Raw genomic sequence first — 56,010 nt, forward strand, 5'->3', positions numbered from 1 at the left:
CTCTCAGGGAACAGGACACCACCCATGCGCGACCCCAGCCGGGCGTTCCTCCTCGGTCCGCTGCTCAAAGGCGTCTCGCGGTCGTTCTATCTGACGCTGCGCGTGCTGCCTGTCCATATGCGCGATCCGGTCGGCCTGGCCTATCTGCTGGCGCGCGCCGCGGACACGATTGCCGATACCTCGCTGATCCCGCCACAACGCCGGCTGGCGCTGCTGTTGTCGTTGCGCGACCAGGTCAACGGTGCAACAGCGGACACAGCGCTGGCCGACAGCATCGCAGCGGAGGTGGCAGGCCGGCAGGAACAGTCGGATGAGCGCATCCTGCTCGAGTCACTTGGTCCTGCGCTGGCGGTGCTGGCGCAGCTGGAGCCGGACGACCAGCAAGCGGTACGGCAGATCGTATCGACCCTGAGCGAAGGCTTGGAATTCGACCTGCGGACGTTCCCCGATGAACACGCCGGCCGCATCGTCGCGCTTGGCGAACCGGAAGAGCTTGACCGTTACACGTACCTGGTCGCCGGATGCGTCGGCGAGTTCTGGACCAGCATGACTGCCGCCCATGTGCCCGGCGCGATCGGCGTGCCCGACACCATGCTGCGCCGCGGGGTCCGCTTCGGCAAGGCCTTGCAGATGACCAATGTCCTGCGCGACTGCGGCAAGGACTTGCGCATCGGGCGCTGCTATCTTCCGGCCACGATGCTGCACCAGCATGGCTTGAGCCCGCAGGACCTGCTGCTGCCGGACGCCTCGCTGCGCGCGCGGGCCTTGATGCGCGAGCTCGTGCGCAAGACGCTTGACCACTTTCACGAGGCGATGGCCTACACGCTTGCCATTCCCCCGCACTTTATCCGGCTGCGGCTGGCTTGCCTGTGGCCCGTCCTTATCGGCATGGAAACCCTGCTGCTCCTGGTGGGCAACGACGACTGGCTGGACCCGGCAAAGACATCCCGCCTGCAGCGCGGCAAGGTATATCGGATCATTGCATGTTCGCTGCCGATGGTCCTGTCGAACAGCCTGTTGCGCATCTGGTTTGCGCGCCAGATGCGCAACATCGATGCTGTCATTCGCTGATTCAATGGCCGGTGAATACCGTCAGCACCCCCGTATAGCCATAGAGGTGATCCCTTGCGATCTCGCCGCCGGCAAAGAATCCGGCCAGCGGCAGGTCGCCAAGCGCGCGGCGTACGGTTTGCAGCTCGGCATGCGGCGCGCCGAAATGCGGCCCGCCCCGGCCTGAGCAACTGATGTAGAGCGCGCCACGTGCGCGGCTGCCGCCGTGTTCGATCTCTGTGCGAATCTCGGTGGCGACGCGCACCAGGTCGGCGCGCGCCGCGTCAGCATTGCGCATGCAGAAAGCCAGCCGCATGCCGGGCTCGACCATGTCGGCCAGCGCCAGCATGCGATGCTGCACGTCCAGGCCGATCAGGTGGCGCACCAGCGTGTCCGAGCCAAACCTGCCGGGCAGGACCGGGGCATCGTCGGCGGCTGAATTCAAGCCGGCCAGCGTTCCGGATAGCGCCTCCGCCATGGTCTCCACCTGGGCGTCGCGCTCGACGCCCAGGTCATGCAGGATGCAATCCAGGGCCGGCTTGCCGTCCAGCTCGAACAGGAGGTTGTGATCGCTGCGCGTCACGGCGCGCACCGGCCCGATCGGCTGGCAGCCCTGCGTGACGCGGGAGACCAGTTCGATTTCGGGGCCGAACAGCACGCCCGACAACCCACCGGAAAAGACGCCATCGGCAATATGCAAGGTACGGTTGCGGGCCGACGACAAGCCGCCGAACAGGTAACCGGTGGCCGTGCGCGCGCTCAGCTCGTGCAACAGGTCCTGCACATCGGGCGTGCTGCCCTCGGCATGCACCAGCGCGGTATGGGGAACGAAGCCGGAAGACGCCGGCGGCAAGGGCTGGCGCCCCGAAAACAGCTGGAAGGCATCGCGCGGAAACGGCGCCGCCATCAGCACCATGGCCGGCTCGTCGAAATACTCCTTGCCGCTGGCGGATACGCCCAGCCCGACCGTGCCGACCCAGGACACGCCGGGCCAGTTCTGCTGCAGCGCGGCAAGGATGGCCTCGGCGGCCAGCGCGTAGTAGTCGCTCAGGTAGCACCAGCCGAGCGTGAGCGGCGGCGCGTTGTCTGCCTTCGCCTGGCGCAGGAAATCCTGCGTGTCCAGCTGGCGCTGGCAGTCTGCCAGCGCGACCTGCCACTCGACATGGGCCGCGTCAGCGTGAACGAAGGAAAGGTCATGCATGGTGGGTTCCTCCGTATTCAGGCTGGCGACATCCATTGGACCCTGGCCGGCAGGGGGTGTTCAGCCCCCGTTCTGGCGGCCGGTAGCCTGCCGCAGCCGCTCCTGCACAATCTCCTTCTGTAACGCCAGCGCCGCTCCTGTGAGCGAGGCCGCTATTCCGCCTTCGCCCCCGATTCCCGCGCCACCTTGCCCCACTTGTCGGTCTCGGCGCGGATAAACGCTGCAAGCTGCGTTGGCGTCATGTCGCCAGCGGTCACGCCCTGCTCGTCAAACCGCTTTTGCACCTCCGGCGCCTTCAGCAGCTTGCCCAGCTCCGCCGATACGCGCTGCTCGATCGCCGCGGGCGTGCCGCGCGGCGCCATCAGCGCGAACCACGTGGTGACTTCGTAGCCCCTGACGCCGCTCTCCGCCAGCGTCGGCACACCGGGATAGGCGGCGGAACGCTTCGCTGTGGTGACCGCCAGCGCCCGGACCTTGCCACTGCGCACGTGTTGCGACGCCGACGGGCTGGTCTCGATCGCCATCTGGATCTGGCCTGCGATCAGGTCAGTCATCATTGGCGCGCCGCCCTTATATGGCACATGCGCAATGTCGGTGCCCGTCAGCGCGCGGAACAGCTCGCCGGACAGGTGCTCGGTGCTGCCGATGCCGGCCGAGCCGTAGTTGACCTTGCCGGGATGCGCCTTGATATAGGCGATCAGGTCGGACACGGACTTCACCGGGATAGCAGGATTGACCACCAGAACATTGGGCGTCAGCGCCACCAGGCCCACCGGATCGAGGTCGCGCGTGAATTCGTAGGGCAGGCTCTTGTAGATGGCCGGCGCCATGGTGTGGGCGACGGTGGCCAGCAGGAAGGTGTAGCCGTCGGCCGGCGCGCGCGCCACGTTGGCCGCGCCAAGGGTGCCCCCGGCGCCGGGGCGATTGTCCACCACCACCGGCTGCTGCAGCGCCTCGCCCAGCTTCTGGCCGATGGTGCGGGCAAGGATGTCAGTGGTGCCGCCGCTGGCGAAGGGCACTACCAGGGTGATCGGCTTGGCCGGCCAGTTGTCCGCGGCGAACGCGGCGGGCGCGCCCAGCACAGCGGCACCGGCGAGGCCGGCCACCACGGCGCGGCGCATGCGCGAAACGGTTGTCATGCAGTCTCCTTTGCGGGAAGTCATGTTGTTATGGAATGGCGGCTGCGTAGCGTCGCTTCCGCCCGTTTCTGACCGGTGCGAATCTACGCAGCCGCTGGCAAGCGCGCCATCGGGTGGGCGTTAAGGGGTCTTCAGGATTCGTGAACTGCGGCAGGTTTTCCGCTACCATGCGGGCAAATTGCGGCAGCGGGGACGCGACATGGAACTGAGGCAACTGCGCTACTTCGTCAGCGTGATCGAGCATGGCAGCATGGGCAAGGCGGCGCTGGAGCTGGGCGTGGTCACGTCGGCGCTGAGCCAGCAGATCAGCCGGCTGGAGAGCGAGCTGTCGACGCGGCTGCTGCAGCGCACTTCCACCGGCGTGGTCGCCACCGACGCCGGGCTGGCCTTCTGGCGCCAGGCCCAGCTGGCGCTGCGCCATATCGACGATGCCGCGCTGGCCGCGCGGCAGGCGCGCCTGTCGGGCCATGTCAGCGTGGGCCTGCCGCCCAGCACCGCCGCGGTGCTGGCGCTGCCCTTCATGCAGGCCATGCGCGAGCGCTACCCCGACGTGCGGCTGCGCATGGTAGAGAGCCTGTCCGGCTACCTCGGCACGATGCTGAGCGCGCGCCAGATCGACCTGGCGGTGCTGTTCAGCGAGGAGCCGGCACAGCGCTGGAGCGTGCTGCCGCTGCTCGATGAGCGCCTGTTCGTGATCGGCGCCGAGGGGCTGGCCGGCATGCCGCGCGGCGAGCAGACCTCGGTGGCGGCACTGGGCAAGCTGCCGCTGATCCTGCCCAGCGGCTCGCATGGGCTGCGCGCGCTGGTCGCCGCCTGCTTTCGCCAGGCGAAGCGTGAGCCCCAGGTGGTGGCGGAGATCGACGGGCTGGCGATCCTGATGGACGCCGTGCGCGGTGGCCTGGGCGCCACCATCCAGCCGGGCGCGGCGCTGGCGCGCAGCCATGGCACGCCCTACCGCAGCATACTGGTCACCGACGCTGGCGCCACGCGGCCCAACCTGCTGGTCAGCCTGTCCGACGATGAACTGTCGCCGGCGGGCCTGGCCGCGCGCGTGGTGCTGGCCGACGTCGCCACCACGCTGGTGCGCGAGGGGCGCTGGCCCGGCGCCACATTGCGCCCGCGCTGAGCCGGCTGTGCCCCGGCCGGGCTTCACGAAAGCTGAAGCCCCCTTGCCGCGCCCCTGCTGGCGCCCGCCCGCCTTGCCCGCCAAGATGGCGCCAGCAAGGAGACAATCCCCATGGTCGACGTATTGGTAATTGGCGGCGGCAACGCGGCCCTGTGCGCGGCGCTGATGGCGCGCGAAGCCGGGGCCTCGGTGCTGCTGCTCGAATCCGCGCCGCGCGCCTGGCGCGGCGGCAACTCCCAGCACACGCGCAACCTGCGCTGCATGCACGACGCGCCGCAAGACGTGCTGGTCGATGCCTATCCCGAGGAAGAGTACTGGCAGGACCTGCTCAAGGTCACCGGCGGCATCACCGACGAACACCTGGCGCGGCTGGTGATCCGCGCGTCATCGACCTGCCGGCCGTGGATGCGCAGGCATGGCGTGCGCTTTCAGCCGCCCCTGTCGGGTGCGATGCACGTGGCGCGCACCAACGCCTTCTTCATGGGCGGCGGCAAGGCGCTGGTCAACGCGTACTACCGCAGCGCCGAAGCGATGGGCGTGCAGGTCCGCTATGAAACCCCGGTGGATGCGATCGAGCTGGACGGCGACCGCTTCGTCGCCGCGCGCAGCGGCAGCCAGCGCTTCACCGCGCGCACCTGCGTGCTGGCCGCGGGCGGCTTCGAATCCAACCGCGAATGGCTGCGCGCAGCCTGGGGCCAGAACGAACGTGGCGAATGGCCCGCCGACAACTTCCTGATCCGCGGCACGCGCTTCAACCAGGGCGTGCTGCTGCGGCACATGATCGATGCCGGCGCCGATGCCATCGGCGACCCGTCGCAATCGCACTGTGTCGCCATCGACGCGCGCGCGCCGCTGTACGACGGCGGCATCTGCACGCGCATCGATTGCGTGTCGCTGGGCGTCGTGGTCAATCGCGACGCCGTGCGCTTCTATGACGAGGGTGAGGACTTCTGGCCCAAGCGCTACGCCATCTGGGGCCGGCTGGTGGCGCAGCAGCCCGGGCAGACCGGCTATTCGATCATCGACAGCAAGGCCATCGGCCGCTTCATGCCGCCGGTGTTTCCCGGCGAGAAGGCCGACACGCTGCCTGAGCTCGCGCGCAAGCTGGGGCTGCCGGAAGCGGCGTTCGTGCAGACCGTGCAGGACTACAACGCCGCCTGCCGCGTCGGCACCTTCGACCACACCGCGCTGGACGACTGCCACACCGAAGGCCTGGCACCGGCCAAGACGCATTGGGCCAGGCCGCTCGACCAGGCGCCGTTCTACGGCTACGCGCTGCGCCCGGGCATCACCTTCACTTACCTGGGGCTCAAGGTCAACGACCGCGCCCAGGTGCACTTTGGCGGCAAGCCAAGCGGGAATCTGTTCGTGGCAGGAGAAATGATGGCCGGCAACGTGCTGGGCAAGGGATACACCGCCGGTGTCGGCATGTCGATCGGCACGGCCTTCGGGCGCATCGCGGGCACGCAGGCTGCATTGGCGGCAGGCATCAACACGGGAGCTGTCCATGCAGAAGCTTGAGGCCCTGGCGCGCGAGGCCGCGCAGCTGGCCGGGCAGGACGCTGCCGCCCCGGCGTCGCAATCCCGCGTCATCCGCGTGCTGCCGCTGACCAACAACGAGGCCGAAGTCGCCCGGCAGATGCAGATCTGCAATGCCTGCCGCTACTGCGAAGGCTTCTGCGCGGTATTCCCGGCCATGACCCGCCGGCTGGAGTTCGGCAAGGCCGACGTCAACTACCTGGCCAACCTGTGCCACAACTGCGGCGCCTGCTACCACGCCTGCCAGTACGCGCCGCCGCACGACTTCGGCGTCAATGTGCCGCAGGCCATGGCAAAGGTGCGGCTGGAAACCTATAGCGAATATGCGTGGCCCGCGCCGCTGGGCAAGCTGTACCAGCGCAACGGGCTCACGGTATCGGTGGCGCTGGCCTTCGGGCTGGCGTTGTTCCTGGTGCTGGCCGCCACGCTGGGCGGTGCGCTGTGGCAGACGCATGCGGGCGGCAATTTCTATGCGGTATTCCCGCACAACACGCTGGCGGCATTGTTCGGCGGGGTGTTCGGCTTTGCCGTGCTCGCGCTTGGACTGGGCGTGCGCCGCTTCTGGCGCGAGGTTTCGGCCGGCACAGCGTCGGCACCCGCCGTGGCCGAGGCCGCCCGGAACGTGCTGGCACTCACCTACCTCGATGGCGGCCACGGCGACGGCTGCAACGAGGCCAGCGACCGCTTCACGCTGGCACGGCGGCGCTTCCATCATTTCACGTTCTACGGCTTCATGCTGTGCTTTGCGTCGACAGTGGTGGCGACCGGCTACCACTATCTGCTGGGCTGGCATGCGCCCTACCCGGTCACGAGCCTGCCGGTGCTGCTGGGCACCGCCGGCGGCGCGGGCCTGCTGGTGGGCCCGGCCGGCTTGCTGTGGCTGAACCTGCGCCGACACCCGATGCATGGGGATGCCCGGCAGCGGCCGATGGACCGCGGCTTTATCGCGCTGCTGCTGCTGACCAGCGCCACCGGGCTGGGGTTGCTGGCCGGGCGCGGCACGGCGGCGATGCCGCTGCTGCTGGCGGTCCACCTTGGCGTGGTGATGGCGTTGTTTGCGACGCTGCCGTATGGCAAGTTCGCACACGGCATCTATCGCAGTGCGGCGCTGCTCAAGGCCGCGATCGAGAAGCGGCAGAAGAACAAGCTGCAGCTTGGCAGCGACTGAGTGGCAGACATGCCCGCACGAGCCGTCCCCGCCCACGCATAAACAAAAAGCCGGCCCCCGACAGGGACCGGCTTTTCTTTGGCGCAGCCGGGATGTGAATCAATCCACCGTAGCGCCCGAAGCCTTCACCACCTTCGCCCACTTGGCCGTTTCCGACTTCATGAACGCGGCCAGCTGGGCCGGCTTTTCCGGATTGGGTTCGGCGCCCTGGTCGGCCATCTGCTTCTTCACTTCCGGCATGGCGAGGATCTTCACCACTTCGGCGTTCAGGCGGTCGACGATGGGCTGCGGCGTGCCGCCGGTGGCGTACAGCGCGAACCACGAGGTGGCTTCATAGCCCGGCACGCCCGACTCGGCCACGGTCGGCACATTGGGCAGCGCCGGCGAGCGCTTGGCCGAAGTCACGGCGATGGCGCGCAGCTTGCCGGCCTTCACGTGCGGATACGACGACGGCATGTTGTCGAACATCAGGCCGATCTGGTTGCCCAGCAGGTCGTTCACGGCCGGGGCGCTGCCCTTGTACGGGATGTGCTGGATATGCAGGCCGGTCATCGAATTGAACAGCTCGCCCGACAGGTGCATCGACGAGCCGCTGCCCGACGAACCGTACGACAGCTTGTCCGGGTTGGCCTTGACGTAGGTGATCAGTTCCTTGACGTTGTTGACCGGCACCTTGGGATTCACCACCACCAGGTTCGGCACCATTGCCACGCGCGTGATCGGCGCGAAGTCCTTGACCGGGTCATACGGCAGCTTGGAGTACAGCGACTGGTTGATCGCGTGCGTGCCGATGGTGCCCATGAACAGCGTGTAGCCGTCACCCGGAGCCTTGGCCGCCAGCGAGGCGCCGATGTTGCCGCCCGCGCCCGGACGGTTGTCGATCACCACCGGCTGGCCGAGCGCCTTGCCCAGCTGCAGGCCGACGATGCGCGCCAGGATGTCGGTGGTGCCGCCGGCCGAGAACGGCACGATCAGGGTGATCGGCTTGGTCGGGTAGCCGCCCTGCGCATGGGCCGCACCGGCAAAGCCGGCGATGGTGGTGGCCAGCGCCACGCCAGCGGCAAGCAGGCGGCGGCGCGTAGTGGAGGTCTGGGAATCTTGTCTCATCGGTAATGCTCCGGTGCTATATCGTTCCGGCGGTGATTGGGTACCGCGGGAGGTTGTGCTGAATGGCTTGATTGCCGTTCCCGAACGGATGGCGCACACATGCGCGCATCCGGTGGGCGGCCCGGCCACGGGCCGCCATGCGTGACGCTTGGCTAACGTCTCTTCTTGTTGAATGTTTGAATGCGGGTGCCTGGGACGCGCGGTCTTTACACCGGCGCCACGCCCAGCGTGGTGCCGCCGCACACATACAGCACCTGGCCGGTGACGAAGCCATTGTCGGGCGACAGGAAGAACAGCGCGGCACGCGCAACATCTTCCGGCGTGCCCATGCGCTTGACGGTGATGCTGGCCAGGATGCGCCTGGTCTGTTCGGCACCTTCGGGGTTGCTCTTGCGGAACAGTTCGGTGGCGATCGGACCCGGGGCCACGGCGTTGACGGTGACGCCGTCGCCGCCCAGTTCCATCGCCAGCGTGCGGGTCATGCCGATCAGGCCGGCCTTGGTGGCGGAGTACACCACGCGCTCGGCCTTGCCCAGCGCGGCGCGCGAGGCCATGTTGACGATGCGGCCAAAACCGGCGGCACGCATCGCGGGCAGGCACGCCTGCGTCAGCAGCAGCGTGGCCTGCAGGTGCAGGCCGGTCACGTAGTCCAGGTCGGCAACGGTGGCGGTGTCGGCGGTGCCGGGGCGCGTGGCGCCGGCGTTGTTCACCAGGCGCGTGACGGCGAAGCGCGAGGTCACCTGCGCGGCCACGGCGCGGGTCGCCTCGGCATCGGTCAGGTCGGCCTGGAAGAAGGTCATGTTCGGGTGCGACCAGGCCGGTTCGGCATAGTCGACATTGACCACCTGGGTCACGCCATCGGCCAGCAGCATTTCACAGATGGCGCGGCCGATACCGGAACTGCCGCCGGTCACGAGCGTGGCTACGGGAAGGGACATCTCTTGCTCACTCCAGGAACTACCGCTAACTCGCTCCCTCTCCCGCTTGCGGGAGAGGGAGTACACCCTCAGCTTTCCAACAGGCTTGACTTAGACCCGCTCGATCACCATCGCAATACCCTGGCCCACGCCAATGCACATCGTGCACAGCGCGAAGCGGCCGCCGGTGCGGTGCAACTGGTACATCGCGGTGGTGACCAGGCGCGCGCCGCTCATGCCCAGCGGGTGGCCCAGCGCGATCGCGCCGCCGTTCGGGTTGACGCGCTTGTCGTCGTCGGCCACGCCCAGTTCACGCAGCACGGCCAGGCCTTGCGCGGCGAACGCTTCGTTCAGCTCGATCACGTCGATCTGGTCCATGGTCATGCCCAGCTGCTTGAGCAGCTTCTGCGACGCCGGTGCCGGGCCGATGCCCATCACGCGCGGCGCCACGCCGGCGGTGGCCATGCCGACGATGCGGGCGCGCGGGGTCAGGCCGTGCTGCTTGAGGCCGGCTTCGCTGGCCAGCAGCAGCGCGCAGGCGCCATCGTTCACGCCCGAGGCATTGCCGGCGGTCACGGTGCCGTCAGGACGGACCACGCCGCGCAGCTTGGCCAGCGCTTCCATGCTGGTGGCGCGCGGGTGCTCGTCGCGCTCGACCACGATCGGGTCACCCTTCTTCTGGGCGATGGTGACCGCGGTGATTTCCTGGGCCAGCGTGCCGTCGGCCTGTGCGCGCGATGCCTTTTCCTGGCTGCGCAGGGCCATCAGGTCCTGGTCTTCGCGGCTGATCTTGTAGTCGGTGGCGACGTTCTCGGCGGTCTCGGGCATCGAGTCCACGCCGTAGGCCGCGCGCATGGCCGGGTTGATAAAGCGCCAGCCGATGGTGGTGTCGAAGATCTGCGCATCGCGCGAGAACGCGCTGGTGGCCTTGCCCATCACGAACGGGGCGCGGCTCATGCTTTCCACGCCGCCGGCGATCATCAGGTTGGCTTCGCCCGCCTTGATGGCGCGCGCGGCGATGCCGGTGGCGTCCATGCCGGAACCGCACAGGCGGTTGACGGTCGCACCCGGCACCTCTTGCGGCAGGCCCGCCAGCAGCGCCGACATGCGTGCCACGTTGCGGTTGTCTTCGCCGGCCTGGTTGGCGTTGCCGTAGATCACGTCATCAATCGCCTTCCAGTCCAGGTTCGGATTACGGGCCATCAGTGCCTTCAGCGGCACCGCGCCGAGGTCGTCCGGGCGCACCGCGGACAGGCTGCCGCCGTAGCGGCCGATGGGGGTGCGGATGGCGTCGCAGATAAAGGCTTCGGTCATGGTGTGTCTCTCTCGTTTTGGTGTGTGGTGATGCCGGCGCTCAGGCGGCCAGCTTCAGGGGAACGCCGGTAATGCGCTGCAGTTCATCGAAGCTCAGCCCTTCGACCAGGTCGCGCGCGACCAGCCCGTCGGCGGTCACGTCGATGGTCGCAAGGTCAGTGTAGATGCGGGTCACGCAGCCGATGCCGGTCAGCGGATAGGTGCACTGCGGCACGATCTTGCTCTCGCCCTGCTTGGTCTGGTGCTCCATCATCACAAACACCTGCTTGGCGCCAATGGCCAGGTCCATCGCGCCGCCCACGGCGGGGATGGCGCCGGGCGCGCCGGTGTGCCAGTTGGCTAGGTCGCCCTTCTCGGAGACCTGGAACGCACCCAGCACGCAGAAGTCCAGGTGGCCGCCGCGCATCATCGCGAACGAGTCCGCGTGGTGGAAGTAGGAGCCACCCGCCTTGATCGTCACCGGCTGCTTGCCGGCGTTGATCAGGTCGCCGTCTTCTTCGCCCGGGGCGGGCGCGGGGCCCATGCCCAGCAGGCCGTTCTCGCTGTGCAGCAGGATTTCCTTGTCGGCGGGCAGGTGGTTGCCAACCAGCGTCGGCAGTCCGATGCCGAGGTTGACCACGGCACCCTCGGGAATGTCTTTGGCCACACGGGCGGCCATCTGATCGCGGGTCAGGCGTTGCATCTCAGTTCTCCTATTGCCTGTCGCGCTCAGGCGACCTTGACGACGCGCTTGACGAACAGGCCCGGCGTCACGATGTGTTCGGGATCCATCTCGCCCAGCTCGACCACTCGGCTGACCTGCACGATGGCGCATTTGGCGGCCATCGCCATGATCGGGCCGAAGTTGCGCGCGGTCTTGCGGTAGGTAAGGTTGCCCCAGCGGTCGGCGGTGTCGGCCTTGATCAGCGCGAAGTCGGCGTGGATCGGGGTTTCGAACACATAGCCCTGGCCGTCGATAATGCGCGTTTCCTTGCCTTCGGCCAGCGGCGTGCCGTACGCGGTGCGCGTGAAGAAGCCGCCGATGCCGGCACCGGCGGCGCGGATGCGCTCGGCCAGGTTGCCCTGCGGCACCAGTTCCAGCTCGATTTCGCCCGCGTGGTAGAGAGAATCGAATACGTAGGAATCCGCCTGGCGCGGGAACGAGCACACGATCTTGCGCACGCGCTTGGTCTTGAGCAGCGCGGCCAGCCCGGTGTCGCCGTTGCCGGCGTTGTTGTTGACGATGGTGAGGTCTCGCGCGCCCTGCTCGATCAGCGCGTCAATCAGTTCCGCGGGCATGCCTGCGAGGCCGAAGCCGCCAATCAGGATGGTGGCGCCGTCGTGGATGCCGGCGACCGCCGCTTCCACCGAGTCGTATAGCTTGTTGATCACTTGCGTTCCAGGTCGGAAGATCCGCCAGGCCACCGGAGCGGGCCGCAAGGCGCGGCGCATGAAGGACTGTCTCCGATAGTCCTGCCGGAAAGGATGTTCGTCTCGGCCCCGCGGCTTTTGCGCCGCGTTTGCCGCCCGTTGAACGGTCCAGCAGCCTGCGTAGTGTTGTGGCGGCTGTACCAGCCGCTTGCTCGAGTCTAGCGCAATGTTCGCTAATCGAACTTGAATTCGCAGAATGAACAGGTTACACCTGCGCGTCGGCGACGGTCAAGCCGACCGGGCGGTCGGCCAACCAGATTGTGCGATAAGCGCGCGCGGGTGACGGGCAGGCCCCGTGTGTAGGACGGGGCCGACATCACAATCGGCTCGCACTCGATATGGCCCAGGGGCCGCGCGGGCTATTGTGGAATCAGGCAAGGCAAGACCCGCACAGCAGCCACCGGACCACCCGGCTGCGCAGGGCAGCCCTGGCAACAAACAAGAACGAGGAGCCCGATCATGGCCACCGTCCACGTCCCGTTTTCATCCACGCCCCATGCAGTGGCGCTTGCGCGCATCCTGCATGTCACGCAGCAGGCTTGGGGACTGAAACCCCGCAAGGATCGACTGCAATCCCCCGCGCCCGCCCCGGCAGGCGCCGACTTGCCATCCCGCCCGCCCCCGCTGTCACGCCGTGCGCGCCTGGCCCGGGCAGCCGCCCGCGCGTTTGAAGCGCAAGTCATGGCGATTCGTTGCCGCCAGGTATTTGTCGCCTGACGGGGAAGTCACGCCGCACTACGCGGGTGCCGCCACACCCGTCAACAGTACCCGGCTGCCGCCAACCCCGGGGCGCACCTCCAAACGCACGTCGATGCGCTCACGCAGTTCGGTGACGTGCGAAATGATCCCGACCAGCCGCCCTGCCTGCTGCAGGTCCAGCAGCGTACGGATGGCGAAGTCCAGGCTCTCGGGATCGAGCGTGCCAAAGCCTTCGTCGACAAACAGCGTATCGAGCTGGATGCCGCCTGCGCGCGACTGCACCACGTCGGCCAGCCCCAGCGCCAGCGACAACGACGCGAGAAAGCCCTCGCCACCTGACAGCGTATTGGCCGGCCGCACCGCGCCGGTATCGTGGTCGAATACTTCGATATCCAGTCCGCCCGCACTGCGCTGGTCGGCCTGCTCGCGCACGCGCTGCAGCACATAGCGGCCACGGCTCATCGCCAGCAAGCGCGCCGACGCGGCTTCCAGCACCTCATCGAGCAGCGTGGCCAGCACGAAGCGCTGGAAGGTCATGCGGCGCGGGTTGTTGCCGTTGGCGACTTCGGCCAGCCGGCCCAGCACCGCGTAGCGTGCCTCGATGTCGCGCCCCTGCGCATCGAGCTGCTGCAGGCGCAGCTGGCATTGCAGCAGCGTGTCGCGCGAACGGCCGCGCTCGGCCTGTTGCCGGACCAGGGCTTCCACCGCGGCTGCCGACGCATCCAGCGCTGCGCGCAGGCCGTCCAGGTCCGGCGCGTCCAGCATTAGCGCGGCGGCCTCGGCGCGTTCGCGCCGGTCGGCGGCTGTGGCCAGTTGGGTATCGAACGCGCGCAGCGTCGCGTCGAGCGCCTGCATGGCATCGTCGCCAAGACAGGCGGCGGCGTGGGCCGGCTCATCGGCAAAGCCTTGTTGCGCGAGCGCCTGCGCAAGCGCGGCTTCGGCATCGGCCAGGCGGTTGGCCGCCTGCGCCTGCGCCTGCTGTGCCGAAACCAGTCCGGCCTGTGCCCCTGCTGCGTCCGCCGCAGCCTGGCGCTCGGCCGCCTGCGCAGCGGCCAGCGCCTGTTCCAGCGCGGCGAGCATGGCCTGCGCCTGGCGCAGGGCCTCGCCCAGCGCCACGGGGTCGCGTGAATCCTCAGGGACCTGCGCGCTGGCGGCCTGCCATTCGCCACGGCAGTGGGCCAGCGCCTGGGCAGCGGCCTCGGCGGCGGCGGCGGCATCGCGGCTGGCGGCGTCCGCCGCGGCGAGCGCCGTGCGGCAACTAGCGATGGCGGCTTCACGTTGCGCAAGGCTTGCCGCCGCTAGCCGGCCTTCAGCCAATGCCGCTTCCAGCGCCGTGATCTCCGCCTTCAGTTTGCGGGCGGATTCGTCGCCGACCTCGCCCAGCGCCTGCGCCAGTTCGTCCAGCCGCTCGCGCGCCTGGGCAATGGCGGCTTGTGCCGCCTGATGCTGGCCGGCGCTGCGCACCGCATGGGATTCGGCCTCGAGCGCGGCGTGGCGGGCCTGCTCCAGCGCCTGGTCCGACAGCGGCGCCGCCACATGCTGCGCCGGTGCCGGGTGGGCGGTGCTGCCGCAGACCGGGCAGGCATCTCCCGCTGCCAGGATTGCAGCCAGCCGCGCGGCCTGTCCGGCGCGCCAGGCGGCTTCCGCTTCGGCCAGCGCGGCGCGGCACTGCTCGCGCTGGCGCAGGGCGTGCTGTTCGGCAGCGGCGGCAGTGGCCGCCTGTGCGTTCGCGGCATCCAGCGCCCGGGCAGCTTGCTGATGACGGTCAAGCTGCCGCGCGCGTTCCTGCAATGCGGCCAGCTGCAACGCCGTGGCCTGTGCCTGCGCCGCGGCAAGCTGGCCTTGCGCCAGCGCGGACTCCGCGGCAACGGCATCGGCTTGCCGCGTGGCAAGCTGTGCGGCGGCGCGTTCGCGCGCGGTGGCGGCTGCCACCTGCCTGGCTTCGGCCGCCTGCAGCGCGGCCAGCTGCGCACCCAGCTGCTGCGCGCGCGGCAGCATGTCTGCCAGCTGCGAAGCCTGCCGCCGCGCGGACTGGCGCGCTTCAGCGCGTGCCGTTTCGGCCTGCAATGCGGCAGCCGCCTGCGTGGCCTGTTGCGCGGCGCGCGCAGCCTGCTCGCCGGCCTGCGTCAAGGCAACAGCGCTGGCGGCCTGGTCGCGCTGGGCGGCCTGCCATGCCTGCAATGCCGGCCTGACACGCGGCGCGCTGGGCGGCGTGCAGGCGCGCGCGCTCATCCTCCATGGCTGGCTGGCGCGCCAGCAGCGCCGCGTGCGCGGCCTGCGCCTGCTGGCGTTCCTGCAACCGCGCCGCCACCTGCTCGCCGGCACCCAACGCCGCCTGCGCTGCGGCCAGCGTGACGCGCGCGCCCTGTTCCTGCCCTTGCAGCGCCAGCAACTCGGCCTGCAATGCCTCGACCCCCTCTGCCAGCGCCTGTGCCGATTCCACGCCAACTTGGCGCAGCGCTTCGTCGCGCTGGATGGCGATGCGCTCGGCATCACGGCGGATGCCGGCGGCCTCGGCCTTCAGCAGCTCTTCCACGCGCCGGTACAGCTCAGTGCGGAACAGGCGCTCCAGAATGGCCTGACGCGCCTGCGAACTGGCTGTCAGCAACTCACGGAAACGCCCCTGCGGCAGCACGATCACCTGGCGGAACTGCGCACTGTCGAAGCCCAGCAAGTCGCGCACGGCATCGCTGACCCTGGCGGGCTGGCTGGCCTTGCTGACCCAGTCGTTGCCGTCATGCAGGTCCAGCTGCGCCTTGGCCGGCTCCGTCACCCAGCCCTCGCCGCGCTGCTTGGGCCGCTCCTGCACGGGCGAGCGCACCACGCGCCAGCGCTGCGCGCCCAGACTGAACTCCAGCGTCACCTCGGTGCGCAGCGCGGGCGCGGCGTTGGCGCTGCGCATGGCCTGCGCACTGCGCTCGCCGCCGGAGGTATCGCCGTACAGGGCAAAGCAAATCGCGTCGAGCAGCGTGGTCTTGCCCGCGCCGGTGGGGCCGTGGATCAGCACGAAGGCCTGCTCGCCCAGCCGAGTGAAATCAACCTGCTCGGTGGCGGCAAAGGGGCCGAAGGCCTGCAGCGTCAATTGCAGCGGTCTCATGCCGACTCCCTGTCCGCGGCGGCGATCCCGGTCAGCACCTGGTCAAGCACCGCACGCTGGTCCGGTTCCAGCTCGGCATCCGCCACTTCGCGGAAGAAGCTGGCAAAGAGCTCGCCGGTTCCCAGCTGCCGCAGCTTGCGCCCGGCCTCCGAAGCCGTGCCGGTGCGGGCCAGCACCGTGCGTTCGATCGCGAGCGCGTTGGGATAGACCTGCCGCAGCCTGGCCATCGGGTCCAGCAGCGCGCCCGTATCCGTGAGCCGCGCATGGATATAGTCATCGCGTTGCGGATCATCGGTACCCGCCGCCAGCACCGCGGCCAATTCGCCTTCCACCACGCGCACGTCGCGCAGCGCCTGCAGCGCCACTGGCGTGATGGCGACGGCACCGTCCGCGCCCAGTTCGATGCGCGACACTGACTTGTCGTGCGCGCACTCGGACAGCGAATACTTCAGCAGCGAGCCCGCATAGTGGATACGCCCGCCGCCCAGCGTCTGGGGCCGGTGCAGGTGGCCCAGCGCCACCAGGTCGAAGCCGGCGAACAGGTCCGCGGCCACTGCGCCGCTGCCGCCCACCGACAGCGGCCGTTCCGATTCGCTTGCCGCGCCGCCCACCACGAAGGCGTGGCCCACCACTACGGCACGCACACCTGGCGGATGCACCGCGCGGATGGCATCGAGCTGTGCTCGCAGCGCGGCTTCATGCGATGGCAGGTCGGTGCCCATGGCATCGCGCACCACGGCAGGCTCCGCATACGGCAACGCGTAGAAGCGCACCTCGCCGTGGGCGTCGTGCAACGTCACGCAGGCAGCCTCGGCCAGCGTGCGGCCGGCCACGTGCAGGCCCTGGGCCCGCATCAGCCGCGCGCCGAATTCCAGCCGCTGCGCGCTGTCATGGTTGCCGGCGATCATCACCACCGGCACACCGGTGTCGATGACGATGCGGCCCAGCACGTCGTCAAGCAGGGCCACCGCCTCGGGCGGCGGCACGGCGCGGTCGTAGACGTCGCCGGCGATCAGCACGGCGTCGGGGCGTTCGGTGCGGACCAGTTCGACAAACTGGTCGAGGATATGGGCCTGGTCTTCCAGCAGGCTGCGCGCATGGAAGAGCCGGCCGAGATGCCAGTCGGCGGTGTGAAGGAAACGCAATCCGGGATCCGGTAGAAGAAAGGGCGAAACCCGCATCATAATGCGTCGCGACCTGACCACCCGTTCAGCAACGGTTCAGGCGGGCGCGCGCATCATGCATGCAGTCGCCCCCAGATTGAAGCTAACGGAGAACGCTCATGAAACGCATTTTGACCGCCACTGCCCTGACGCTAGCCCTGGGCCTGGCCGCCACCGGCGCCAGCGCCCAGTACACCGGCCCGTCGGCCATCCCGGCGATGACCGTCAAGGCGCTGCAGGCGGAAGGCAAGGACGACCAGCATGCCATGCTGCGCGGCAAGATCGTCAGCAACGTCGGCCACGAGCACTACCTGTTCTCGGACGGCACCGGCCAGATGAAGGTGAAGATCAAGGCCAAGCTCTGGCCGGCACAGAAACCGGTGGATGCGCAGACCACGGTGGAACTGCTCGGCGAATACGACAAGGGGCTGATTGGCGAATCGCACTTCGACGTGAAGGAGATCCGCCTGCAGTGAGGCGGATGCGCGCGCTCAGACCGGCTCGGCCTCGCTGTCGGCGATCTGGTACTTGCGCATCTTTTCCCATAACACCTTGCGGCTGATGCCCAGGCTTGCCGCCGTGTCCTGCCGCCGCCAGCCATTGGCATCGAGCGCGGCCAGGATGCGGCGGCGTTCTTCCGTATCGGCACGCAGGTCGTTGCGCTCGCCGCCATCGAACGCACCCGGATGCAGCGAGCGGAACAGCGGCCGGATGCGCTCTTCGTCCCAATGCCCGGTCTGCTGCACGGTGATGCCCACGCGCTCGGCCAGGTTGCGCAGCTCGCGCACATTGCCGGTGAAATAGGCGGTGCCGACCGCGCCCTTGAGCCAGTCCGGCATCGGCGGCAGCGCGTCGAAGCCGGATTGCCCCAGCATATGGCGCAGGAACGACTGCAGCAGCGCCACCTTGTCGGCCGGGCCACGCTCTTCCAGGCTGGGGATGCGCATCTCGATCACTGCCAGGCGGAAGAACAGGTCGGCGCGGAAGCGCCCCTGCCGCACCGCATCGCGCAGGTCCTTGTTGGTTGCCGCCACCAGCCGGAAATCCAGCTTGACCGCCAGGGTCGAGCCCAGCCGCGTGATCACGTTCTCTTCCAGCACGCGCAGCAGCTTGACCTGCTGGAACAGCGGCAGGTCACCGATTTCATCGAGAAACAGCGTGCCGCCGTTGGCCTGCTCGAAATAGCCACGGTGCGCGAATGAGGCGCCGGTGAACGCGCCCTTGGCATGGCCGAAGAACTGTGACTCGAACAAGCCGTCAGGGATCGCGCCGCAGTTGACCGCGACGAACGGCCCCTTTCCATAGGTGCCGTTGCGCTCATGAAACAGGCGCGCGATGCGTTCCTTGCCCGCACCGGTTTCGCCATACAGCATCACGTTGCTGCCGAAGTCGGCAAAGGTTTCCACATGCTGCAGCAGCTGGCGCATCGCCGGCGAACCGGCCACCAGGTCGGCCTCGCGCTCGCCGGGCGCGTCCGTGGCCAGCAGTTGCGGCAGCAGCTTGCCGATCTGGCTGCGCAGGTCGGCGCCGGTGAAGTCATCGGCAAGGATATGCGCGTACTCCGGCGGAAAGCGTCCGGGATCGGCCTCGCGGCCCGGGCCGGCCACCCAGATCACCGGCATGCCGTGCGCGGCCTCCCAGTCCAGCGAGAAGCGCGCCGCGCCGATCACGGACACGCTGATCACCGCGATGCAGGGCTTCAGGCGCGGCTCGGCGGGCAAGGCTTCGAGCGCGCCGGCGCGGATCACGTCCACGCCCAGCGGCGCCAGGAAACGCGTGACGCGGTCGGCAATCTCGTACTTGCCTTCCCACACGTAGACTTCAAGGTTTTCGTAGGCCCAGCGGTCTGTCTTCATTCGATTTCTGCCATCAGGCGGTTTGGCGCGATCATGGCTCAGTACACCAGTTCGGCATTGTTGCAGTCGATGCTGTGGACCCAGAGGTCGGCGGTGCCTAGCTGGATGCCGAGGCTGGCGAGCAGCGGCGGGATCAGTGCGTCTAGCGCTGCCCCGACCGGCGCGAGTAGCGGGCCGAGATCAATGGGCACGCTAAGGATGCCCAGCAGCTTGGTCCGCACCTTCAGGGCCAGCGCTTGCGAGAACAACCCGCCGAACGGATCGGCGGTACCAACTTGCACATGCCCGCCCGGTGCCAGCGTGACCTCCTGGCCAACCGTGCTGCCATAGCGTGGCACGTCCGTGGCAATCACCTCCGCAATGTCGAACAGCCCCAGCTTAGCCTGGCCGAGCACCACGTCGCTACCCGTGCAGCCGTCGGTGAGGCACGCCGTGACGAGACCGCTCTTGACGTGCATCGTGGCACGGCGGTCCCCAGGATTCGCCGCGCATTGCAGCTTGGTCAGGTCGGAGTTGGCATTGGCCACATCGAGATAGAGCGGCACGTTCAAGTTGGCGTCCAGTACCGGTTTCAGGATATTGGCGGTGATCTGGAGCATCAGGGTCAGTTTTACCTGGGACGAGCTTGCGGTCGTCTGCCAGCTGTCCGGGGTGCTGGAGAGCTGTCGCGCCGGACCCGCCGCCGTCACCGGCGGCTCGATTACGCGCAGGTTGGCGCTGATGCCTCCCAGGCCAAGCGGGAGCTTGGGTATGTTCAGCGGCAGGGCAACTGCCGTATCCCCTCGCGCCACCTGCGCGGAGGCGAGCAGCAACTGCGCCACGTTCAGGCCCACCTCCACCGCCGACGATGCCGCAGGCGCCATCACACCAAGATCAAGCAGCCTGGCCAGTGACACCGTAGCCGCCGCCCCGCTGGCCCCAAGCGCGGTTGGCGGGCTGCCCACCATCGTCGTCAGCAGCGCGTCGCGGCCAGCGGCGCCAAGCACCAGTGCGTAGAAATCACGCAGGTTCAGTGAAGTGTTCAACAGCTGGTCCACCGTGCCGACACCCGCTTTGAGCCGCAACTGGTCCAGCGTCACGGTGGTATTGACCAGTCCCTGCCAGTCCACCAACGACAAGGTCACCGTATTGCCCAGCAACACACTCAGCATGCTGTTGGCGGTGGAGACGTCCAGCAACCCAGTACCCAGCGAAAACGCCGCCACCGGCGGACTGCCACTGGCAATCGATTCCGCAAACAGCTGCCGGCCGCCACCCCCATTGATCACGAACAGGATCGGCACAGTCTGCGTGGCCTGAACGCGCACGGCATTGGGCGACACCTGGGCCGGATTGTAGGCGGCGCTGAAATGCCTGGGTCCGCTGCTCGCCGGATCCCACACGCCAAGACAGGCAGTCATGGCATCCGCGCCGCCACCGGTGGCATCGCCGCAACCCATTGCAATGCCCGACGGATACCCGTTCTTCGCACCGATATTTCTGACCGTACCCAGCACAGCGGCGTTGAGATTCGCCGGACTATCCGCCCGCTTGAGCTGCTGCGCCGCCGACATCGCCGCCAGGTCCACCATGTTCTGCAGCTGCCGCTGGCGCATGAACACATGCCCCACGTCGATCGACACCAGCGCAGCGATCGCCACGGTGGCGATCAGCAGCGCCGCCATCACACTGATGGCGCCGCGCGCGGATCGAGGTGCCCGGCGCAGCCGCGGCTGGCGCACGCTCATTTGCCGCCCAGCATCTGGCCAGCGGAGCCGGCGCGCGCGGTGCTGGCGTTGGCCTGCCCCGTGTAGAACTCCGGCAGCGCGAAGCGGAAGCTGTTCAGGTAGCGCTCATAGCCCAGTGCCGCCTGCTCGCCGCGCATCGGCAGCATGGGGCCGGCCTGCGTGCCTTCGCGCTGGATGGCAAGGATGGCGCGCGTGTCGGCGCCGATCTCGCGTTGCGCCGGGCTGCCTGCCGGCATGCCGGTGACGGCAGCTGCCTCGGTCGTGGCACGGTCGGTCTGCGCCTGCGCGGCGGGCGCCAGCATCAGCAGGCAGAGCGCGGGGATGGCAATGCGGAACATGGCGGTCATGGGGTAGCCCCTGCGGTTGCGGCCACGGCCGCCACCGAGGTGGCCGGTGCGGTCATGGCGGGTTTCGATGGCGCCCGCACTGCCGGCGCAGGACGGGCCGCGGCGCGGTCGCGCGCCGCGGTGGCGCGGGCGATGCGGTCGGCTTCCTTGCGGATGGCGCTGCGCGTGGCTTCGGGCAGTGCGGCCTTCTGCATCATGGCGTTGGCCTGCGCGCGCTTGCCGTCGGCCATCAGCCACACCACGGCGTTGCTGATCACACGCGGATTGCGCGCGTCCAGTTCGAGCGCCTGCATCACCGGCACGCGCGCGTCCTGGAGCGCGCCGGCACGCATCAGCGCGTAGCCCAGGTCGCCGGAGATGCGCGGATTGACGGGGTCGAGCGCGGCGGCCTGGCGCAGCTCGGTGACGGCACGCGCAAAGTCATCCTGGCGCCCCGCCAGCAGGCCGAGCCCGTGGTGCGCATGCGCGGCCTGCTCGCCTTGCGACGTCGCTGCAAGTTGCTGGTAAGCATCGGTGGCAGCCTTGTCCTGCCCGGTCTCGCGCAGCGCATCGGCGCGCATCGCCTGGATCTCCGGGCCGGCGCCGAAGCGCTTCACGTAGACCTCGATATGCGCCAGCGAGGCGAAGTAAAGTCCGTCCTGTTGCATCTTGCGGATCAGGCCCAGGTAGACCGCCTGCTCGCTGTATTCGGCGCGCGCGGTCTTGTCGCGCAGCTTGGCCAGTTCCACCTGGGCCTCGGCCTGCTCATGCATGGCCGCGGCCCCGTTCTGATTGGCGGCGCAGCCGGATAACGCCGCCAGCAGCAGGCACGCCGCCGTTTTCGAGATCCGGCCCAGTGCCGGACTGACTGAGCGCGTCATCACTTCCCTCCCATATGTGCCAGCATGCGGATCACCCCGAGAAAGCCGGGGCCCGCGGTCAGGATCAGCAGCACCGGCAGCAGGCTGACCACCATCACCGCGGTCATCTTGACCGTGAGCCGGCCGATCTCGTCCTTCATGCGCGATTTGCGCGCCTCCTGCATGCGCAGGCCGAACTGGCGCAGCGGCTCCTGCACCGCGCCGCCGTGCTTGTCCACCTGTGTCAGCAGTGTGATCAGGCTCTTCAGGTCTTCACTGTCGAACAGACGGCCGATGCGCAAGAGCGTCTGTTCGCGCGAGCGGCCCGAGGCAAACTGCTGGTTGGCGCGTGCCAGCTCCGGCCCCAGCACGCGCAGCATGCTGCCGAACTCGGCCACGATCACCTGCAGGCTCTGGTCGATCGACAGGCCCACGCCCTGCAGCAGGCGCAGCATGTCGATCAGCACCGGCAGCTCGTCATCGACCATGCGCAGGCGGGCCGCGGCACGGCGGCGCAGGTGCCACTTGGGGGCCAGGTAGGTCAGCGCAAACGTGCCGAAGCCCCACGCGACGATGGCGAAGGCACCCGCGCCCACGTGCCAGAGCATGGCAGCCAGCGCCAGCGCCAGCGGCAAACCCAGCCGCAGCACGCCGAACAGCATGCGCGACTGCGGCCCGTACCATCCGCATTGCTCCAGCAACTGCTGGTCTTCCGGGGTCACCACCGCGCGCCCAAGGCGCGAATCCAGCCAGTGGGCGTTGATGCGCTCGCCCACGCGCGCGCCCAGTTGTGCCCCGATCGCCTTAGCCGCCCCGCCCCTGCCCTGCGGCGCGGCGGCACCGGCCTTTGGCGCAGCCTGGGCGCCAGGCGCAGCGGGGGCTGCGGCCTGGGCGGCGTGCGCGGCCTGGGCAGCTTCTGCCGCGCGCTGCCGGGCCAGCGCGCCGTCGATGGTGCGCGCCGCCAGCCGGCGCTGGCGCCAGTCGCGCAACAGCGGCAGCGTCAGTACGCCCACGCCGCAGGCTGCGACCAGCAGGCTGAGCGAAATCAGTGTCAGGCGGTCCATGTTGGCTCCTGTCTGCGTGCTGGCATGCCGCTCAGATCGACTTGGCCAGCCGGTACAGCATGAAGGCCCCGGCAATTTCCAGCGCCAGGGCCGACAGCAGCATCGATTTGCCGGTGGGGTCCTTCCACATCATCATGATGTAGCCCGCGTTCAGCATGAACAGGCCGCCGGCCACCACCAGCGGCAGCAGCCCCAGGATCCACGCCGACAGCCGGGTCTCGGCCGACAGCGCCATCAGCTCGCGCTGGGCCTGTTCGCGGTCGCGCATAAAGGCGGCGGTGCGCTCCATCACCACGTCGGCGCGGCCGCCGTAGCGCACCGACAGGCGCAGCACGGAAGCCACCAGCACCAGTTCCTCGACCTTGTACACGCGCCCGACCTGCAGCACCGCCTGGTCCAGCTCCTTGCCGGCGCGCTGCAGGTGTATGGCCTGCACCAGGCATTGGCGCAGCGGCGCTTCGGTATTGGCGATCGAATTCTGGAACGCCGCCGGCACGCTGCTGCCGATCGTCATCAACCTCACCACGCCATCCAGGAACCCGGGCAGTTGCGACAGCAGCTTCTTGTGCAGGCGGCGCGCGCGGTTCCATGCCGCGAACGCTGCCACTGCCAGCGCCACGATGAGGGCCGACACCGCGCCCAGCCATTGCCCTGCCACTGCGCCGGCCAGCGTGCACAGCACCATCGGAGTGATCCAGACGATGGCGGTGCGGCGCGTCGGCACCAGGTCGGCACGCCGCAGGAAGTCGTCCCAGCGGCGGCGCAGGTCGCGCGCGGGCGCTTGCAGCGCCGGATCCGGCGCCTGCGCATAGCGCAGGCGCACCTGCTCGGTCTGCGCCTGCAGGAAGGCCTGTTGCTGCTCGCGGCGCGCACGCGCCTGCGCGCTGGCCAGCAGCAGCAGGCCCAGGCCGGTGATGACCAGGGCCATGGCGGCAAGCAGCAGCGTGGCGCTAGACATCGAAGCGGTCGTCCAGCATGAAGCCCGGTCCGCGCATGCGCGCCAGCTTGGGCGAGTGCGGCAGCAGGCCGAGCGAGAGCCAGCGGTCGGTCTCGGTGCCGTCCGGGTTCATGAAGGGCTCGTGGCGGTACAGCTCCTGGGTGGAGATGATGTTGTCGCCCAGCCCGGTGATTTCGGTGATCGAGACGATGCGGCGCTTGCCGTTGGAAAGCCGCGCGATCTGCACGATGAAGTCGATGGCGTTGGCGATCTGCCGGCGCAGGCTCGCCTCGCTGCCCTGGAAGCCGGCAAAACCGGCCAGCATCTCCAGCCGATACAGGCATTCGCGCGGGCTGCTGGCGTGGATGGTACCCATCGAGCCGTCGTGGCCGGTGCTCATCGCCTGGAGCATTTCCAGCACCTCGCCGCCGCGCACTTCACCCACGATGATGCGGTCCGGGCGCATGCGCAGGCTGTTGCGCAGCAGGTCGCGGATCGACACCACGCCGGTGCCCTCGAAGCCGCCGGGACGGCTTTCCAGCCGCACCACGTGCGGGTGGTTCAGTGCCAGCTCGGCGGTGTCCTCGATGGTGATGACGCGCTCGGTGGTCGGCACGAAGGTGGCCAGCGCGTTGAGCAGCGAAGTCTTGCCCGAACTGGTGCCGCCGCTCACCAGGATATTGCAGCGCGCCTGCACCGCGGCCTGCAGCAGGTCGCAGATCTCGGGGCTCATGGTGCCCAGCGCCTGCAGGTCAGCAGGCGTCATCGGGTCCTTGCGGAACTTGCGGATCGACACCACCGGGCCCTCCAGCGCCAGGGGCGGGATCACCACGTTGATGCGGCCGCCGTCGGGCAGGCGCGCATCGACCATCGGGTTGGACTCATCCAGCCGCCTGCCGATCGGGGCCAGGATGCGGCGCACGATGCGCAGCAGGTGGCCGCTGTCGGTAAAGCGCACCGGGATGCGCTCCAGCACGCCGTGGCGCGACACGTAGACGTCAAGGTGGCCGTTGACCAGGATGTCTTCCACCGCGGGGTCGTTGAGCAGGTCTTCGATCGGCCCGAAGCCGGCCAGCTCCTTGGTCAGCGCCTCGGCAATCTGGCGCAGCTCGGCCTCGTTGATGGGGATGCGGCGCAACCGGGTAAAGCTCTCTAGCTCCAGGTCGACAAAGCGCTGGATCGCGGTGCGCGACCAGCGGCCGAACTCTGCGCCAAGCTCTTCGATGCGGGTCAGCAGGTGCTCGTGTGCCGCCTCCTTGATGTTCTGGAATTCCTGCGAGACCGGGAACGGTGCGGGGGTATTGTCGGAGAATTCAATCGCTTGCGTCATGTCAGCTTCCAGTGCGTGCCACGCGCACCGCGCGCAGCGCCTCAGGCAGTTTGTCCTTCATCCGCGCCAGCAGGCTGGTCTCCCTGGCCTGCGCCGCGCGGTAGCCCAGCCGCGCCAGCAGGTCGGCCAGCGCGCGCACATAGGGGTCGTGCGGATCGTCGTCGGCCAGCACCGCGCCGCGGTTCATGGCCAGCACCAGCGGCGCGCGGCTGTCGGGCAGCGTGCCCACCGACTGCACGCCCACGCGCTGCGCGATCTGCGCGGCATCCACGCCCAGGCGCGCATCGAAGCGCGACACCAGCAGGTGCAGGTCGTCGCGCTCCACCTCGCGCGCGCGCAGTTCATGCACCAGCTCCGCGGCCGAGACGATCGCGCCCACGCTCTGGTCGGCCACCAGCACCACGCTGTCGGCGGCCTTGACGATCTGCGCGGTGAATTCGGCATTGCCGAAGCCGCCCAGGTCGATGATCTGCATGTCGAAGAACGCGCGCAGCCGCTCCAGCAGGCTGATGGCTTCGGAGTAGGAGATGTCGCGCAGCTCGCCCAGCGCTGCGGGCAGGGGCAGCACGCACACGCCGTTGCCGTGGCGCGTAAGCGCGGTCTGCACGAAGACCTGGTCGAAGCGGCGCAGGTTGCGCACCGCCTCGACAAAGTGGAAGCCCGGGCTCAGGTTCAGGTACAGCGCGCCGTCGCGCGCCGGCAGGCCCAGGTCCAGCAGCAGCACTTCGGCGCGCGCGTCGGTCTTTTCGTTCAGCGGCAGGTGGCGGCGTGCCGCCGCGGCCAGGTTCACGGCCAGGCTGGTCACGCCCACGCCGGGGCGTGCGCCCAGCAGCGCCACGATCTTGCCCTGGCGCGCCGACTCGGCCGGGCGCACCTGCTCGCCCGGCACGGCCAGGCGCTTGACCACGGCCTCGGCATCGGCCGGCGCGTCGCGCAGGTCGATAAAGTCCTTCACGCCCACGCGCAGCGCCGCCAGCATGATGCCGGGCTCGTCGGCGTGGCCCACCGCGACCAGCGGCAGGCCTGGGAAGAGCCGCAGCAGCTGCTCGCCCAGCCGCGCCGACACGCCGGCCAGTTCCGTCGAGAAATGCAGGAACACCAGCCCCGGCCGCAGCTGGGCCGCGCGCTCGAGAAAGGCTTCCTGGGCGCCGCCTTCAGCCACCAGCGTGCCCAGCCCGCCCAGGACCTTGCCCAGCCAGTCCTTCACTTCGCCCTGCGTTGCATGCAACAGAAAATAGTCCATCTCTCTGCCTCAAGCCGTTGGCCATGCCTGCCGGCACGGCCGGCGGCTATTTTGAGAAACCCGGCAAAGTCGGGTCCGCGAATTCGCCCAGCACATACCAGCCCCATACATTGGGGCTGCCGCTGGTGCGGCCGTCGGCACCAACGGCTTGCGCCGCCGGCGCGCCCTTGGCCAGCGGCTTCACCAGGCGCGGCGTGACCACGATCATCAGCTCACGGTCTTCCTGGTGGAAATTCAGGTTCTTGAAGAAGGCGCCAATCACTGGCAGGTCGCCCAGCAGCGGCACCTTGTTGACGTTGCTGACGGTGTTGCGGCTGACCAGCCCGCCGATCACGAAGCTCTCGCCGTCACCCAGTTCCACCGTGGTGTCGGCGCGCCGCGTGACGATGGCGGGCACCACCGCGCCATTGATCGAGATGCCGCGCGAGGGGTCGAGGTCGCTCGCCTCCGGTGCCACCTTCAGCGCGATGCGGTCGGCCGACAGCACCGTGGGTGACACCGTCAGCCCGATACCGAACGGCTTGAACTGGATCGTGGTCGTGCCCAGCGCCTGCGGCACCGGGATCGGGATCTCGCCGCCGGCCAGGAAGCTGGCGCTCTGGCCGGACAGCGCCACCAGGCTGGGCTCGGCCAGCACGCGCACCAGGCCGTTGGCCTCCAGCAGGCTGATATTGGCGAAGATGCCGTGCGTCAGCGACGCGGCCACCAGATTGAAGGCATTGCTCATCGGCGACGCGATGTCGGCACTGAAACTGCCCGGCGCGCCGCCGCTGCCGGGCGTAAAGGTGAACTTGTTCAGCGTCGATGGCGAGAACGTGCCGAAGGCAAAGCCGGAGTTATTGCGGAAGAAGTTGATGCCGACTTCCTTGAGCACGGTCTTGCTGATCTCCACCACCTTGACGTCGACCTGCACGGTGCCGGAGAGCGGCACGGTCGAGCGGTCCACCACCAGGCCGGGCTTGCCATCGCTCTTGCCGTTGGTGGCCGCGCGCGCAACGGCCTGCGCGCGCGCCGCGGCATAGGCATCGGGCGACTGCCCGGTGATGGTGGTACCGGCCGCGGAATAGCCGAGCTTCGCGCCATCGGCATCGGGCGCGATGGCATCGACCTGCACGTTGTAAGTCAGCGGCTCGGCGCCGCCGCGCGTCCACACCATCACGTCGGTCACACCGGGTTGCTTGGCCACCAGCAGCACGCTGGGGGCACCGCGTGTGCGCAGCACCAGCGCGTCGGCCACCGCCGGGTTGCCCACCGCCACGCGCTCCACCGGCTGCGCGCTGCGGATCTCCTTCTGCGCGCCGGCCAAAAGGCGCAACTGGCGCGCGTTCATGGCTTCCTGCGCCTGTGCGCGCGGCGCCAGCGTGCACCACGCGGTAGTGGCCAGCATCGCGGCCAGCGCGAGCTGCATCAGCCTGCGGCGCACGGCCGCCGAATGGGCCTGGTGCTTCCGGGCCTGGTTGTTCTGGATTTGCATAAGGTCGGCGCCCACGTTCTTATTCGATCTCGCGCTTGCCCGCGCGGATCACTTCCACGCCTGCGCTTTGTCTTGCCTGGGCTGGCGCGGGCGGCGCGGCCACCTGCAACGGCCGCGGCGCCGGCGCTGCCACCGGCGCGCGGGGGGCAGAGGCACCGGCGGGGGCGGCCAGGCCGGACAGCATCACGCCGGCCATGGCCTTGTCGGAGGGGGCGCGCGGCGCGTCGGCGGGAACGCCGGCACGCGCGGCCAGCGCGGGCGGAGGCTCGGCAAACATGCCGTCACTGGGCATGGCTTCATCCTGCGGATTGCGCAGCGCCAGCAGCAGGCGCCCGGACTGCTGCGCCATCGCCAGCCGGCTGACCTGCTCCAGCGGCACCGACAGCACCGCGGTCTTGGCGCCTTCCTGGCGCGCCATCATCTGTTCCGGCTTGGCGTTCTGCGGCCGGTTGACCGAGGCGACGCCGTAGGCCAGCACGCGCATGCGCGACAGCAGCATGCGCGCCTGGCTTTCGGGGATCTCCTGCTGGTCGCGGCGCAGCACCAGGAAGACATCGACATAGTCGCCCGGCTGCACCTGGTTGCCGACGCCGATGACTTCATCGACGGACACCGCCACCGCGCGCTGGCCTTCCGGCACCTGCGCTGCCAGGCCGGACAGCAGCTGGCTCTCGAGCACCGGCACGTTGGCGCCCAATGCCACCAGCGGCACCTGCCCCGCCACGCGCGCCACCTCGCTGTAAGCGCCGGCGGGATCGATCGGAAGCATCTCGACCTTGAGCGCTTCGGCGGCAAGCGGCTTGCCCGCTTCCACCGCTTGCGTGGTCACCACCACTGCGTGCAGCGGTTTGGCAGACGTCGATGCAGCAGGCGCCTGGGCTGGCTGGCGGCCCACCTGCCACGCCAGCAGCGCAAGCAGCAGGGCCAGGCCGAGCAGCACTCCCGCCAGGAGTCGGATCTGCTTGCTGGTCATGCGGGATTCCTTGGGATGAGCATGGCGTGGGGGCGTTGCGGCATGGCGGCTCAGATATCAGGAGAAAGCTGGACCATGGCCGAGCCCGACAGCATCGCGGGGACCGGGACCATCGGCACGGCGGGGAGTATGTTGGTGGTGGGAAGGTTCAGCGTGACCTGCACGCAGACATCGGTGGAGCCGGACGCGCAGGGCACCGCCTGCGCAATGTTGCCGGGGGGCAGCAGATTCCTGATGGAGGTGGGAAGCGTGCCCCGCGCCATCGCCGCCGCGGCATCGACGCGCGCGCCCTGCGTGGCCGCGAGGCCTGAGCCGGAAACGCCCGCTGGATAGCGCAGCGCAGCGCGCGCGCCTTCTTCGGCGGCCAGCGTCAGCACCTGCTGCAGCGCCAGCATCACGCCGTAGTAAACGATGCCGATCACGATGGCGAGCAGCACCGGCGCCACGATCGCAAACTCGATCGCAGCGCTGCCGGCGCCGTGGCGGCGCCGGTTGATCCCCCTGTTGACCCTTGCGTGCAGCAACATCTGAAACCCCGGTCCTTTGGTGTTCTTTCGCGCCGACCGGCGACGCAGCCTGCTTGCCTACAGCCTGTCCGGCTATTGGCCCGCGGCCATCCAGACCAGCACGCCCGCGGCCAGGTACGCGGCATATGGAATGCCGCGCGCCCGAGAAAACTGCGCCGTTGGAATGGGTCTGTCCTGGTGATGCAAGGCTTGCTCCGTAGCCGGCGTGCCGGCTGCCACGCGCAGGCGTGCCGCGGCCCGCTGCCGAAGCGCGGCCAGTACGCTGCTGTCCAGTGCCAGCGCCAGCAGCGCGTGCACCAGCCCGAGCAGGCTGCCGACGACCCATGCCACCATCAGTCCTTGCGGGCCGGTGAACAGCCCCGCCACCGCCAGGAACTTGACGTCCCCTGCCGCCATGCGCCCGAAGGCGTACGCCGGGAGCGTGACGGCAATTCCGAGCCCGGCGCCGATCAGGCGCGTGGCCAGCGGCAGTTCCGCGGCCTGTCCGGCGAGCAGTGCCAGCCCGAGGGCCAGCACAGCGGCCGCCAGCAAGGCGTTGGGAACGCGCCGGTAAGCGAGGTCTGTGTAGAGGGTCGCCGCGCAGAGGAGCGCGGCAATCAAAACGGCTTCAGTAAGTAGCCAAGCCTAGGGCTTTGGCAGCCAAATACCCACCTTGTCGGCAAGGTTCTGAAAGCCATCCTTCAGATTTGTACCAAGGGCGCCAGCCGAAACGGCGATGGCGAGAGCGATGAGTCCCGCGATCAGCCCATATTCAATAGCCGTCGCCCCGCGCTCGTCTTTAATAAAGCGTGCAATGAGTCGTTTCATGTTGTCACTCCCGAGTGATCTAAAAAGCCGCGATCACGCTTCCCCCGTTCGATTATCACGGTGCTCTGTGGCCCGCTCTTTTATCGACATTTCACGCTTGCTGCACTTTCTTTTTAAGATAAGGAATGTCTCAACCATACCCCTCCTACGGGTGATGGCAATGACCCAAAGGGGTTAAGACGCGCGTTTGAAACGACCAGGCATGCCTGGGTCACAGGTTGTTAAAGAGCAGGCAGGCCGGCCGGGAACCGGCCTGCAGCCTGGCATTGCGGTCATTGCAGCCGCACTGCCAGGCAAAATAAAAGGATGCGCCGCGACGGGGTGATGAGCGACAGCGCACCGTGAAAACACCTAGCCGGTATGAGACATTTCAGCGCAGCAGGCCACCCACCAGCGGCAGTTGCAGCGTCTTGACGTCGCCGCTGCCACCCTGGCTGTCGTGAGCGCCCTGCTTCAGCCCGCCAACCAGCCCGGTCACCGGCGCCAGCAGCGCGGTCACGGGACTGAGCGCGCCGCCCGCGGAGCCGCCCTCACCGCCGCCAGCGACCTTGGCCAGCGGCAGGTTGTTCAGCACGCCGCCGAGCGGGTTGCCGCCATGGCCGCCATCGCCGCCGTACCCGCCGCCCGCGCCTGCCAGCGGCAGGTTGCTCAGCAGGCCACCAAGCGGGTTGCCGCCGCCCTGACCATTGCCGTTGAGGAGCCCGCTGGCGGCCGCGACCGTCTTGCCGGCCTCAGTCACCACGCCGCCCAGCGGCGAGACCACCGGTGCGTGGGTGTTGCTGATCATGCTGCCGCCGGCAGCCGCCGTATTGCCGACCTTGTAGAGCAGGCCGTTGGCCGGATCGCCCAGGCGCGTGACCGCGCCCAGGGTCTGCGTGCCGTCGGTGGCCTTGCTGGTCAGCGGCACGATGACCTTGCTGACTGAATTCGTGACCTGCGCGACCGGCCCTTCAGACAACACGCTGTGCAGCTTGCCGCTGCTATCGTGCACCGCGATGCCCACGTGCCTGACCAGGCCACCCACCGGGGTGGTCACCGGTGCCAGCGGTGCCAGCTTCTCGGTGCCCAGGCCACTCACCAAGTCGCCGCCGCTGATCAACGCCTCGCCCACGTCATGGACCACATTGCTGGTGCTGGCCACCGTCACGCCAACCGGGTTGTCGACCGAACCCATCTGGCCCAGCCCGTCGCGCACGCCGGCACCGAGCGAGCCAACGGCCCTGCCGGCATTGATCACCACGTCGCCGGCGCCTTCGCGCGCCTTGGTAGGCAGCAACGGCAGCGGCGCTTCCTGGATGCTCTTGCCGATCTCGCTGATGGCATTGCCCGTGGCCACCACGGTATTGCCCGTGCCTTCGGTCACCTTGGCGGTGGGCGTGGTCTCGCCCGATGCGGACGGTCCCGGCGTGACCGGTGTGTCGATGTTGCTGTTGGGCCGCGGATTGGCGCCGCTGCCGCCACCGCTCGACGAACAGCCTGCCATCAGCAAGGCAAGGGCGGCCACGCCTGCCGCGGCCAGTGAGGTCATGCCATGCTGCGACGGTTGCTTGATTTTCATTGTCCTTCTCCTGTCTTGTTGGCCACGGTGTTGCCGGCCGTCTTGTCTTATGTACGCCGCATGGGATTGCCGACGAGCCTCCCCGGTGTCCCGCTTTGTTCCTCCGGTGGACCGCTCCGAACCGGCACGGCGAGACAGTGGAACGCGTGATCGTCGGCGCGTCTGGACAATGAATGGCAAGGCGCGTGCCAGCGACGCCAGCGGTGCCGGCACGGAACCGGCCGCGGCGCTGCAAGCCTTGCCTGGCGCGGATTGCCGGGAGTCCGGGGTAGCCACGGGCCGGGCCCAAACGCCGTTGCGGCGCGGGCCGGACGTGTTACGTGCTACGTAACGTGTTCCGGGAACACGGGAACACGGCGGCGCGGATGACCGTGGCGGGAGGGCGGTGGCAGCGCGCGGCACGGCGCGCTTTCCTGGGTGGGTCGCCATCGCCGCAAGCCCGCCGTTCCGGCTGTTTTGTTCCCCCGCAGACGACACACGTTACGTAACGCGTAACGCGCGGCCGCCCTGACACCCCGTCCCCGGCAGCGCCGCAAGCGGCTCCCGCCGCTCCCCTGGAAGCCTTGCCCGGCAAGGCTTTGCGGGCAGCACACCAGACTTCCGCAGGGTCCCTTCCGGGACGCGTCGCGGCGCTGGCATACCGATTGCGCCATATCCGTCACCGCCGCACGCAGAAAACGAACGCGTTGCGCGGCCGAGCGATTTAAACGACGGGAATGAGGGAATAGAACATGCGCAAACAACAACTCGCCGTAACGGCACTCCTCGCAACCTTGCTGGCCCTGGGTGGCTGCGCCAGCGGCAGCGGATCGACCTCCATGGGCACCAGCAACACGGCGGGCACCAATGGCGGCACCAAGACTACGGGCAGCGATGGCACTGGCGGCATGGGTGGCTCCGGCGGCAGCACCGACGTGGCCAGCGGCGGTACCGGTGGCACGGGCGGCGGCACGGGTGGTACCGGCGGCACCGGTGGAACGGGTGGCAACGGCGGCAACACTGGCGGCGGCGAAACGCCCACCGCACTGACCCCGACCGCCACGGTCATCAACAATGGCGGCACGGTGCTGGGCAATACGGGCAGCGCCGTCACCGACCTCGGCAACCAGCTCGGCAGCGCCAACCTGCCGCTGGTGCCGACGCAGACGCAAAGCGGACTGGGCGGCGTGGTGGCCTCCACCGGCGATGCCGTGGGCGCGCTGGCCACGGGCCTGCAGGCGGGCCTGGGCAGCATCCCCAATTCGACCAACCCGGTTGGCACCACGGTCGCCAGCACCGGCAATGTGGTCACCGAACTCGGCAAGGCAGTGTCCAGCGCCGGCACCGCTGTCAGCGGCCTGGGCACCGGCCAGCTCGCGCCGCTGGCGCCGCTGACTTCGCCGCTGGGCACGGTGGTGGACAAGCTGGGCGACACGGTGAGCAACGCCGGCGGCACGCTGACCACGGTGCTGTCGACCGGCGCGGTCGAGCAAGTGACCACTACCACCAGCAAGCTGATCGTGCCGATCACCTCGCAGCTGACCGGCGCCACCCAGACGCTGGGCGCGGCCACGGGCCTGGGCGCTCCGACCGGCGGCCTGCTGGCGACCGTGGGCGGTGCGCTGGCCACGGCCGGCACCAAGCTGCAACAGACCAACACGCCGGTGGTCTCGGGCGTCGGCGGCGTGGTAAACGCCACCGGCACGACCGTGGCATCGCTGGGTGGCGCGGTGAACGGGCCCGCCAGCGGCGGCGGCCTGGGCGCGCTGAGCCCGGTACTGGCACCGGTGACTGCGCTGGCCGGGGGGCTGACTGGCGGTGCAGGCGCTGGTGGCACGGGTTCGCCGCTGGCGCCTGTCACCAGCCTGGTCAGCGGCATCACCGGCGGCCTTGGCAGTGCCACCGGCAGCAGCACCGGTTCGCCGCTGGCACCGGTCACCACCGCGGTCAGCGGCGTGGTGAATGGCGTGGTGGGCGGCGTCACCGGCGCCACGGCGGGCACTGGCACCACCAGCCCGCTGGCTCCCGTCACCAATGTTGTCGCCGCCGTGACCGGCGGTGCCACCTCCACCGCGGGCAGCACCACCAGCAAGGGTTCGACCACCGGCGCCACCGGCCCGATCGGCGGCCTGGTGGGCGGCCTGCTGGGCGGCCTGACCGGCGCGCTCGGCCAGAAGTAATCCAGTCTCAGCCGCTGCCCTGGCGATCGCCTGATCGCCGGCAGCGGAGCACACCAGATTCAACGTAGCGGCCACGCGCTGAGCCGGCAGCATCGGACAGCAGGCGCCCGGGGGTAGCGGCAATCCCCGCGCCAGTGGCACGCGACGTCAATAGCCGCAGTATTTCCTTACAGGGGTATTACCATGCGTGCACGTCATCGCGTTGCCGCGCTGCTGGTCGGCGTCGGCGCGTTCCATCACGGCCTGGTCCAGGCCGATCCGCGCAGCCCGGTCCAGGGCGACCCAACCCAGACACTCCCGAAGATCGCTCCGGCCCGGCCGGACAGCAGCGTGACCGTGCAGGTCGAACGGCCGCAGGCGGCCATGCAGGACCTGCTCAATACACGCCTGACACCGCGGCGCTTTCGCATCGAGGGCGCGAAGACGCTGCCGTTCGAGGAAGTGGCCGCGCAGTTCAAGCCGCTGGCCAACCGCGAGATCACGGTGGCGCGGCTGCTGGAAGCGGCCAACACGGTGACGCAGATGTACAAGGACCGCGGCTATCCGCTCTCGTTTGCCTTCGTGCCGGCGCAGGATTTTGCCAACGGCGATGTGCTGATCACCGTGGTCGAAGGCTATGTGGCCAAGGTGACGGTCACCGGCAAGGCGGGCCCGGCAGAGGGCCGGCTGCGCGCCATTGCCGAGAAGCTGCAGCAGGACCGCCCGCTGCGCCAGGACCGTTTCGAACACTACGTCAATGCACTGGCCCTGCAGCCCGGGCTGCAGGTGGCAGCCACGGTGCAGCCGCCGACCACCACCGACGGCGCCTGCGAGATTGTGCTGGACGTCAAGCGCAAGCCGTTCACCTTCGGAACCGGCATCGAATACATGTCGCCGGGCCTGCGCGCCATTGCCACCGCCACCACCAACAGCCTGACGCCGCTGGGCGAGCAGATCTCGGTTTCGGCACTATTCCCCAAGGGCCGCGACAACGAGGAGTACTACGCCGCCAGCTACGCGCAGCCGCTCGGCACCGAGGGCATGATCGCGCGGCTCAACGCCTCGCACTACCGCGGCGTGCCGCAGAACGCCACGCTGGAGGCGATCGGGTTCAACCCGCGCTACGTCAACGACACCAAGCGCATCGGCGGCTCGCTCAGCTATCCGCTGCTGCTGTCCAACGCGCACTCGCTCACGCTGACCGGCGGCTTCTACGGCGCCGACCAGTTCGAGCGCTACACCCACACCGCCACCGGCACGCGCGTGACGCTGGGCACCAACGTGCGCGTGGGCACCGCGGAGCTGACCTACGCGCAGCGCGGCGAAGGCGTGAGCCGCAACGCCACACTCGGCCTGTACAAGGGCTTCGATGCGCTGGGTGCGAGCCGTCAGAACAATACCAACGACCTGAGCTTCTTTCGCACGCGGCTGCTGCTGTCGCAGTCGAAAGACCTGCCGGCGGGCTTCGGCCTCACCGTGGCCGCGGCGGGCCAGTACAGCGGCGACCGCCTGGCCTCGGGCGAGCAGATCAGCTTCGGCGGACGCTTCTTCGGGCTGGGCTATCCCGCCGGCGAAGTGGCGGGCGACAAGGGCTGGGGGGCCTCGGCGGAAATCAGCCGCCTGTTCCTGCCCGACATGACCTACCTGCGCACGATCCAGCCCTATGTGTCGACCGACGTGGCGCGCGTGTTCTCCAACAGCGTGTCGCTGTCGCACCGCAGCCTGTCATCGGTGGCCATCGGCGCGCGCTTCTCGGACCGCCGCTACTACACACTGGACCTTTCGGTGGCGCAACCGGTGGGTGACAGGCCGACCAATGCGAGCCATCGGTCGCCGCGGATCAACATGACCTATTCGTACCAGTTCGATTGAGCTGGTCGCGTTTGGGCTGACGACACCAGGTTTCCCTGTACCCGGCCGACGGCAGTCTCGCGTCGGCCGTTTTTTTTATCCTGAAGGCTGCGTCTGGAGCGAGCACGCGCACCAACCCGCACAGGCAGCGCAGCCTGTGCCGTCGCGCGATACCGCCGCGCAAGCGCGGCGCCGCACTCAGGTCACGCGGAAACCGACTTTCAGCGTGACCTGGTAGTGCGCGATCTTGCCGTTCGTGATGTGGCCGCGCGTTTCCACCACTTCGAACCAGTCGATGTTCTTGATGGTTTCACCGGCCTTTTCAATGGCGCTCTGGATGGCCTGGTCGCAGCCATCGGGTGAAGATCCGACGATCTCGACCAGCTTGTAGGTATGGTTGCTCATATCCCTCTCCTTGGCGGGCGGCCCCGCGGGGGTTCCATCCATCATAGGCGCGGGTGCGGATAGTCCCAAGGGCAGCGGCGGCACACCGATGCTGCACCGCATAGCCGGCCGCAGATCCTGTTACACAATCACGCTTTGCCAGTGGCGTATGCGGCTGCTACGCTGCGGACCCGCCCCGACAGCATGCGGCGCGCGGCGCGCGCATGCTGTCATTCACCGACGCAAAGATCCGCCGTGACTTACAGATTCATTCGCCGGGCCGTGCTGGGCCTGGGCCTGGCCGCCGCCGTGTCGGCCTTCACCTCGTTCAGTCCCTTCGCGCTGCTGGCGCACGCCCGCTCGGCTTCCACCTTCGACCAGGTGACCGACACCATCGCCAACAGCATCAGCGAGACCTTCAACGAGGCCGTCGCCAACCACTTTCCCACGCGCGCCGGCAAGCCGGCCCAGCCGGCGCAGCCGCCGGACGCGAAGCCGGTGCCGGCCAGGCCCTTTGCCGATGGCAGCGGCTACACGCTGTGCTTCGTGCCCGATGGCGCGAGTTGCCAGGCGCTGCTGGTCAATGCCATCCGCAGCACGCGCCATCGCCTGCTGATCCAGGCCTATTCGTTCACCAGCGCACCGATTGCCGAGGCCGTGGCGCAGGCGCACCGGCGCGGCGTGGACGTGCGCGTGATCCTGGACAAGAGCCAGCAGTCCGAACGCTATACCAGCGCCACCTACCTCAAGCACGCCGGCGTGCCGGTGGTGATCGACAACAAACCTGCGATCGCGCACAACAAGGTGATGGTGTTCGACGACCAGGCGGTCTTCACCGGATCGTTCAACTTCACCAAGTCGGCGCAGGAGCGCAACGCCGAGAACGGCATGCTGATCCGCGGCGACGCCGCGGTGGTCAGGGCCTACACCGACAACTGGAACAAGCGCTACCGGCAGTCGCGCGCGTACTGACGACGGCAGCGTCGGGGCGCCCTGCCCTGCACGAAGCGGCGCGCAGTGGCAAACTTGCAGCTTTCCTGTTCAGCCCCCTTCCGGAGAGCCTTTCCCCATGACAGCCATCCCCGACAGCCAGTGGATCCGCGTTGACACCGCCGCGGGCAGCTTCGATGCCTATCTGAGCCTGCCGCCTGCAGGCGTGCAGCCCGGCGCGCCGGGCATTGTGCTGCTGCAGGAGATCTTCGGCGTGAACGAGCATATCCGTGCCGTGGCGGACCAGTACGCCGCCGACGGGTATGCGGTGCTGGCGCCGGACGTGTTCTGGCGCCAGGCGCCGCGCGTGCAACTGGGCTATGAAGGGGACGACATGGCGCGCGCCATGGCGCTGCGCAAGGCGGTGGATGTACCGGCCGCGCTGGACGATATCGCCGCCACGGTGCAGGTGCTGCGCCAGCACACCGGTGCCGGCAAGGTGGCCGCGGTGGGCTACTGCTTCGGCGGTCTGCTGTCGTACCTGAGCGCGGCGCGCGGACTGGTGGATGCCGCGGTGCCCTACTACGGCGGCGGCATCCAGAACCAGCTGCAGGAGGCGGCGAACATCCGCGTGCCGGTGCAGTTCCACTACGGCGCGCTCGACGCGCATATCCCGCCAGAGGCCATGCAAGGCGTGCGCGACGCCATGACCGGCAAACCCGGCAGCGAGATCTTCGTCTACGAGGGCGCGGACCACGGCTTCAACTGCTGGGCGCGCGGCTCCTACCACCAGCCCAGCGCCGCGCTGGCGCACGGGCGCGCGCTGGTGTTCCTGTCGGAAGCGCTGTAGTCCCACCCCGAGGCTCCGTAGTCCCACCCCCGAGGCGCTGCCGCCTTGCCATGGCCGGGCGGCAGCCTTTATCCTCGGCGCTTGGCTTCAAGACTTGCTGGACCCCAAACCATAACAATGGAGACCACCATGCAGTCAGAGCAGCAGCGCGCCCTGCGCAACACCATCCCCGACGCCATTGCCCGCGCCGTGCGGCGCAGCCCGGGCAAGACCGCGATCCGCTTCGGCGATCGGGCCTGGACCTACCGCCAGCTGGATGAGGCCGCCGCCCGCGTGGCCGGCGCGCTGGCGCAATGGGGCCTGCGCCCCGGCGACCGCGTGGCCGCCTTCGGCAAGAACTCCGACGCCTACGTGCTGCTGTGGCTGGCCTGCCTGCGCAGCGGCCTGATCCATGTGCCCGTCAATTTCTCGATGACGCGCGCGGAAGCCGAGTACATCGTCACGCAATCGGGCGCCAGCGCAATCTTTGCCGATCCGGCGCTGGCCGACCGCGTCGACGGCCTGCCCTGCAAGGTCAGCGGCACGCTGCACGGTGGCAAGGTGCGAGATATCCTGGTGGTGGCGGCCAACGGCCCCGTTTCACCGGTGTCCGAAGCGCTGACCGACAGCACGCCCGCGCAAATCCTGTACACCTCGGGCACCACCTCCGCGCCCAAGGGCGCCGTGCTGACCCACCGCGCGCTGCTCGCTGAATACGTCAGCACCATCGCCGCCTGCGATATCCGCGCGTCGGACTATTCGCTGGCCGCGCTGCCGCTGTACCACTCGGCGCAGATGCATGTCTTCCTGATGCCGCTGCTGCTGTGCGGCGGCACCACGCTGATCGCCGACAGCCCCGAGGCCGGCTACTGCCTGCGCACCATCCACGCCGGGGGCATCACCAGCTTCTTCGCGCCGCCCACGGTTTGGATCGCGCTGCTGCGCCATGCGGACTTCGATCCGGCGCGGCTGGGGTCGCTGACCAAGGCCTACTACGGAGCCTCGATCATGCCGGTGCCGGTGCTGCTGGAACTGCAGCAGAAGCTGCCGGCACTGCGTTTCTACAACTGCTACGGCCAGAGCGAGATCGGGCCGCTGGCCACGGTGCTGGGGCCCGACGAGCATGCCGGGCGCCCGGCATCCGCCGGCCGGCCGGTGCTGAACGTCGAGACCCGCATCGTCGACGAGACCATGCAGGACGTGCCGCATGGCGAGCTGGGCGAGATCGTGCATCGCTCGCCGCAACTGCTGACGGAATACTGGGACAAGCCCGAACAGACCGCCGAAGCCTTCACCGGCGGCTGGTTCCATTCCGGCGACCTCGGCTATATGGATGCCGAGGGCTACCTGTACGTGGTGGACCGGATCAAGGACGTGATCAACTCGGGCGGCGTGCTGGTATCGAGCCGCGAGGTGGAAGAGTGCCTGTACACCCACGGCGCGGTGGCTGAGGCAGCGGTGTTCGCGCTGCCGCACCCGAAGTGGGTCGAGGCAGTGGCCGCCTGCGTGGTGCGCAAGCGCGGCCATGAAGACGCCGCCGAGGAAGAGCTGATCGCCCATGCCCGCCAGGCGCTGGCGCCGTTCAAGGTGCCCAAGCGCATCGTGTTCGTCGCGGACCTGCCGCGCAACACGGCGGGCAAGCTGCTCAAGCGCCAGCTGCGCGAGGACTACGCGCAGCTGTTCGGCACGCAGGCTTAGTATGGCACGGCTACGCCGTTCTCGACCTTGACGCGGTCGCCGATGCGCATCTGGTAGGCATTGGACTGCGTCAGCGTCAGGTAGGCGTTGTCGCTGGTGCGCACGCGCACGCGGTAAGCCGCGGCCGAGGATCCGGTGCGCTTCTCGACCTCGTTGCCGGCCACCGCACCGGCCACGGCGCCACCGATGGTGGCCACGGTATTGCCGCGGCCGCCGCCGACCTGGTGGCCCAGCAGCCCGCCCACGATGCCGCCGACCACGGCGCCCGCGCCGCTGGTCGAAGGCGGCTGTCCGGGCACCACCTCGATCGCCTCGACCCAGCCGTAGCGCACGCCGTAGGCCTGGTTGCCATGGTTGTTGCCATAGCTGCCGTCCGGATATGACTGCTGCGGATACGGCTGCTGCGGGTAGGAAGACTGCGGGTATTCCTGCTGGGGATAGCTTTGCTGCGGGTAACCCTGTTGCGGATACCCTTGCTGCGGATATCCCTGCGGGTAGCCCTGCTGCGCCGGGTAGCCGCTGATGGTGGTGCTGCCGCCATAGCCGCTGCCGCCGTAGCCGCTGCTGTTATAGCCGCCACCGTAGCTGCCGCCGTACCCTCCGCCATAGCCGTTGTCGTAACCGTACGGCGAGGCACACCCGGCCAGCGCACCGGCGCCAAGCACCGCAAGCACAACCGAACGAAAGGGGATGGACATGTCAGGACTCCTGCGCGCTGCGCGTGTTGGGGAATGCGCGCGAGTCTAGGGCCGCCGGCGGCTGGCGGGTGTCACCGGAACTTGTGATTGGTAACTGCCTGTAACCGGCTGGCAGTGCTGGCCTGCCGCGGCTCAGCCGCGCTCGGCGCCGTCGTCGTTGAACTGGGTGATGCGGGCCACGCGGAAAGCGCCGCGCAGCGATTCCAGCTCGGTCCGGTGCAGCATCGCCAGGCGGTTCAGGTAGCGCTCGCCCTTGGCCAGCAGGTGCACCTGCACTACGCGGCGGTCCTCTGGGTTGAGCCGGCGCTTGACCAGCCCCGCCGCCTCGCAGCGGTTGACCAGCGCCACCACGCCGTGCTGCTTGGCCTGCAGCCGTTCTGCCAGCTCGCCGATCGAGGCCCAGTCCTTGTCGGCACAGCCGCGGATATGCAGCAGCAGCAGGTATTGCTGCACGGTCAACCCTTCCACGCGCGCCGCATCTTCGGAAAACCGCAGGAAGCGCCGCAACTGGTAGCGGAAATCCGAGAGCGCCTCGAAGTCGGCCTTGGTAAGCGATGTGGATTTCCGGGACGGGGCGGACTTGCTGGGCATAAGGTGGCGAAAAAGCGCAAAGGAGGAGGAAAGCGCGGGCATAACGCGCAAGACCGCGGGCGCGCGGCCGGTCCCGCAACCGGGGCGCACGCAATTATAGGGGCCGCGCACCGCGCCGCCAGCACAAACCTGCCCGCCAGGTCACGTGCCCGGCGCACAGTTGCATCGTGCCGGCGTCCGGCTATGGCAGAATCTGTGCGGTTGCAGACACCTTCACCCGTCACCGGAAAACGCACCGATGTTCTCGGAAATCGCTCTCTTCCTGCTGGATACCGTCTTCACCCTGTTCGGCATGGCGCTGTTGCTGCGCGTGTGGATGCAGCTCACGCGGCTGCCTACGCGCAATGCGGTCTCCCAGGGGGTGTTCCAGATCACTGACTGGCTGGTGCGCCCGCTGCGCCGGATCATCCCCGGGCTGGGCGGCATCGACTGGGCCACGGTGGTGGGCGCCTGGCTGACCGCAGTGGTGTTCCTGGTGCTGGTCGCGCTGATCAGCGGCATCGACTTGCTGGGTTTCCTGCCGGCCATGCTGCTGACCGCGCTGCTCTATGTGCTGAAATGGGCGATCAGCCTGGTGATGTGGGTCACGCTGCTGATGGCGATCCTGTCGTGGGTCAACCCGCATTCGCCGGTCACCCCGGCCATCGACCACCTGACCGCGCCGGTGCTGCGCCCGATCCAGCGCGTGGTGCCGCGCCTGGGCGGCTTCGATGTTTCGCCGCTAGTGCTGTTCGTGATTGCGCAGATCCTGCTGATGGTGATCGCGCGGCTGGGCGCCGGCATCTTCGGCATGCACTACTGACCCACCGGCAGCTCGACACACTGTCCAGAACCCTGGACAGTGTGTCGAGAATTGACCCTTTTTCTGCCCAGTGTGAAGTCCTACATTACAGGCACCGCGGCGCTTCCGCCACGTACCCTGCCTTAGAAGGACCACACACCATGAAAACCATCGCCCAACGCCGCAGCCTGGCGCTTTCCCTGCTTTGCGCCGTCAGCCTGTCGTTTGCCGCGGCTGCTGCCCACGCCTCCGAACCCGCTTCCGACATCGCCCGCCTGGACGGCAGCATCGCCCACGTCGGCAAGGCCGACCCGTTCCTGGACGGCGCGAAAATCGGCCAGCCCGATCCGTACACCGATGGCGCGCGGGTTGGCAAGCCTGACCCGTTCACTGACGGCGCCAATGTCACCGACCGCCGCGACGCGTTCACCGACGGCGCCTGAGTCCCTGCCCCTTCCCTTGCCACGGCCCCGGCCGTGGCGGCCCGCCAGCGCCCTCAACCCGCCGGGCGGGCATCTCCCTCAGCATGCCCGCTCGCGGCTGCTTCCGCCCCCATCCCCCCGTCCAGGCCCGCGTTGGGCTCCAGCTCGGACACCATCATCGACTCGATCGCTTCCATGAAGGCCCGCACCTTGCGCGGCTGCAGCCGCCGGTCCGGCAGCAGCGCGAACACACGCAGCGGCGGCAGCGGGTAGTCCGGCAGCACGCGCACCAGCCGCCCTTGCGCGATCTCGGCCTCGCAATAAATGACCGACAGCCGGGCGATGCCAAGCCCCGCCAGCGCACCCTGCACGCGCAGTTCGGCGTTGTGGGTCTGCATGCGCGGACGGATCGGCACGGACACAGTCTGGCCGTCGCGGGTGAATTCCCAGACGGTGTCGCCGGGCGTGGTCAGGGTCGGCATATTGGCCAGGTCTTCCGGGCGCAACTGCGCCGGCAGGCTGTCCGCCAGCGCCGGCGCGGCAAACAGGCCGCGTTCGACGTGGTAGATACGGCGCGCCACCGTGCCTGAATCCGGCAGGTCGGTATCGACGACGACAAAGGCCACGTCAAACCCGTCGCGGATCGGGTCGACCAGGCCCTGGGTGATTTCCACCGCCACATCCAGCGCCGGATGCGCCGCCAGCGTGCGGCAGATCACGCCGCCCAGTTGCTGGGCGCCGAACTCATAGGGTGTGGCGATGCGCAGCACGCCTTGCACGCGCTCTTCACGCGCCAGCGTTTCCTGGCGGATTTCGCGCAGGCGCGCAAACAACGGGGCAACATCGCGGTAGACCGCCTTGCCAGCATCCGTGAGGCGCATGCGCCGCGTGGTGCGCTCCAGCAGCTTGGCGCCGATGGCGGTTTCCAGCCGCGCCACCGCGGCCGAGACGCGCGACTTGGGGCAGTCCAGCTGCTCCGCCGCGGCCGTGAACGTCCCCTGCTCGACCACGCAGCAGAACGCCTCCCAATCATTCCATTGGATTGTTTCGTTCACCGGACAATGTTTCCCTGACAAGCTGTAGTTCCCGACGGCAGGCCTACATTATGCTTGAGCGATGCAACAAACGCCTGTCCCAGCTGGACCGGACGCCTCAGCCCCCGCAGTTCCAGCAGCCATAGCCCCCGCCGCCCCCACACCCCAGCGCCCGCGCATGCAACTCGCCAGTCACCCGGAAATGGGTCACTGGCGTCTTTCATTGTTCGGCCTGACGCTCGGGCTGGTGACCGGCATCGACTTCTCTTCCACGCTGATGATGGGCGTGGCAAGCCAGCATATCCAGGGCGGCGTCGGTGCCGCGCCGGAAGACTATCTGTACGCGATCTCGGCCTACGCGGCCACCGCGGTACTGATGAACATGGTTCTGGACCAGGTCGCACGCCGCACCACCTACAAGCGCTTCACCATCGGGTCGCTGCTGGTATTCATCCTGGGCTCGCTGATCTGCGCCGAGTTTGCCAGCCCGACCGGGCTGATCACCGGCAAGGCGGTGCAGGGGCTGGGTGCCGGCGGCCTGTTCGCGGCCTCGCGCATCCTGGTGCAGCTGGTGTCGACGCCGGCCGAGCGTGGCCCGCTGATGCTGCGCTTCGGCGGCGGCGCGTTCTCGATGCTGGCCATCACGCCCTGGCTGACCAGCATCTTCCTGGACGATATCGGCTGGCGCGCGGTGTTCCTGTTCCAGGCCGGCATTGCCTTGCCGGTGCTGCTGTCGGTGGCGCTGACCTACCCGACCCGCGCGCCGCGCGACCCGCATCCGCCGGTATCGACACTGGACTGGCCCGCCGCCATCGCCGCCGCGCTGGGCGCGCTGGTGTTCCTGCACACGCTGCAGGAGATGCGCTATACGCGCTTCTTCAGCTCGCTGGAAATGCCGCTGGCCGCGCTGTGCGGGCTGGCACTGTTCGCCTTCAGCGGCTGGCGGCTGTATCGCCATCCGGACCCGTGGATCGACTTCTCGCGCCTGGCCGGGCGCCAGTACCTGTACGGGCTGGGCTTCTACACGCTGTACTACCTGCTCTCGTCGGCCTGGTCGTTCCTGCTGCCCTCGCTCACGCAGACCGGCCTGGGGCTGACCTTCCGCACCACCTGCATGCTGCTGTCGACCAGCGGCACGGTGTCGGCCATCGGCGCCGTCGTCATCACGCTGGGCATGGCGCTGGTGTTCCGCAAGCGGCGCGTGATCGCCATCGGCTTTGTCGTCTACGCCTGCGCGGCGATGCTGCTGTCGCACCAGCTGATGCCGGGCGCGCCGGACTACGCGCTGGTGCCGGTGGTGCTGCTTGAAGGGCTGACGCCGGTGCTGCTGATGGTGCAGGTGGCATCGATGACCTACCTGGAAGTGCCGATCGAGGATTTCTCCCACGCCTACCAGTTCAAGAACGTGTGCAAGCAGATCGCCTCGGCAATGGGCACCGGCCTGGCCAGCGTGTTCATGCAGGACGGCCTGGCGCAGCACCGCACCCACCTGGTGGAGCACATCACGCGCTACAACCCGGTGCTGCAGGCGCCGGATGCGCTCTCGGCAACGGGTCTGGCCAGGATCTCGCTGGAAGTCGACCGGCAGGCCACGCTCTTGGCCGGCATGGACATGCTGCACGGCTTTGCCGTGTTGTGCGTGGTGGCGGCGGTGTTCGTGCTGGCGCAGCGCAGCTTCCGCTAAGGAACCCAAGCACCGGGCGCCAGGCCACGTCCGGGGCCGGTACTGGCGCAATCCCGGCATTTCCTCTACCCTTTCGGCCTTTCCGTGCCAATCCGGCGAACCGCGCCGGGCTACGTAAATGGCCAGTCCCGCCGATTCCCGCCAGAACCCGCCGCAAGCACCGCAGACCGCCGCCGCCACGCCCGAAAAGCCGAGCGACAGCTATGTGCAGTCCTTTGCACGCGGGCTGTCGGTCATCCGGGCCTTCAACGCGCAGCACCCGGCCCAGACGCTGACCGAGATCGCCCAGGCCAGCGGCCTGACGCGCGCCGGCGCGCGCCGCATCCTGCTGACGCTGGTGGGGTTGGGCTACGTGCAGGCCGACGGCCGCCTGTTCCGGCTGACGCCCAAGATCCTGGACCTGGGCTTCGCCTACCTGACCTCGATGCCGTTCTGGAACCTGGCCGAGCCGATCATGGAGACGCTGTCGCAGCAGGTGCATGAAAGCTGCTCGATCTCGGTGCTGGACGGCACCGAGATCGTCTACGTGCTGCGCGTGCCGGCGCGCAAGATCATGACCATCAACCTGTCGATCGGCAGCCGCCTGCCGGCCTATTGCTCGTCGATGGGGCGGGTGCTGCTGGCCGGCCTGGCCGAGCCCGAGCTCGACAGCGTGCTGCGCGCCACCGAACTGCGCGCGCGCACCGGCCGCACCGTTACCGACGTGGATGCGCTCAAGGCCATCGTCGCCGACATCCGCAAGCGCGGCTGGGCGCTCAACGACCAGGAGCTGGAAGAAGGGCTGGTGTCGCTGGCCGCGCCGATCCGCAACCGCGCCGGCCACACCATCGCCGCCATCAATATCAGCGGCCAGGCCAACCGCACCAGCGCGCAGGAGATGCTGGAGCGTTTCCTGCCGCCGCTGCTGGAAGCTTCGGAGAAGATTTCCGGGCTGGTCGGGCTGCGCACCTGAGCGCAGCCGCCGGGATCAGACTGCCGCGGGCAGCTCCACGCTGCCGAATTCGGCCGAGCGCGTGCCGTCCAGCGGCCGGTTGCTGGCCCCGAAATACGCAAACGCCACTGACAGCTTGACCGCGTTGGACGCATTGCGGCCGGCCGCATGGAACAGCCGGCTGTCGAAGAACAGCACGTCGCCGCGGTGCAGCGCCAGCGGCTGCGCGGCGTCCAGCAGTGGCTGGCTGGCCGGGTGGGCTTCGATCAGGAATTCGGCCGGGTCCAGCTGGCCCGGCTCCAGCTTCGCCTGGTGCGAACCCGGGATGACGCGCAGCACGCCGTTGCGCTCGTCTTCGTCGCCCAGCGCCAGCCACACCGTCACCAGTTCCGGCCGGGCAAACGACCAGTAGCGCGTATCGCGGTGCCAGCCGGTCTGGCTGCCATAGTGCGGATGCTTGGTCATCACGCAGTTGTGGTGCGCCAGCGTGATGCGGGCGGGCTCGCCCAGCAGCGCCTGCACCACCGCCACCAGCTGCGGGTCGCTGGCCCAGCGGCGGAATACCTCATCGCGCCCGTAGGCCTGGCGCAGCCGCCTGACCGTGCCGCCGCCGGCGGCATCGCGCGCGGCCGGCGCGCCGGGATAGCCCAGGTCGGCCTCGAACTCCACCGGCGGCACCGCCGCCGCCAGATGCTCACGCGTCACCGCCTCCAGCGCCGCGCACGCCGGCTCATCGGCAAAGCCGCGCAGGATCACGAAACCGTTGGCGTGGAAGGCCTGCACCAGGCGCGGCAGCGCGCCGGCATCGGCAGACAGGACGGAGGAAGGCAGGTCGGCGGAGGGGTCCAGCGAGGTCATTGCAGCAGGCGCGGAACAGGCAGCGGAAAGAGGAATGGGAAGGGCCGCGGTGGCCCGACAGGCTCATGATGCCAGAACCGGCGCGATCTGGCGCAGGCGCTGCACCATAACCATGCAGACAGCGCCGGGGCATCGTCTGTCTCCGTACGGAAACAGACGGTGCCGCGTGCCGCCCGCGCCGCTACAATGCGCTGGTCTTCACCCGATATTCCCCGCATCCACCCGCTTCTTCCACCTTTTGCGCCGAGGTCCAACGTGACAGCTCGCCCACGCATCGTCGCTTCGCTGTCCGAGGCCCAGGCCCAGCTGGGCCGCATCGTTCTTGGCAAGCCGCAGCAGGTGCGGCTGGCGCTGGCCTGCATGCTGGCACGCGGCCACCTGCTGCTGGAAGACGTGCCCGGCGTCGGCAAGACCACGCTGGCCCATGCGCTGGCGCGCACGCTCGGGCTGCAATACCAGCGCGTGCAGTTCACCAGCGACCTGCTGCCGGCCGACCTGATCGGGGTTTCCGTCTTTGTCCGCGACGCTGGCGAGTTCCGCTTCCATCGCGGCCCGGTGTTCGCGCAGGTGGTGCTGGCCGACGAGATCAACCGCGCGCCGCCCAAGACCCAGAGCGCGCTGCTCGAGGCCATGGCCGAGGGGCAGGTGACCCATGACGGCACCACGCACGCGCTGCCGTCGCCGTTTTTCGTGATCGCCACGCAGAATCCGCTGGAGCAGATCGGCACGCATGCCTTGCCCGAATCGCAGCTGGACCGCTTCACCATGCGGCTGTCGCTCGGCTACCCCGACCCCGCCTTCGAGCGCGTGCTGTACCTGGGCGGCGCCAGCGCGCCGGAGCTGCCTCCGGTTATGGATGGCAGCCAGGTGCTGGCGCTGCAGGAGGCTGCCGCACAGGTGTACGCCAGCCCGGCGCTGGTGGACTACGTGCTGGCGCTGGTGCAGGCCACGCGCAACCACGGCGGCTTTGCCGCGGGGCTGTCGCCGCGCGCGGGGCTGGCGCTGCTGGCCTGCGCGCGCGCCTGGGCCCTGCTGGCGCAGCGCAACATGGTGCTGCCGGAAGATGTGCAGGCGGTCTTCACCGCGGTGGCCGCGCACCGGCTGCTGCCCGCCGGCGCGGGCGGCCACGCGGCCGTTGCCGGCGAGCTGGCCGCGCTGCAGGCCGGCGTGGCCATTCCCTGAAGGCCATGGAGGCGCGCAAAAGCGTGCTCCGCGGCGCGCCGGCCATGGCTCAGCGCCGCAGGGCGGGCCGGCGCCCGACCGGCGGAACCGGCGGCACGCTGCTGCTGGATCGCCGCCACCTCTATATCCTGCCCACCCGCGGCGGCCTCGGCTTTGCGGTCGTGCTGGCGGCGATGCTGCTGACTTCGCTGAACTACAACATCAGCCTTGGCTTTGCGCTGACCTTCCTGCTGGCCGGCATCGGCATGGCCTGCATGTGGCTGGCCTACCGCAACCTGCTCGACCTCGCCGTGGCCGCGGGCCCGGCGGCGCCGGCCCATGCCGGGCAGGATGCCGTGTTCCAGCTGCGCGTCGACAACCGCGATGCCGACGCGCGCATCGGCATCGAGGCGCACGTGCCGACGCGGCCAAACGTGGCAACCGCCATACTGATGCTCGATGGCAGCGCCAGCGGCATGCTCGCCCTGTACGTGCCAACAGCGCGCCGGGGCCGGCTGGTGCTGCCGCGCGTGGCAATCGCCAGCCGCTTTCCGTTCGGGCTGTTCCGGGTCTGGAGCTATGCAGACCTGGACATGTCGATGCTGGTCTATCCCGCCCCGGAGCCCGATGCCCCGCCACCGCCTGCCGCATACCGGCCCGACGGTGGCGACGCCGTGCACACCGCCGCCAGCGTGGCAAGCAGCGACGACGGCATAGACCAACTGCGCCGCTACCGCAGCGGCGACCCGCTGCACCGCATCGCCTGGAAGCACAGCGCGCGCACCGGCCGCTGGCTCAGCCGCGCCGGCGATCCGCCGCAGCAGCCGGCGCGCTGGCTGGACTGGCACGCACTCCCCGCCGGCATGGAAGCGGAAGCGCGGCTGTCGCGCCTGTGCGCGTGGCTGCTGGCCGCCGGTGACGATGCCGAGATCGGCCTGCGCCTGCCCGGGGTTGAACTGCCGCCGGCGCGCGGCGGCAGCCACCGGCGCGCCTGCCTGGAAGCGCTGGCGTTATGGCCGCAACGGCCCGCGCCCTACCGTGCCGGAGGCCGGGCGTGAAACCCGTCGCGCGGCCGCTGCGGCATGACGACCATGGACTGCTGCTGGGCCAGCTGGCGCTGGTGCTGGCGCCGCAGGCGCGCACGCTGCCGGTGGCGGTCAGCCTGCTGCTGGTGCTGCTGCTGGGCTGGCGCTGGCTGCTGTGGCGGCGACGGGCGCCGCTGCCCTCGCGCTGGATGCTCGGCATCACCGCGGTCATGGTGCTGCTGGTGGCCAGCGCGCTGGCTTGGCAGGACAGCGGCGGCATGGGGCGCGAGCTCGCCGTGGCGCTGCTGGGTGCCTTTGTCATCCTCAAGCTGCTGGAATGCCGCTCGCTGTCGGACGCGACGCTGGTCACGCAGCTGTCGTTCTACCTGCTGCTGACGCTGTACCTGTCCGACCAGCCGTTCTGGCTGGCGCTGTACAGCCTGGCGATCGGCGCCTGGGTGCTGCGCAACTGGCTGCTGCTGCACCACCCCGAAGCGCGCAGCCGGCTGGCGATCTGGCCACTGCTGGGACGCATGGCGCTGCTGGGCCTGCCCTGGGCGCTGGCGCTGTTCGTGCTGTTCCCGCGGCTGGAGCACCCGCTGTGGCAACTGCCGCAATCGGCGCCGCGCGGCACCACCGGTATCAGCGACACCATGCGGCCGGGCAGCGTCGGACAACTGATCCGTTCGCCGGAAGTCGCCCTGCGTGCCGAAGTCGCAGGCCCGCCGCTGCCCGCCGCAGCGCTGTACTGGCGTGCGCTGGTGCTATGGGAATACGACGGCACCACCTGGCACCCGTCGCGACAGCGCCGGCAGCAACTGGCGCCCGCCGCCGGCAACACGGACGGCATTGACGTCAGCATCACGCTCGAGCCCAGCCAGCAGCGCTGGCTGTTCGCGCTGGACCGCGGCCAGGCGCTGTCCGCCGGCGTGGACGCCGCCGCCACTCCGGACGGCGAATTCATGGTGCGCCGGCCGGTGGACCAGCGCATCCGCTACCGCACGCATTCCACGCTGTCCCCCGCGCCCGAAGCGCTGACAGCCGCCACGCGCCGGCTGGCCCTGAGCCTGCCCGACGGCAACCCGCGCGCCCGCGCGCTGGCCGCCCAATGGGCCGATCTCCATGCCGATCCCGCCGCGCGCGTGCAGGCCGCGCTGCGGCTGTTCGCGGCGGCGCCCTTCGCCTATACGCTGAGCCCGCCGCCGCTGGGCAGCGAACAGGTCGACAGCTTTGTGTTCGACACCCGGCGCGGCTTCTGCGAGCACTACGCCAGCAGCTTCGTCTTCCTGATGCGCGCCGCCGGCGTGCCCGCGCGCGTGGTCACGGGGTACCAGGGTGGCGAGTACAACCCCATCGGCAACCACTACGTGGTGCGCCAGTCCGATGCGCATGCCTGGGCCGAGGTCTGGCTGGATGGCCGCGGCTGGGTGCGCGTGGACCCGACCGGCGCCGTCGCGCCGAGCCGCATCGAGCAGGGGCTGGATGCGGTGGTGGGCAGCGAAGCCGCCGACTGGCGGCCGTCGCAGCAACCGGCGTGGCTGAAGGACCTGCGCTGGGCCTATGAAGGTGTCGTCTACACCTGGCAGCGCTGGGTGCTGCGGTATGACCATGCGCAGCAGCAGCGGCTGCTGCTGGCACTCGGCGCCGGCGTGGGCGCCGGGCAGTTGCTGGCCGGCGTGCTGGGCGCACTGTGCCTGCTGGCGCTGGTGCCGCTGTGGCGGCGCCGCGGGCCGGCGGACCCGGTCGATGCGGCCTATGCCCGCTTCTGCGCCCTGCTTGCCCGCCACGGCTGCGAGCGCGCCAAGGCCGAAGGACCGCAAGACTTCGCCGCGCGCGCCAGCGCACGGCTGCCGCGCGCGGCCGACGCGATCGCTGCTGTCAGCGCCGCCTATGTTGGCTTGCGCTATGGCAACCTGCCGGCCGCGCGCCAGGCGCAGGCGCTGGCAGCGATGCGGGCAGGCATTCGCCAGATCGCCGCGGCGTTGCGGCATTAGGCCCCCGCCAGCCAGACCGGCCGGCACGCCCTGACGGAATTAGCTTCGTTTGATATAATTACATCTGTAACTATATTGAATGTAGCCAATCCGCCGCTCGCGTGGATCGCAACGCCTCCCGCCATGTCTTTCGAACAACGCATCGAGCGCTTCTGCGCCAGCCATCCCGAGGCCCCGCGCGACCTGATCCTGGCCTCCAGGCTGCTGCTGCGCACCGCGCGCCTGCTGCGCGGCCATATCGACCAGGCGCTGGCCCCATTCGAACTGGACATGAGCCAATACCTGCTCCTGAGCATGCTTGCCGTCGACGACGGCCAGCCCAGCATGCCGTCCGAGCTGGGCACCACGCTGGACGCCACGCGCACGCAGATGACGCGGCTACTGGACGGCCTGGAAGCGCGCGGGCTGCTGCGCCGGCGGGCGTCGGCCAGCGACCGCCGCAGCCTGGAGCTGACCCTGACCCCGGCCGGCCGCCGGCTGCTGGAGCGCGCCGCGCCGGCGGTGCATGCCGCCTACGGCGACGCCTGGGCGCCGCTCGGCGCAGGCGGCCTGGCCGGCGCCACGCGTGCACTGACCCAGTTGCACCAGACCCTGGAGGGGCTCCAGCCATGAATCCCGGCTCACCCTGGCAGCCGCTGTGGCGATTGCGCGTCAGCATGCGGTGGCTGCGCTGGCTGAGCCACCGGCAGCGCCAGACCCTGCTGATGATGCTGCTGGCGCTGGCCACCGGCGTGGAGTTCCTCGAGAACATCATGTTCGTGTTTGCCTCCAGCCATATCGTCGGCGGCCTCGACGCCGACCCGCGCAGCTTTGCGCTGGTGCAGGCGGCCTACGCGGTGGGCAGCATGCTGATGATCCTGAAGCAGCAATGGCTGTCGCGCCGGTTCGGCTACCGCTACTACCTGACGGGGGCGCTGCTGCTGTTCATGGCGGGCACGGTCGTGGCCGCGACCAGCCATGCGCTGCCGCAGATGGTGGTGGCGCGCTTTATCCAGGGCGCGGGCGGCGGCGCGCTGTTCACCAGCTGCCGCATCCTGGTCAACGTCCTGTTCGGGCCGACGGCGCGCCCGCGCGCCACCCGCATTTTCATGATCGGCATCTTCTCGGCGTCGGCGCTGGGCCCGGCCTTCGCCGCCGAGCTGATCGACCATGGCGTATGGCAGGGCGTGTTCTACGGCGTGCTGCCGTTCGCCGCGCTGGCCACGCTGGGTGCCTGGCTGCTGCTGCCGGATGCGGAGCCGCGCGCCGATGCCGGCGGCCCCGCGCTCGGGCCGCTGCTGCTGTTCGGCGCCGCCATCGTGACCTTGCAGGCGGCGTTGACCGAGGCGCGCTTCGACGTGTTCTCGCACCCGCTGCGGCTCGCGCTGGTGGCTGCCGCGGGCCTGGCGCTGCTGGCCGTGTTCCTGTGGCACCAGTGGCACCAAAGCGATCCGGTGCTGCACCTGCGCGCACTGCGCCAGCCGGTGTACCTGACCGGCCTGGCGATGTACTTCGTCTACTACATGATCAGCAACCTGAGCGGCTACCTGTTCCCGATCTACGCCGAGCAGGCCCTGAAGGTCCCGCTGGCCACCACCGGCTGGCTCAACACCTTTGCCGCGCTGGTCAGCCTGGCCGGCATCTTCGTCTACCTGCAGGTGGCGCCGCGCCTGGCGCGCAAGAAGCCGCTGATGGTCGCCGGCCTGGTGCTGATGGCCGCCACGGCATGGTGGTTCTCGCAGATGCCGCCCGACGCCGGACCGCCGGCGCTGGCATGGGGGCTGGTCGGCAAGGGGCTGTTCGGCGTGCTGGTGATCATCCCCATTGCCGGGCTGACGTTCCGGGCGCTGAGTCCCGATGAATTCGCCCATGGCTACCGCAGCAAGAACCTGATGCGGCAGGTCGCCAGCTCCTTTGCCTCGGCGCTGGGTGCGGTGCTGCTGCAGAACCGCCAGTTCGCGGTGCACGACAGCCTGCTGCACGCGGTGGGCCAGCGCCCCGCCGAGACCGAACACTGGATGGCTGCCATGCAGGCGGCATTGGCCGCGCGCGGCTTCGATGCGGCGCAGGCCCACCTGGGCGCGCTCGCGCAACTGAACGGGCTGATCGAGCAGCAGGCCAGGCTGATTGCCTGCGAGGATATCTATCGGCTGATTGCGGTGCTGGCGCTGGGTGCGGCGGCGTACATGCTGCTGCAGCGGCGGCTGGCCTGAAGCCCGCGCGAGCGGCTATGCGCAAGCCGTGCGACGACTGGAACTACTGCGGGACAGACGCGGAATTCGGGGAGAAGCGAAGGCACCGCGCACGAGGCGATGGCGCGGACGGGTCGCAGTGCCGGCGGACGCGGCACCGGCGAAGTACCTGCTCAGAACAGCGACAGCTGGCGCATGCCGAAACCGATGGTCTCTTCCACGCGCGCACGGGCGTGGGCCAGCGAGCCTTCTGCGCCAGAGTAATTGCCGGCGGCCCAGTGGTAGACCACGGGGATGTCGCCGCGCTCGGACAGACGCACTTCGCCAAGCTTGTCGCCGCGTTCGTTGCGGTAGAAGTGTGAACGGTAGCCGCGCTCCCAGTGGGGGGCGACAACCTTCTTGCGCCGCCGGGGCTTCGGCGCGGAGCCGGCGGTGGACGTCGTGGACGTCAGTCGCCGCGCTCTATCGGTACCCGGCGTGATGGCGCGGGTGAAATCCAACTGCATAGACTTCCTCTTTGTCGATTCAGCAGAACCAGGGTCGGCGGGGGCTGCCGCCGCATGCTTCGTGCATCGCAGTCGAGATAATACCTGCTGGCGCGCTTTCTGTAAGCAGTTCGTTGCGCTGAATCCCGCCTCCGGCAAGGCTTAGCGGGCCGTATACCCTCTTCGTATACGTGTCGGTATACGTCGGGGTATACGGCCCGCGCGGGCAGCAATGCCTTGCCAGTTAACGGCTTGCGGGCAGTCTGGCGTGCCCGCGGCAATTAGCCCAGGTCGAGCGGAATGAAGATGCGCGCATCGTCGCGCTGCACCAGCAGTGCCACCTGCTTGCCGGATTTCGATACCAGCGACCTGAGCTGCTCGGCCGAGCTGATTGGCGTGCCGTTGAGCGACAGGATCACGTCGCCCGGCTGGATGCCGACGCGCGCGGCGGGACCGGCCACGTCCTCGACCACCAGGCCGCCGTCGATGCCGCTGTCACGCTTCTCCGCCGGCGTGAGCGGCCGCACCGCCAACCCCAGCCGGCCACCGGCCTCGCTGCTGCCGCCCTTCTGTGCGACGGCCCGGTCCTTGGCCGTGCCCACCGTCACCGACAGCGTCATCGGCTGGCCCTTGCGGATGATCTTCAGCGAGGTCTGCGTGCCCGGCTTGATATCGGCCACGTGCTCGGGCAGGTCGCCCGAATGGTCAATCACGTCATTGTCCAGCTGCACGATGACGTCGCCGGGCTTCAGGCCAGCGCGCGCGGCCGGGCTGTCGGGCTCGACCGAGTTGACCAGCGCACCGGTAGGCTTGGGCAACCCGAACGATTGCGCCAGCGCCTGGTTCACCTCCTGCACACTGATGCCGAGACGCCCGCGCGTGACCTTGCCATGCGCCACCAGTTGCTGCTGCACCTTGGTGGCCACGTCGATCGGGATCGCGAACGACAGGCCCTGGTAGCCGCCGGTCTGGCTGTAGATTTGCGCGTTGATGCCGACCACCTCGCCGCGCTGGTTGAACAGCGGCCCGCCCGAGTTGCCGGGATTGACGGCAACATCGGTCTGGATGAACGGCACATAGGTATCGTCCGGCAGCGAGCGCGACTTGGCACTGACGATGCCCGCGGTCACGGTGTTCTCGAAGCCGTAGGGAGAACCAATCGCCAGCACCGGCTCGCCCACGCGCACCCGCGAAGGATCGCCCAGGCGCACGGTCGGCAGGTTCCTGGCGTCGATGCGGATCACGGCCACGTCGGTCTGCGGATCGCTGCCGAGCACCTTGGCCTTGAACTCGCGGCGGTCGGTCAGCTTGACGGTGACCTCCTGCGCGCCGTCGACGACGTGCGCATTGGTCAGGATCAGCCCGTCAGGGCTCACGATAAAGCCCGAGCCCAGTCCGCGCACCAGTTGCTGCTGGCCACCCTGCGGACCCTGGAACTGCGGCCCAAAACGCTTGAAGAACTGGAACAGGGGATCGTCCGGATCGATGCCCGGCGGCATCTGCGCCGCAGTGCGCTGGGCGCGCGCGGTGACGCTGATATTGACCACGGCGGGCCCGTACTGTGCCACGATGCCGGAGAAATCCGTCGGCGTGGCCACGGCGGCCGCCGGCTGCGCAGGCGCGACGGCTGGCGCAGGAGCCGCGTACCCCGGCGTGATGACTTCCTTCTGCAGATAGGCATAGCCACCGCCAAGGGCGGCAAGGGCCGCGATACCAACGGCCGTGCGAGCAATGGTCTGGCGCATCATGTGTGGTTCCTTTCCTTGTGCATCAGGCGTCGGCACTTTGCGACGCGACACGGTCATGCTAGCGACCCAGACTTAAAACAGACTTAAGGTTCAGCACTGGCCATGCACGGGCGTATCGAGCACATTTCGGGAAAGTGTAAATTTATATTGCGCACAATTTAATTGTGTCTAATATATCGCCATGGAACACGACAACGACCCCTCCCCAGACTGGCTGCTGCTGGATCGCCAACTGTGCTTTGCGCTGTATTCGAGCTCACTGGCCATGACCAAGTTGTACAAGCCGCTCTTAAGTGAGCTTGGACTTACTTATCCGCAATATCTGGTGATGCTGGTGTTGTGGGAGACGGAAACGCTGACGGTCTCGGAACTCGGCGCCCGGCTGGCGCTGGACTCCGGGACGCTGACGCCGCTGTTGAAGCGGCTGGAGACGGCCCGGCTGGTCACGCGCACACGCGACGCGGCCGACGAACGTCGGGTGCTGGTCCGCCTGACCGACGCCGGCCGCGCGTTGCGCCAGCTTGCTGCGCGTATTCCTGAACAGATGTTGTGCGCCACGCAGTGCCCGGTCGAAGAGATCCAGGCCCTGACGCAGCGCCTGCATGCACTGCGGTCGTCGCTTGAACAAGCGCGGACCGATTCCAGCCTGCCGGACTGACGGCAAGCATTGATACGCCCTCTCGGGCAACAAACCGGAGCCTTAGATGAAACTCGAAAAAGTCGTTTATACCGCCCATGCAACCGCCACCGGCGGCCGTGACGGCCGTGCCACCACGTCCGATGGCCAGCTTGACGCCAAACTGGCCGTGCCCAAAGAAATGGGTGGCGCCGGCAACGGCCTGAATCCGGAACAGCTCTTTGCTGCCGGCTATTCGGCCTGCTTCCTGGGCGCCATGCGCTATGTGGCCGGCCAGCAGAAGATCGCCGTGCCCGCAGATGCCACGATCGAGGGCGCGGTCGGCATCGGCCCGATCCCGCAAGGGTT

Annotated in this window: 51 protein-coding genes and 1 pseudogene (1 of these 52 cut by a window edge); 22 read left to right on the forward strand and 30 right to left on the reverse strand. The window is 68.8% G+C overall.

Annotated elements, in window-relative coordinates:
• Positions 1-24: 24 nt before the first annotated feature.
• On the forward strand, positions 25-1,071 hold the full coding sequence (locus RS901_RS20470) for a phytoene/squalene synthase family protein (protein WP_316155236.1): 1,047 nt from the start codon (positions 25-27) through the stop codon (positions 1,069-1,071).
• A gap of 1 nt (position 1,072) precedes the next feature.
• On the opposite strand, the gene RS901_RS20475 is transcribed toward RS901_RS20470, so the two are convergent.
• Positions 1,073-2,251: an FIST signal transduction protein gene (locus tag RS901_RS20475; RefSeq protein WP_316155237.1), complete on the reverse strand. Its 1,179-nt coding sequence runs from the start codon at positions 2,249-2,251 to the stop codon at positions 1,073-1,075.
• 152 nt (positions 2,252-2,403) lie between these two features.
• Positions 2,404-3,390 (reverse strand): tripartite tricarboxylate transporter substrate binding protein, encoded by a 987-nt coding sequence (locus tag RS901_RS20480; protein WP_018312851.1) that lies wholly within the window; start codon positions 3,388-3,390, stop codon positions 2,404-2,406.
• 199 nt (positions 3,391-3,589) lie between these two features.
• Here RS901_RS20480 and RS901_RS20485 point away from each other — a divergent pair, with 199 nt between their 5' ends.
• From RS901_RS20485 to tcuB, 3 genes are all read left to right on the forward strand, one after another.
• Positions 3,590-4,516, forward strand: coding sequence for a LysR family transcriptional regulator (locus RS901_RS20485; RefSeq protein WP_011616412.1), 927 nt, complete (start codon positions 3,590-3,592; stop codon positions 4,514-4,516).
• 111 nt (positions 4,517-4,627) lie between these two features.
• Positions 4,628-6,037 carry an FAD-dependent tricarballylate dehydrogenase TcuA gene (tcuA, locus tag RS901_RS20490; RefSeq protein WP_316155242.1) on the forward strand — a complete coding sequence of 470 codons (1,410 nt, stop codon included), beginning with the start codon at positions 4,628-4,630 and terminating at the stop codon, positions 6,035-6,037.
• Positions 6,024-7,223 (forward strand): tricarballylate utilization 4Fe-4S protein TcuB, encoded by a 1,200-nt coding sequence (gene tcuB, locus RS901_RS20495; protein ID WP_316155244.1) that lies wholly within the window; start codon positions 6,024-6,026, stop codon positions 7,221-7,223. Before tcuA ends, tcuB begins: the two co-directional genes overlap by 14 nt.
• Positions 7,224-7,322: 99 nt before the next feature.
• Here the strand turns inward: tcuB and RS901_RS20500 are convergent, their stop codons facing one another.
• The 5 genes from RS901_RS20500 to RS901_RS20520 all read right to left on the reverse strand — a co-directional run bounded on the left by RS901_RS20500 (position 7,323) and on the right by RS901_RS20520 (position 11,932).
• On the reverse strand, positions 7,323-8,330 hold the full coding sequence (locus RS901_RS20500; protein ID WP_013951900.1) for a Bug family tripartite tricarboxylate transporter substrate binding protein: 1,008 nt from the start codon (positions 8,328-8,330) through the stop codon (positions 7,323-7,325).
• Between the two features lie 206 nt (positions 8,331-8,536).
• The gene (locus RS901_RS20505) at positions 8,537-9,268 is read right to left on the reverse strand and encodes an SDR family NAD(P)-dependent oxidoreductase (protein ID WP_316155248.1); all 732 of its coding nucleotides are present in this window, start codon (positions 9,266-9,268) and stop codon (positions 8,537-8,539) included.
• A 90-nt stretch (positions 9,269-9,358) separates the two neighbouring features.
• Positions 9,359-10,561 (reverse strand): 3-oxoadipyl-CoA thiolase, encoded by a 1,203-nt coding sequence (gene pcaF, locus RS901_RS20510; protein ID WP_316155249.1) that lies wholly within the window; start codon positions 10,559-10,561, stop codon positions 9,359-9,361.
• 40 nt (positions 10,562-10,601) lie between these two features.
• Complete coding sequence (locus RS901_RS20515; protein WP_316155251.1) at positions 10,602-11,243, reverse strand: 3-oxoacid CoA-transferase subunit B; 642 nt, start codon at positions 11,241-11,243, stop codon at positions 10,602-10,604.
• 26 nt (positions 11,244-11,269) lie between these two features.
• Entirely contained in the window at positions 11,270-11,932 is a 663-nt protein-coding gene (locus tag RS901_RS20520; RefSeq protein ID WP_042880704.1) for a 3-oxoacid CoA-transferase subunit A, read from the reverse strand.
• 498 nt (positions 11,933-12,430) lie between these two features.
• Here RS901_RS20520 and RS901_RS20525 point away from each other — a divergent pair, with 498 nt between their 5' ends.
• Positions 12,431-12,688: a hypothetical protein gene (locus tag RS901_RS20525; protein WP_316155254.1), complete on the forward strand. Its 258-nt coding sequence runs from the start codon at positions 12,431-12,433 to the stop codon at positions 12,686-12,688.
• Positions 12,689-12,706: 18 nt separating this feature from the next.
• Here the strand turns inward: RS901_RS20525 and RS901_RS20530 are convergent.
• Both RS901_RS20530 and RS901_RS20535 read right to left on the reverse strand, forming a co-directional pair.
• Positions 12,707-15,767, reverse strand: a pseudogene (locus RS901_RS20530) (AAA family ATPase).
• Entirely contained in the window at positions 15,764-16,912 is a 1,149-nt protein-coding gene (locus RS901_RS20535) for an exonuclease SbcCD subunit D (RefSeq protein WP_316155256.1), read from the reverse strand. The pseudogene RS901_RS20530 and the gene RS901_RS20535 overlap by 4 nt, the downstream one beginning before the upstream one ends.
• A 137-nt stretch (positions 16,913-17,049) precedes the next feature.
• On the opposite strand from RS901_RS20535, the gene RS901_RS20540 reads away from it, so the two are divergent.
• On the forward strand, positions 17,050-17,406 hold the full coding sequence (locus RS901_RS20540; RefSeq protein ID WP_316155258.1) for a NirD/YgiW/YdeI family stress tolerance protein: 357 nt from the start codon (positions 17,050-17,052) through the stop codon (positions 17,404-17,406).
• A gap of 15 nt (positions 17,407-17,421) precedes the next feature.
• On the opposite strand, the gene RS901_RS20545 is transcribed toward RS901_RS20540, so the two are convergent.
• From RS901_RS20545 to RS901_RS20610, 14 genes are all read right to left on the reverse strand, one after another.
• On the reverse strand, positions 17,422-18,786 hold the full coding sequence (locus RS901_RS20545; protein WP_316155260.1) for a sigma-54 dependent transcriptional regulator: 1,365 nt from the start codon (positions 18,784-18,786) through the stop codon (positions 17,422-17,424).
• Between the two features lie 38 nt (positions 18,787-18,824).
• Positions 18,825-20,513 carry a TadG family pilus assembly protein gene (locus RS901_RS20550; RefSeq protein ID WP_316155262.1) on the reverse strand — a complete coding sequence of 563 codons (1,689 nt, stop codon included), beginning with the start codon at positions 20,511-20,513 and terminating at the stop codon, positions 18,825-18,827.
• Entirely contained in the window at positions 20,510-20,860 is a 351-nt protein-coding gene (locus tag RS901_RS20555; RefSeq protein WP_316155263.1) for a DUF3613 domain-containing protein, read from the reverse strand. Before RS901_RS20555 ends, RS901_RS20550 begins: the two co-directional genes overlap by 4 nt.
• Complete coding sequence (locus tag RS901_RS20560) at positions 20,857-21,720, reverse strand: tetratricopeptide repeat protein (protein ID WP_316155266.1); 864 nt, start codon at positions 21,718-21,720, stop codon at positions 20,857-20,859. Before RS901_RS20560 ends, RS901_RS20555 begins: the two co-directional genes overlap by 4 nt.
• On the reverse strand, positions 21,720-22,763 hold the full coding sequence (locus RS901_RS20565) for a type II secretion system F family protein (protein ID WP_316155268.1): 1,044 nt from the start codon (positions 22,761-22,763) through the stop codon (positions 21,720-21,722). The genes RS901_RS20560 and RS901_RS20565 overlap by 1 nt, the downstream gene beginning before the upstream one ends.
• A 31-nt stretch (positions 22,764-22,794) precedes the next feature.
• A complete protein-coding gene (locus RS901_RS20570; RefSeq protein ID WP_316155270.1) occupies positions 22,795-23,721 on the reverse strand; it encodes a type II secretion system F family protein in 927 nt (308 codons plus the stop codon).
• Complete coding sequence (locus tag RS901_RS20575) at positions 23,714-25,030, reverse strand: CpaF family protein (protein WP_114134943.1); 1,317 nt, start codon at positions 25,028-25,030, stop codon at positions 23,714-23,716. The genes RS901_RS20570 and RS901_RS20575 overlap by 8 nt, the downstream gene beginning before the upstream one ends.
• Position 25,031: 1 nt before the next feature.
• Positions 25,032-26,273, reverse strand: coding sequence for a pilus assembly protein (locus tag RS901_RS20580; RefSeq protein WP_316155272.1), 1,242 nt, complete (start codon positions 26,271-26,273; stop codon positions 25,032-25,034).
• Between the two features lie 46 nt (positions 26,274-26,319).
• A complete protein-coding gene (locus RS901_RS20585) occupies positions 26,320-27,747 on the reverse strand; it encodes a type II and III secretion system protein family protein (RefSeq protein ID WP_316155274.1) in 1,428 nt (475 codons plus the stop codon).
• A gap of 19 nt (positions 27,748-27,766) precedes the next feature.
• Entirely contained in the window at positions 27,767-28,720 is a 954-nt protein-coding gene (cpaB, locus tag RS901_RS20590; protein WP_316155276.1) for a Flp pilus assembly protein CpaB, read from the reverse strand.
• A gap of 50 nt (positions 28,721-28,770) precedes the next feature.
• On the reverse strand, positions 28,771-29,247 hold the full coding sequence (locus RS901_RS20595; protein ID WP_316155279.1) for a TadE/TadG family type IV pilus assembly protein: 477 nt from the start codon (positions 29,245-29,247) through the stop codon (positions 28,771-28,773).
• Between the two features lie 72 nt (positions 29,248-29,319).
• Complete coding sequence (locus RS901_RS20600) at positions 29,320-29,847, reverse strand: A24 family peptidase (protein WP_316155281.1); 528 nt, start codon at positions 29,845-29,847, stop codon at positions 29,320-29,322.
• A 24-nt stretch (positions 29,848-29,871) separates the two neighbouring features.
• Entirely contained in the window at positions 29,872-30,054 is a 183-nt protein-coding gene (locus RS901_RS20605) for a Flp family type IVb pilin (protein WP_316155283.1), read from the reverse strand.
• 370 nt (positions 30,055-30,424) lie between these two features.
• Positions 30,425-31,612 (reverse strand): collagen-like triple helix repeat-containing protein, encoded by a 1,188-nt coding sequence (locus RS901_RS20610; protein ID WP_316155285.1) that lies wholly within the window; start codon positions 31,610-31,612, stop codon positions 30,425-30,427.
• A gap of 731 nt (positions 31,613-32,343) precedes the next feature.
• Here RS901_RS20610 and RS901_RS20615 point away from each other — a divergent pair.
• Both RS901_RS20615 and RS901_RS20620 read left to right on the forward strand, forming a co-directional pair.
• Positions 32,344-33,771: a collagen-like triple helix repeat-containing protein gene (locus RS901_RS20615; RefSeq protein WP_316155287.1), complete on the forward strand. Its 1,428-nt coding sequence runs from the start codon at positions 32,344-32,346 to the stop codon at positions 33,769-33,771.
• A gap of 183 nt (positions 33,772-33,954) precedes the next feature.
• The gene (locus tag RS901_RS20620; protein WP_316155289.1) at positions 33,955-35,622 is read left to right on the forward strand and encodes a ShlB/FhaC/HecB family hemolysin secretion/activation protein; all 1,668 of its coding nucleotides are present in this window, start codon (positions 33,955-33,957) and stop codon (positions 35,620-35,622) included.
• Positions 35,623-35,799: 177 nt separating this feature from the next.
• On the opposite strand, the gene RS901_RS20625 is transcribed toward RS901_RS20620, so the two are convergent.
• On the reverse strand, positions 35,800-36,006 hold the full coding sequence (locus tag RS901_RS20625; RefSeq protein WP_013951876.1) for a dodecin: 207 nt from the start codon (positions 36,004-36,006) through the stop codon (positions 35,800-35,802).
• A 234-nt stretch (positions 36,007-36,240) separates the two neighbouring features.
• Between RS901_RS20625 and RS901_RS20630 the strand changes: the two genes are divergently transcribed.
• From RS901_RS20630 to RS901_RS20640, 3 genes are all read left to right on the forward strand, one after another.
• Positions 36,241-36,957, forward strand: a complete 717-nt coding sequence (locus tag RS901_RS20630) for a phospholipase D family protein (RefSeq protein WP_018310032.1) — start codon at positions 36,241-36,243, stop codon at positions 36,955-36,957.
• A gap of 97 nt (positions 36,958-37,054) precedes the next feature.
• A complete protein-coding gene (locus tag RS901_RS20635) occupies positions 37,055-37,765 on the forward strand; it encodes a dienelactone hydrolase family protein (RefSeq protein ID WP_316155293.1) in 711 nt (236 codons plus the stop codon).
• Positions 37,766-37,894: 129 nt separating this feature from the next.
• Positions 37,895-39,442, forward strand: a complete 1,548-nt coding sequence (locus RS901_RS20640) for an acyl-CoA synthetase (protein WP_316155295.1) — start codon at positions 37,895-37,897, stop codon at positions 39,440-39,442.
• On the opposite strand, the gene RS901_RS20645 is transcribed toward RS901_RS20640, so the two are convergent.
• Together RS901_RS20645 and RS901_RS20650 are read right to left on the reverse strand one after the other, a co-directional pair.
• On the reverse strand, positions 39,439-40,140 hold the full coding sequence (locus tag RS901_RS20645; protein ID WP_316155297.1) for a glycine zipper 2TM domain-containing protein: 702 nt from the start codon (positions 40,138-40,140) through the stop codon (positions 39,439-39,441). The two genes, RS901_RS20640 and RS901_RS20645, sit on opposite strands and share 4 nt — an antisense overlap.
• Before the next feature lie 132 nt (positions 40,141-40,272).
• A complete protein-coding gene (locus RS901_RS20650; RefSeq protein WP_316155299.1) occupies positions 40,273-40,731 on the reverse strand; it encodes a helix-turn-helix domain-containing protein in 459 nt (152 codons plus the stop codon).
• Positions 40,732-40,969: 238 nt separating this feature from the next.
• Here RS901_RS20650 and RS901_RS20655 point away from each other — a divergent pair, with 238 nt between their 5' ends.
• Together RS901_RS20655 and RS901_RS20660 are read left to right on the forward strand one after the other, a co-directional pair.
• Positions 40,970-41,533, forward strand: a complete 564-nt coding sequence (locus RS901_RS20655) for a YggT family protein (protein WP_041228513.1) — start codon at positions 40,970-40,972, stop codon at positions 41,531-41,533.
• 140 nt (positions 41,534-41,673) lie between these two features.
• The gene (locus RS901_RS20660) at positions 41,674-41,955 is read left to right on the forward strand and encodes a hypothetical protein (protein WP_316155302.1); all 282 of its coding nucleotides are present in this window, start codon (positions 41,674-41,676) and stop codon (positions 41,953-41,955) included.
• A 53-nt stretch (positions 41,956-42,008) separates the two neighbouring features.
• Here RS901_RS20660 and RS901_RS20665 read toward each other — a convergent pair whose 3' ends face one another.
• Complete coding sequence (locus RS901_RS20665; RefSeq protein WP_316155304.1) at positions 42,009-42,989, reverse strand: LysR family transcriptional regulator; 981 nt, start codon at positions 42,987-42,989, stop codon at positions 42,009-42,011.
• A 61-nt stretch (positions 42,990-43,050) separates the two neighbouring features.
• Between RS901_RS20665 and RS901_RS20670 the strand changes: the two genes are divergently transcribed.
• Both RS901_RS20670 and RS901_RS20675 read left to right on the forward strand, forming a co-directional pair.
• On the forward strand, positions 43,051-44,652 hold the full coding sequence (locus tag RS901_RS20670) for an MFS transporter (RefSeq protein ID WP_316155306.1): 1,602 nt from the start codon (positions 43,051-43,053) through the stop codon (positions 44,650-44,652).
• Between the two features lie 118 nt (positions 44,653-44,770).
• Positions 44,771-45,604, forward strand: a complete 834-nt coding sequence (locus tag RS901_RS20675; RefSeq protein ID WP_013951866.1) for an IclR family transcriptional regulator — start codon at positions 44,771-44,773, stop codon at positions 45,602-45,604.
• Positions 45,605-45,619: 15 nt separating this feature from the next.
• On the opposite strand, the gene RS901_RS20680 is transcribed toward RS901_RS20675, so the two are convergent.
• Positions 45,620-46,441 carry a phytanoyl-CoA dioxygenase family protein gene (locus tag RS901_RS20680; protein WP_316155310.1) on the reverse strand — a complete coding sequence of 274 codons (822 nt, stop codon included), beginning with the start codon at positions 46,439-46,441 and terminating at the stop codon, positions 45,620-45,622.
• Positions 46,442-46,696: 255 nt separating this feature from the next.
• Between RS901_RS20680 and RS901_RS20685 the strand changes: the two genes are divergently transcribed.
• The 5 genes from RS901_RS20685 (at position 46,697) to RS901_RS20705 (ending at position 52,813) form a co-directional block, all read left to right on the forward strand.
• Complete coding sequence (locus RS901_RS20685; RefSeq protein ID WP_316155312.1) at positions 46,697-47,623, forward strand: MoxR family ATPase; 927 nt, start codon at positions 46,697-46,699, stop codon at positions 47,621-47,623.
• A 5-nt stretch (positions 47,624-47,628) separates the two neighbouring features.
• Positions 47,629-48,660 carry a DUF58 domain-containing protein gene (locus RS901_RS20690; protein WP_410054212.1) on the forward strand — a complete coding sequence of 344 codons (1,032 nt, stop codon included), beginning with the start codon at positions 47,629-47,631 and terminating at the stop codon, positions 48,658-48,660.
• The gene (locus RS901_RS20695; protein ID WP_316155316.1) at positions 48,657-50,621 is read left to right on the forward strand and encodes a DUF3488 and DUF4129 domain-containing transglutaminase family protein; all 1,965 of its coding nucleotides are present in this window, start codon (positions 48,657-48,659) and stop codon (positions 50,619-50,621) included. Before RS901_RS20690 ends, RS901_RS20695 begins: the two co-directional genes overlap by 4 nt.
• 123 nt (positions 50,622-50,744) lie before the next feature.
• Entirely contained in the window at positions 50,745-51,233 is a 489-nt protein-coding gene (locus RS901_RS20700) for a MarR family winged helix-turn-helix transcriptional regulator (RefSeq protein WP_316155317.1), read from the forward strand.
• Positions 51,230-52,813 carry an MFS transporter gene (locus RS901_RS20705; protein WP_316155319.1) on the forward strand — a complete coding sequence of 528 codons (1,584 nt, stop codon included), beginning with the start codon at positions 51,230-51,232 and terminating at the stop codon, positions 52,811-52,813. The genes RS901_RS20700 and RS901_RS20705 overlap by 4 nt, the downstream gene beginning before the upstream one ends.
• A 152-nt stretch (positions 52,814-52,965) precedes the next feature.
• Here the strand turns inward: RS901_RS20705 and RS901_RS20710 are convergent, their stop codons facing one another.
• The gene (locus RS901_RS20710; RefSeq protein WP_010809792.1) at positions 52,966-53,298 is read right to left on the reverse strand and encodes a hypothetical protein; all 333 of its coding nucleotides are present in this window, start codon (positions 53,296-53,298) and stop codon (positions 52,966-52,968) included.
• Between the two features lie 260 nt (positions 53,299-53,558).
• A complete protein-coding gene (locus tag RS901_RS20715) occupies positions 53,559-55,025 on the reverse strand; it encodes a DegQ family serine endoprotease (protein WP_316155321.1) in 1,467 nt (488 codons plus the stop codon).
• A gap of 181 nt (positions 55,026-55,206) precedes the next feature.
• Between RS901_RS20715 and RS901_RS20720 the strand changes: the two genes are divergently transcribed.
• Both RS901_RS20720 and RS901_RS20725 read left to right on the forward strand, forming a co-directional pair.
• Positions 55,207-55,683, forward strand: a complete 477-nt coding sequence (locus RS901_RS20720; protein ID WP_316155323.1) for a MarR family transcriptional regulator — start codon at positions 55,207-55,209, stop codon at positions 55,681-55,683.
• Positions 55,684-55,729: 46 nt separating this feature from the next.
• Positions 55,730-56,010: the 5' portion of an organic hydroperoxide resistance protein gene (locus RS901_RS20725; RefSeq protein ID WP_013951857.1), read on the forward strand. The gene runs 142 nt beyond the window's last position; 281 of the gene's 423 nt are visible here — the first part of the coding sequence; the start codon lies at positions 55,730-55,732; the stop codon falls past the right edge of the window.

It is taken from the genome of Cupriavidus sp. BIC8F (assembly GCF_032465815.1).
In the GTDB taxonomy this organism is placed as follows: Bacteria; Pseudomonadota; Gammaproteobacteria; order Burkholderiales; family Burkholderiaceae; genus Cupriavidus; species Cupriavidus necator.

Excerpts from the sequence above, each read along its gene's own strand:
- RS901_RS20470 (WP_316155236.1), top strand. The coding sequence starts at position 25 with ATGCGCGACCCCAGCCGGGCGTTCCTCCTCGGTCCGCTGCTCAAAGGC.
- RS901_RS20475 (WP_316155237.1), bottom strand. The coding sequence starts at position 2,251 with ATGCATGACCTTTCCTTCGTTCACGCTGACGCGGCCCATGTCGAGTGG.
- RS901_RS20480 (WP_018312851.1), bottom strand. The coding sequence starts at position 3,390 with ATGACAACCGTTTCGCGCATGCGCCGCGCCGTGGTGGCCGGCCTCGCC.
- RS901_RS20485 (WP_011616412.1), top strand. The coding sequence starts at position 3,590 with ATGGAACTGAGGCAACTGCGCTACTTCGTCAGCGTGATCGAGCATGGC.
- tcuA (WP_316155242.1), top strand. The coding sequence starts at position 4,628 with ATGGTCGACGTATTGGTAATTGGCGGCGGCAACGCGGCCCTGTGCGCG.
- tcuB (WP_316155244.1), top strand. The coding sequence starts at position 6,024 with ATGCAGAAGCTTGAGGCCCTGGCGCGCGAGGCCGCGCAGCTGGCCGGG.
- RS901_RS20500 (WP_013951900.1), bottom strand. The coding sequence starts at position 8,330 with ATGAGACAAGATTCCCAGACCTCCACTACGCGCCGCCGCCTGCTTGCC.
- RS901_RS20505 (WP_316155248.1), bottom strand. The coding sequence starts at position 9,268 with ATGTCCCTTCCCGTAGCCACGCTCGTGACCGGCGGCAGTTCCGGTATC.
- pcaF (WP_316155249.1), bottom strand. The coding sequence starts at position 10,561 with ATGACCGAAGCCTTTATCTGCGACGCCATCCGCACCCCCATCGGCCGC.
- RS901_RS20515 (WP_316155251.1), bottom strand. The coding sequence starts at position 11,243 with ATGCAACGCCTGACCCGCGATCAGATGGCCGCCCGTGTGGCCAAAGAC.
- RS901_RS20525 (WP_316155254.1), top strand. The coding sequence starts at position 12,431 with ATGGCCACCGTCCACGTCCCGTTTTCATCCACGCCCCATGCAGTGGCG.
- RS901_RS20540 (WP_316155258.1), top strand. The coding sequence starts at position 17,050 with ATGAAACGCATTTTGACCGCCACTGCCCTGACGCTAGCCCTGGGCCTG.
- RS901_RS20545 (WP_316155260.1), bottom strand. The coding sequence starts at position 18,786 with ATGAAGACAGACCGCTGGGCCTACGAAAACCTTGAAGTCTACGTGTGG.
- RS901_RS20550 (WP_316155262.1), bottom strand. The coding sequence starts at position 20,513 with ATGAGCGTGCGCCAGCCGCGGCTGCGCCGGGCACCTCGATCCGCGCGC.
- RS901_RS20555 (WP_316155263.1), bottom strand. The coding sequence starts at position 20,860 with ATGACCGCCATGTTCCGCATTGCCATCCCCGCGCTCTGCCTGCTGATG.
- RS901_RS20560 (WP_316155266.1), bottom strand. The coding sequence starts at position 21,720 with ATGACGCGCTCAGTCAGTCCGGCACTGGGCCGGATCTCGAAAACGGCG.
- RS901_RS20565 (WP_316155268.1), bottom strand. The coding sequence starts at position 22,763 with ATGGACCGCCTGACACTGATTTCGCTCAGCCTGCTGGTCGCAGCCTGC.
- RS901_RS20570 (WP_316155270.1), bottom strand. The coding sequence starts at position 23,721 with ATGTCTAGCGCCACGCTGCTGCTTGCCGCCATGGCCCTGGTCATCACC.
- RS901_RS20575 (WP_114134943.1), bottom strand. The coding sequence starts at position 25,030 with ATGACGCAAGCGATTGAATTCTCCGACAATACCCCCGCACCGTTCCCG.
- RS901_RS20580 (WP_316155272.1), bottom strand. The coding sequence starts at position 26,273 with ATGGACTATTTTCTGTTGCATGCAACGCAGGGCGAAGTGAAGGACTGG.
- RS901_RS20585 (WP_316155274.1), bottom strand. The coding sequence starts at position 27,747 with ATGCAAATCCAGAACAACCAGGCCCGGAAGCACCAGGCCCATTCGGCG.
- cpaB (WP_316155276.1), bottom strand. The coding sequence starts at position 28,720 with ATGACCAGCAAGCAGATCCGACTCCTGGCGGGAGTGCTGCTCGGCCTG.
- RS901_RS20595 (WP_316155279.1), bottom strand. The coding sequence starts at position 29,247 with ATGTTGCTGCACGCAAGGGTCAACAGGGGGATCAACCGGCGCCGCCAC.
- RS901_RS20605 (WP_316155283.1), bottom strand. The coding sequence starts at position 30,054 with ATGAAACGACTCATTGCACGCTTTATTAAAGACGAGCGCGGGGCGACG.
- RS901_RS20610 (WP_316155285.1), bottom strand. The coding sequence starts at position 31,612 with ATGAAAATCAAGCAACCGTCGCAGCATGGCATGACCTCACTGGCCGCG.
- RS901_RS20615 (WP_316155287.1), top strand. The coding sequence starts at position 32,344 with ATGCGCAAACAACAACTCGCCGTAACGGCACTCCTCGCAACCTTGCTG.
- RS901_RS20620 (WP_316155289.1), top strand. The coding sequence starts at position 33,955 with ATGCGTGCACGTCATCGCGTTGCCGCGCTGCTGGTCGGCGTCGGCGCG.
- RS901_RS20625 (WP_013951876.1), bottom strand. The coding sequence starts at position 36,006 with ATGAGCAACCATACCTACAAGCTGGTCGAGATCGTCGGATCTTCACCC.
- RS901_RS20635 (WP_316155293.1), top strand. The coding sequence starts at position 37,055 with ATGACAGCCATCCCCGACAGCCAGTGGATCCGCGTTGACACCGCCGCG.
- RS901_RS20640 (WP_316155295.1), top strand. The coding sequence starts at position 37,895 with ATGCAGTCAGAGCAGCAGCGCGCCCTGCGCAACACCATCCCCGACGCC.
- RS901_RS20645 (WP_316155297.1), bottom strand. The coding sequence starts at position 40,140 with ATGTCCATCCCCTTTCGTTCGGTTGTGCTTGCGGTGCTTGGCGCCGGT.
- RS901_RS20650 (WP_316155299.1), bottom strand. The coding sequence starts at position 40,731 with ATGCCCAGCAAGTCCGCCCCGTCCCGGAAATCCACATCGCTTACCAAG.
- RS901_RS20655 (WP_041228513.1), top strand. The coding sequence starts at position 40,970 with ATGTTCTCGGAAATCGCTCTCTTCCTGCTGGATACCGTCTTCACCCTG.
- RS901_RS20660 (WP_316155302.1), top strand. The coding sequence starts at position 41,674 with ATGAAAACCATCGCCCAACGCCGCAGCCTGGCGCTTTCCCTGCTTTGC.
- RS901_RS20670 (WP_316155306.1), top strand. The coding sequence starts at position 43,051 with ATGCAACAAACGCCTGTCCCAGCTGGACCGGACGCCTCAGCCCCCGCA.
- RS901_RS20675 (WP_013951866.1), top strand. The coding sequence starts at position 44,771 with ATGGCCAGTCCCGCCGATTCCCGCCAGAACCCGCCGCAAGCACCGCAG.
- RS901_RS20680 (WP_316155310.1), bottom strand. The coding sequence starts at position 46,441 with ATGACCTCGCTGGACCCCTCCGCCGACCTGCCTTCCTCCGTCCTGTCT.
- RS901_RS20690 (WP_410054212.1), top strand. The coding sequence starts at position 47,629 with ATGGAGGCGCGCAAAAGCGTGCTCCGCGGCGCGCCGGCCATGGCTCAG.
- RS901_RS20700 (WP_316155317.1), top strand. The coding sequence starts at position 50,745 with ATGTCTTTCGAACAACGCATCGAGCGCTTCTGCGCCAGCCATCCCGAG.
- RS901_RS20705 (WP_316155319.1), top strand. The coding sequence starts at position 51,230 with ATGAATCCCGGCTCACCCTGGCAGCCGCTGTGGCGATTGCGCGTCAGC.
- RS901_RS20710 (WP_010809792.1), bottom strand. The coding sequence starts at position 53,298 with ATGCAGTTGGATTTCACCCGCGCCATCACGCCGGGTACCGATAGAGCG.
- RS901_RS20715 (WP_316155321.1), bottom strand. The coding sequence starts at position 55,025 with ATGATGCGCCAGACCATTGCTCGCACGGCCGTTGGTATCGCGGCCCTT.
- RS901_RS20720 (WP_316155323.1), top strand. The coding sequence starts at position 55,207 with ATGGAACACGACAACGACCCCTCCCCAGACTGGCTGCTGCTGGATCGC.